This window comes from Peribacillus sp. P4_D6, from assembly GCF_056401795.1.
This window is the reverse complement of record NZ_JBFUIQ010000012.1, coordinates 1-57,671: the sequence shown is the minus strand read 5'-3', so window position 1 is coordinate 57,671 and position 57,671 is coordinate 1. Positions and strand designations below refer to the sequence as shown.

The 57,671-nt window shown below is 42.0% G+C and carries 50 protein-coding genes (1 of these 50 running past the window's edge); 35 read left to right on the top strand and 15 right to left on the bottom strand.

From position 1 onward, the window contains the following. The 11 genes from AC1DVB_RS06605 to AC1DVB_RS06555 all read left to right on the top strand — a co-directional run. Positions 1 to 750 carry the 3' portion of a methyl-accepting chemotaxis protein gene (locus AC1DVB_RS06605; protein WP_477588674.1) on the top strand. Its footprint begins 945 nt before the window's first position, so 750 of the gene's 1,695 nt are visible here — the last part of the coding sequence; its start codon lies off the left edge, out of view; its stop codon occupies positions 748 to 750. A 532-nt stretch (positions 751 to 1,282) separates the two neighbouring features. Beyond that, the gene (locus AC1DVB_RS06600; RefSeq protein ID WP_034304915.1) at positions 1,283 to 1,483 is read left to right on the top strand and encodes a cold-shock protein; all 201 of its coding nucleotides are present in this window, start codon (positions 1,283 to 1,285) and stop codon (positions 1,481 to 1,483) included. Between the two features lie 476 nt (positions 1,484 to 1,959). Beyond that, a complete protein-coding gene (locus AC1DVB_RS06595) occupies positions 1,960 to 2,331 on the top strand; it encodes an ArsR/SmtB family transcription factor (RefSeq protein ID WP_057276349.1) in 372 nt (123 codons plus the stop codon). Continuing rightward, positions 2,324 to 4,447, top strand: coding sequence for a heavy metal translocating P-type ATPase (locus AC1DVB_RS06590; RefSeq protein ID WP_063574527.1), 2,124 nt, complete (start codon positions 2,324 to 2,326; stop codon positions 4,445 to 4,447). Before AC1DVB_RS06595 ends, AC1DVB_RS06590 begins: the two co-directional genes overlap by 8 nt. Before the next feature lie 215 nt (positions 4,448 to 4,662). Next, the gene (gene hflX / locus AC1DVB_RS06585) at positions 4,663 to 5,928 is read left to right on the top strand and encodes a GTPase HflX (RefSeq protein ID WP_477588671.1); all 1,266 of its coding nucleotides are present in this window, start codon (positions 4,663 to 4,665) and stop codon (positions 5,926 to 5,928) included. Between the two features lie 707 nt (positions 5,929 to 6,635). After that, entirely contained in the window at positions 6,636 to 7,994 is a 1,359-nt protein-coding gene (locus tag AC1DVB_RS06580; RefSeq protein WP_372464603.1) for an NAD(P)-dependent oxidoreductase, read from the top strand. A gap of 27 nt (positions 7,995 to 8,021) precedes the next feature. Next, complete coding sequence (preA, locus tag AC1DVB_RS06575; protein ID WP_477588669.1) at positions 8,022 to 9,308, top strand: NAD-dependent dihydropyrimidine dehydrogenase subunit PreA; 1,287 nt, start codon at positions 8,022 to 8,024, stop codon at positions 9,306 to 9,308. A gap of 14 nt (positions 9,309 to 9,322) precedes the next feature. Then, positions 9,323 to 10,741 carry a dihydropyrimidinase gene (gene hydA, locus AC1DVB_RS06570; RefSeq protein WP_403190715.1) on the top strand — a complete coding sequence of 473 codons (1,419 nt, stop codon included), beginning with the start codon at positions 9,323 to 9,325 and terminating at the stop codon, positions 10,739 to 10,741. 41 nt (positions 10,742 to 10,782) lie between these two features. Then, positions 10,783 to 12,267, top strand: coding sequence for an NCS1 family transporter (locus AC1DVB_RS06565; RefSeq protein WP_477588667.1), 1,485 nt, complete (start codon positions 10,783 to 10,785; stop codon positions 12,265 to 12,267). A 16-nt stretch (positions 12,268 to 12,283) separates the two neighbouring features. Further along, a complete protein-coding gene (locus AC1DVB_RS06560) occupies positions 12,284 to 12,502 on the top strand; it encodes a hypothetical protein (protein ID WP_034304894.1) in 219 nt (72 codons plus the stop codon). Between the two features lie 157 nt (positions 12,503 to 12,659). Beyond that, on the top strand, positions 12,660 to 14,294 hold the full coding sequence (locus AC1DVB_RS06555; protein WP_098866078.1) for a PucR family transcriptional regulator: 1,635 nt from the start codon (positions 12,660 to 12,662) through the stop codon (positions 14,292 to 14,294). A 127-nt stretch (positions 14,295 to 14,421) separates the two neighbouring features. On the opposite strand, the gene yhfH (AC1DVB_RS06550) is transcribed toward AC1DVB_RS06555, so the two are convergent. The 5 genes from yhfH (AC1DVB_RS06550) to yhfH (AC1DVB_RS06530) are packed head-to-tail and all read right to left on the bottom strand — an operon-like array spanning position 14,422 to position 15,237. After that, complete coding sequence (gene yhfH, locus AC1DVB_RS06550) at positions 14,422 to 14,562, bottom strand: protein YhfH (RefSeq protein WP_082854479.1); 141 nt, start codon at positions 14,560 to 14,562, stop codon at positions 14,422 to 14,424. 28 nt (positions 14,563 to 14,590) lie between these two features. Further along, positions 14,591 to 14,728 (bottom strand): protein YhfH, encoded by a 138-nt coding sequence (yhfH, locus tag AC1DVB_RS06545; protein WP_082201097.1) that lies wholly within the window; start codon positions 14,726 to 14,728, stop codon positions 14,591 to 14,593. A 25-nt stretch (positions 14,729 to 14,753) separates the two neighbouring features. After that, positions 14,754 to 14,891, bottom strand: a complete 138-nt coding sequence (yhfH, locus tag AC1DVB_RS06540; RefSeq protein ID WP_477588664.1) for a protein YhfH — start codon at positions 14,889 to 14,891, stop codon at positions 14,754 to 14,756. 30 nt (positions 14,892 to 14,921) lie between these two features. Continuing rightward, positions 14,922 to 15,059 carry a protein YhfH gene (yhfH, locus tag AC1DVB_RS06535; protein WP_082162914.1) on the bottom strand — a complete coding sequence of 46 codons (138 nt, stop codon included), beginning with the start codon at positions 15,057 to 15,059 and terminating at the stop codon, positions 14,922 to 14,924. 43 nt (positions 15,060 to 15,102) lie between these two features. Then, positions 15,103 to 15,237, bottom strand: coding sequence for a protein YhfH (yhfH, locus tag AC1DVB_RS06530; RefSeq protein WP_258249957.1), 135 nt, complete (start codon positions 15,235 to 15,237; stop codon positions 15,103 to 15,105). Positions 15,238 to 15,715: 478 nt separating this feature from the next. Here yhfH (AC1DVB_RS06530) and AC1DVB_RS06525 point away from each other — a divergent pair, with 478 nt between their 5' ends. The 10 genes from AC1DVB_RS06525 to AC1DVB_RS06480 all read left to right on the top strand — a co-directional run bounded on the left by AC1DVB_RS06525 (position 15,716) and on the right by AC1DVB_RS06480 (position 26,855). Next, positions 15,716 to 16,606, top strand: coding sequence for a diacylglycerol/lipid kinase family protein (locus AC1DVB_RS06525; protein ID WP_095679778.1), 891 nt, complete (start codon positions 15,716 to 15,718; stop codon positions 16,604 to 16,606). A 234-nt stretch (positions 16,607 to 16,840) separates the two neighbouring features. Continuing rightward, positions 16,841 to 18,874 carry a Na+/H+ antiporter gene (locus AC1DVB_RS06520; RefSeq protein ID WP_063574522.1) on the top strand — a complete coding sequence of 678 codons (2,034 nt, stop codon included), beginning with the start codon at positions 16,841 to 16,843 and terminating at the stop codon, positions 18,872 to 18,874. Between the two features lie 120 nt (positions 18,875 to 18,994). Next, positions 18,995 to 19,507 (top strand): GNAT family N-acetyltransferase, encoded by a 513-nt coding sequence (locus tag AC1DVB_RS06515; protein ID WP_057276340.1) that lies wholly within the window; start codon positions 18,995 to 18,997, stop codon positions 19,505 to 19,507. 178 nt (positions 19,508 to 19,685) lie between these two features. Next, positions 19,686 to 21,071 carry a protoporphyrinogen oxidase gene (locus AC1DVB_RS06510; RefSeq protein WP_230134308.1) on the top strand — a complete coding sequence of 462 codons (1,386 nt, stop codon included), beginning with the start codon at positions 19,686 to 19,688 and terminating at the stop codon, positions 21,069 to 21,071. 170 nt (positions 21,072 to 21,241) lie between these two features. Further along, the gene (locus AC1DVB_RS06505) at positions 21,242 to 21,784 is read left to right on the top strand and encodes a helix-turn-helix domain-containing protein (RefSeq protein WP_034304877.1); all 543 of its coding nucleotides are present in this window, start codon (positions 21,242 to 21,244) and stop codon (positions 21,782 to 21,784) included. Between the two features lie 61 nt (positions 21,785 to 21,845). Continuing rightward, positions 21,846 to 22,955 carry an ABC transporter ATP-binding protein gene (locus AC1DVB_RS06500; RefSeq protein ID WP_034304875.1) on the top strand — a complete coding sequence of 370 codons (1,110 nt, stop codon included), beginning with the start codon at positions 21,846 to 21,848 and terminating at the stop codon, positions 22,953 to 22,955. Continuing rightward, positions 22,945 to 23,748, top strand: coding sequence for an ABC transporter permease (locus tag AC1DVB_RS06495; protein WP_057276362.1), 804 nt, complete (start codon positions 22,945 to 22,947; stop codon positions 23,746 to 23,748). Before AC1DVB_RS06500 ends, AC1DVB_RS06495 begins: the two co-directional genes overlap by 11 nt. A 1-nt stretch (position 23,749) precedes the next feature. Continuing rightward, a complete protein-coding gene (locus AC1DVB_RS06490; RefSeq protein ID WP_034304873.1) occupies positions 23,750 to 24,553 on the top strand; it encodes an ABC transporter permease in 804 nt (267 codons plus the stop codon). Continuing rightward, complete coding sequence (locus tag AC1DVB_RS06485; RefSeq protein WP_477588659.1) at positions 24,550 to 25,623, top strand: ABC transporter substrate-binding protein; 1,074 nt, start codon at positions 24,550 to 24,552, stop codon at positions 25,621 to 25,623. Before AC1DVB_RS06490 ends, AC1DVB_RS06485 begins: the two co-directional genes overlap by 4 nt. A 341-nt stretch (positions 25,624 to 25,964) precedes the next feature. After that, on the top strand, positions 25,965 to 26,855 hold the full coding sequence (locus AC1DVB_RS06480; RefSeq protein WP_230134305.1) for a peptidylprolyl isomerase: 891 nt from the start codon (positions 25,965 to 25,967) through the stop codon (positions 26,853 to 26,855). 357 nt (positions 26,856 to 27,212) lie between these two features. Here AC1DVB_RS06480 and AC1DVB_RS06475 read toward each other — a convergent pair whose 3' ends face one another. After that, positions 27,213 to 27,737 carry a YtxH domain-containing protein gene (locus AC1DVB_RS06475; RefSeq protein WP_477588657.1) on the bottom strand — a complete coding sequence of 175 codons (525 nt, stop codon included), beginning with the start codon at positions 27,735 to 27,737 and terminating at the stop codon, positions 27,213 to 27,215. A 169-nt stretch (positions 27,738 to 27,906) separates the two neighbouring features. Between AC1DVB_RS06475 and AC1DVB_RS06470 the strand changes: the two genes are divergently transcribed. After that, positions 27,907 to 28,374 (top strand): MarR family winged helix-turn-helix transcriptional regulator, encoded by a 468-nt coding sequence (locus tag AC1DVB_RS06470; protein ID WP_057276336.1) that lies wholly within the window; start codon positions 27,907 to 27,909, stop codon positions 28,372 to 28,374. Next, the gene (locus AC1DVB_RS06465; protein WP_477588655.1) at positions 28,371 to 31,499 is read left to right on the top strand and encodes an MMPL family transporter; all 3,129 of its coding nucleotides are present in this window, start codon (positions 28,371 to 28,373) and stop codon (positions 31,497 to 31,499) included. Before AC1DVB_RS06470 ends, AC1DVB_RS06465 begins: the two co-directional genes overlap by 4 nt. 622 nt (positions 31,500 to 32,121) lie before the next feature. Here the strand turns inward: AC1DVB_RS06465 and AC1DVB_RS06460 are convergent. From AC1DVB_RS06460 to nagA, 4 genes are all read right to left on the bottom strand, one after another. Then, positions 32,122 to 32,844: an SIS domain-containing protein gene (locus tag AC1DVB_RS06460; protein ID WP_057276334.1), complete on the bottom strand. Its 723-nt coding sequence runs from the start codon at positions 32,842 to 32,844 to the stop codon at positions 32,122 to 32,124. 63 nt (positions 32,845 to 32,907) lie between these two features. Continuing rightward, on the bottom strand, positions 32,908 to 33,630 hold the full coding sequence (locus tag AC1DVB_RS06455; RefSeq protein ID WP_057276333.1) for a GntR family transcriptional regulator: 723 nt from the start codon (positions 33,628 to 33,630) through the stop codon (positions 32,908 to 32,910). A 14-nt stretch (positions 33,631 to 33,644) separates the two neighbouring features. Then, on the bottom strand, positions 33,645 to 34,379 hold the full coding sequence (gene nagB / locus AC1DVB_RS06450; RefSeq protein ID WP_477588652.1) for a glucosamine-6-phosphate deaminase: 735 nt from the start codon (positions 34,377 to 34,379) through the stop codon (positions 33,645 to 33,647). Further along, the gene (gene nagA, locus AC1DVB_RS06445) at positions 34,379 to 35,557 is read right to left on the bottom strand and encodes an N-acetylglucosamine-6-phosphate deacetylase (RefSeq protein ID WP_057276332.1); all 1,179 of its coding nucleotides are present in this window, start codon (positions 35,555 to 35,557) and stop codon (positions 34,379 to 34,381) included. Before nagA ends, nagB begins: the two co-directional genes overlap by 1 nt. A 305-nt stretch (positions 35,558 to 35,862) precedes the next feature. Between nagA and nagE the strand changes: the two genes are divergently transcribed. Next, entirely contained in the window at positions 35,863 to 37,773 is a 1,911-nt protein-coding gene (gene nagE / locus AC1DVB_RS06440) for an N-acetylglucosamine-specific PTS transporter subunit IIBC (RefSeq protein ID WP_057276331.1), read from the top strand. Between the two features lie 330 nt (positions 37,774 to 38,103). On the opposite strand, the gene AC1DVB_RS06435 is transcribed toward nagE, so the two are convergent. Continuing rightward, complete coding sequence (locus AC1DVB_RS06435) at positions 38,104 to 38,547, bottom strand: ABC transporter ATP-binding protein (protein WP_377331188.1); 444 nt, start codon at positions 38,545 to 38,547, stop codon at positions 38,104 to 38,106. Between the two features lie 464 nt (positions 38,548 to 39,011). On the opposite strand from AC1DVB_RS06435, the gene AC1DVB_RS06430 reads away from it, so the two are divergent. Then, entirely contained in the window at positions 39,012 to 39,185 is a 174-nt protein-coding gene (locus AC1DVB_RS06430) for an MbtH family NRPS accessory protein (RefSeq protein WP_082609240.1), read from the top strand. Further along, positions 39,182 to 40,636, top strand: a complete 1,455-nt coding sequence (locus AC1DVB_RS06425; protein ID WP_477588649.1) for a DHA2 family efflux MFS transporter permease subunit — start codon at positions 39,182 to 39,184, stop codon at positions 40,634 to 40,636. The genes AC1DVB_RS06430 and AC1DVB_RS06425 overlap by 4 nt, the downstream gene beginning before the upstream one ends. A 209-nt stretch (positions 40,637 to 40,845) precedes the next feature. Here AC1DVB_RS06425 and AC1DVB_RS06420 read toward each other — a convergent pair whose 3' ends face one another. Beyond that, a complete protein-coding gene (locus AC1DVB_RS06420; protein WP_477588647.1) occupies positions 40,846 to 42,579 on the bottom strand; it encodes an AAA family ATPase in 1,734 nt (577 codons plus the stop codon). A 250-nt stretch (positions 42,580 to 42,829) separates the two neighbouring features. Here AC1DVB_RS06420 and def point away from each other — a divergent pair, with 250 nt between their 5' ends. After that, on the top strand, positions 42,830 to 43,408 hold the full coding sequence (gene def, locus AC1DVB_RS06415; protein ID WP_034304843.1) for a peptide deformylase: 579 nt from the start codon (positions 42,830 to 42,832) through the stop codon (positions 43,406 to 43,408). Positions 43,409 to 43,442: 34 nt separating this feature from the next. On the opposite strand, the gene AC1DVB_RS06410 is transcribed toward def, so the two are convergent. Beyond that, positions 43,443 to 44,153, bottom strand: a complete 711-nt coding sequence (locus AC1DVB_RS06410) for an SGNH/GDSL hydrolase family protein (RefSeq protein WP_052137159.1) — start codon at positions 44,151 to 44,153, stop codon at positions 43,443 to 43,445. 128 nt (positions 44,154 to 44,281) lie between these two features. Beyond that, positions 44,282 to 45,796 (bottom strand): MDR family MFS transporter, encoded by a 1,515-nt coding sequence (locus AC1DVB_RS06405; protein ID WP_239859956.1) that lies wholly within the window; start codon positions 45,794 to 45,796, stop codon positions 44,282 to 44,284. A gap of 129 nt (positions 45,797 to 45,925) precedes the next feature. On the opposite strand from AC1DVB_RS06405, the gene AC1DVB_RS06400 reads away from it, so the two are divergent. The 4 genes from AC1DVB_RS06400 (at position 45,926) to AC1DVB_RS06385 (ending at position 50,566) form a co-directional block, all read left to right on the top strand. Beyond that, a complete protein-coding gene (locus AC1DVB_RS06400; RefSeq protein ID WP_477588644.1) occupies positions 45,926 to 46,405 on the top strand; it encodes a MarR family winged helix-turn-helix transcriptional regulator in 480 nt (159 codons plus the stop codon). Between the two features lie 187 nt (positions 46,406 to 46,592). Next, positions 46,593 to 47,438 (top strand): iron uptake system protein EfeO, encoded by an 846-nt coding sequence (efeO, locus tag AC1DVB_RS06395; RefSeq protein ID WP_454862423.1) that lies wholly within the window; start codon positions 46,593 to 46,595, stop codon positions 47,436 to 47,438. Beyond that, a complete protein-coding gene (gene efeB, locus AC1DVB_RS06390) occupies positions 47,439 to 48,725 on the top strand; it encodes an iron uptake transporter deferrochelatase/peroxidase subunit (protein WP_328119608.1) in 1,287 nt (428 codons plus the stop codon). 86 nt (positions 48,726 to 48,811) lie between these two features. Beyond that, complete coding sequence (locus AC1DVB_RS06385; RefSeq protein ID WP_477588641.1) at positions 48,812 to 50,566, top strand: FTR1 family protein; 1,755 nt, start codon at positions 48,812 to 48,814, stop codon at positions 50,564 to 50,566. A gap of 42 nt (positions 50,567 to 50,608) precedes the next feature. On the opposite strand, the gene AC1DVB_RS06380 is transcribed toward AC1DVB_RS06385, so the two are convergent. Then, a complete protein-coding gene (locus AC1DVB_RS06380; RefSeq protein WP_096340800.1) occupies positions 50,609 to 51,034 on the bottom strand; it encodes a DUF4395 domain-containing protein in 426 nt (141 codons plus the stop codon). A 599-nt stretch (positions 51,035 to 51,633) separates the two neighbouring features. Here AC1DVB_RS06380 and AC1DVB_RS06375 point away from each other — a divergent pair. The 4 genes from AC1DVB_RS06375 to AC1DVB_RS06360 all read left to right on the top strand — a co-directional run bounded on the left by AC1DVB_RS06375 (position 51,634) and on the right by AC1DVB_RS06360 (position 57,524). After that, entirely contained in the window at positions 51,634 to 52,089 is a 456-nt protein-coding gene (locus tag AC1DVB_RS06375; RefSeq protein ID WP_477588638.1) for a MerR family transcriptional regulator, read from the top strand. Positions 52,090 to 52,285: 196 nt separating this feature from the next. Then, complete coding sequence (locus AC1DVB_RS06370) at positions 52,286 to 53,584, top strand: hemolysin family protein (RefSeq protein ID WP_095679787.1); 1,299 nt, start codon at positions 52,286 to 52,288, stop codon at positions 53,582 to 53,584. Between the two features lie 285 nt (positions 53,585 to 53,869). Further along, positions 53,870 to 56,662: a response regulator gene (locus AC1DVB_RS06365; protein ID WP_239859964.1), complete on the top strand. Its 2,793-nt coding sequence runs from the start codon at positions 53,870 to 53,872 to the stop codon at positions 56,660 to 56,662. Between the two features lie 28 nt (positions 56,663 to 56,690). Beyond that, positions 56,691 to 57,524, top strand: coding sequence for a CheR family methyltransferase (locus AC1DVB_RS06360; RefSeq protein WP_477588635.1), 834 nt, complete (start codon positions 56,691 to 56,693; stop codon positions 57,522 to 57,524). Positions 57,525 to 57,671: the final 147 nt, after the last annotated feature.

The window sequence follows — 57,671 nt, the reverse complement described above, 5'->3', positions numbered from 1 at the left end:
ACGGATACGATCCGTTTAATGAACGAGCAAACGAATGAAATGAATGAATTTACGATGCATGCAAATACACTTGCTGAGCAAGGGAGTAAACAAGTGCAAGATGTAACGAGCCAGATGGATAAAATCATGGAAAACGGCCAAGCGAATAAAGCCAATTTGGTGAGCCTGGAAGAGGATGTAGTGAAGATAAATGAAGTGATTGGCTTAATAAGGGTGATTGCTTCCCAAACGAACCTGCTGTCCCTGAATGCATCCATAGAAGCGGCACGGGCGGGTGACGCTGGCAGAGGTTTTGCCGTAGGCGCTCAAGAGGTGCAAAAATTGGCTGTGCAAACCGATGAATCCATCGATATCATTTCAGAATCGATCATGCGGATTAATGAACAAACAGCCAAAGTCATCCAAAATAATGATGAGAGTTTTCAGGATATACTAAATGGTGTTTCCTTAGTGGAAAACAATGGCGAGATTTTCAATAAGATATTCGAATCCGTAGAGAAATTGCTGAAAGGCACAGAACAATTGGCCGCCCATTCGAAAAAAATCAATGAGTCTTCGGATGAAAGCCTGGCATCCATACAGGAAATTGCGGCGATTTCCGAAGAAGGAGTCGCAACAACGGAGCAAATCTCGGCAGCTGCCATTCAACAAAGTACCATAATGGCTGGATTGAAGGAACAAAATGAAGATTTAGCAAAAGAATCGGCGATTTTAGAAGAAATGGTGGAAAAGTTCATTACGGAAAAATAAATATTTGATGTAAACATCTACAAAGACCTTTCTTAATTTTGTTTACGGGAGGTTTTTGGAGACAAAATGGGTTCTATCTGAGTTTTTAAACATAGTTGATTGGTACGGAAGGTACGAGACTCCTGCGGGAAAGCGCGCCGAGGGAGGACCGCCCGGAGAGGAAATCAACGTTCCGTTTTACACTCTATCAAAAAAATGTAGAAAATATCGAGTTTATCTACAGTATGAAACCTCTTTAAATTAGTAAACGAGAGGTTTTTGTTTGGATGAATGTATGTATGTAAGAGTTCATGTGTAATAGATAGAGTCACTTTCATTACTGCTTTTTTTTATAGAATTTAGAGAGTATTAAAAATTGCTGGAAAAAAGTTTCCCCAAACTATTTGCAATCGCTACCATTTAATGTTATGCTTAGTCTTAATTATTTTTGTTCGGTACTAAGGATACTAAAAGTACTACTTTTCGTTTTCGATGATGACTTAGAGCAAGGATAGTAATACATTGTGCTTAGATGCACTAGGAGGCAACAACAATGGAACAAGGTAAAGTAAAATGGTTTAACGCAGAAAAAGGTTTTGGATTCATCGAACGCGAAAACGGAGACGACGTATTCGTACATTTCTCAGCTATCCAAAGCGAAGGWTTCAAATCWTTAGACGAAGGYCAAGAAGTTACTTTTGAAGTAGAACAAGGTCAACGYGGACCYCAAGCTTCTAACGTTCAAAAAGCATAATTTCGATAACAAAAAAAGACGGATCCTTTTTAAAGGGTCCGTCTTTTTTTGTTTTGTGAAAATACATGACAAAAAACCCTGCTAAACGATAAGCAGGGTAAATGGTACAAGTAAAGTAAAACGCTTAAAAAGGTTTGACTAAGTATATCATAGTTTTTCTATAAAATACTAAATTAAATATATTATACGTATCAAGGTAACGATAGGTAATTACTGAAATCATTGATTGAAGGGGCGTAAAGGAATTTGTCCCTTCTTTTTTTTGCCTGAAGATCAGGGAAGAGGGCAGCATGACCTTTTTGTTAGCAAAAGGGGAAACAAAAAAACGATGGCCCACATATAAAAACATATGGGCACTTTCATTAATTTCTTTGGGAAGGGGAAAAGATTCTTATACATTCAAATATGGATTTGAATATTCAGGGAATTATGTTATATTATAATCAAACGAAGATTTGAATGAGAGGTGTGAGAAGATGACGGAACTGAAAGATATATGTGATGTTCACCTGCATGATGAAGTGAAGGTCAATCGCATTCAAGGGGAAATGACCCAGGTGGATATATCCAGCATGTCGAAGCTGTTTAAGGTTATAGGCGATGAAAATAGGGCGAAGATAGCTTATGCGCTCTGTACGGACGAGGAATTGTGTGTGTGCGATCTGGCCAATATCATTGGTGCTTCGATGGCGACGACGTCACATCATCTTCGTACCCTTTATAAACATGCAATCGTAAAATATCGAAAAGAAGGTAAGTTGGCTTTTTATTCTTTGGATGATCACCATATTAAGCAATTGATTCTCATTGCATTAGAACATCAGCAGGAGGTAAGGGTCGATGGCTGAATCCCCAATGAAAACATATCGTATCCAGGGTCTATCCTGCACGAATTGTGCGGCTAAATTCGAGAACAATGTCCGTGAACTAGAGGGTGTGAAGGATGCCAAAATCAACTTTGGCGCCTCGAAGATATCGGTACAGGGCAGCACGACCATTGAACAGATTGAAAAGGCGGGAGCTTTCGATAACCTGAAGATCCGCGGTGAACAGGAACAGGCAACTCAAAAGGAACCATTTTGGAAGCAAAAAGAAAATATTAAAGTGGTGTTTTCGGTTATCTTATTGCTGGTCAGCTGGATATTTGATAAGCGATATGCTGATGGAAGCATCATGCCGGTAATCGGTTATGCGGCTGCAATCATAGTTGGAGGATATTCATTATTTGTCAATGGTTTGAAAAACCTTGTAAGGCTTCGCTTTGATATGCACACCCTTATGACGGTTGCCATCATCGGGGCTGCCGTGCTTGGTGAATGGGGCGAGGGCGCGACCGTCGTCATTCTATTTGCGATAAGTGAAGCATTGGAAAAATATTCGATGGATAAGGCGCGTAATTCCATCGAATCATTAATGAACATCGCACCTAAAGAAGCTTTGATCCTTAGAGGGCATCATGAAATGATGGTTGCTGTTGATGAGGTTGAAGTGGGCGACATCATGATCGTTAAACCTGGTCAAAAGCTTGCAATGGATGGCCGGATCATGAAGGGCGCCTCGACACTTAATCAAGCAGCCATTACTGGTGAATCCGAGCCGGTTTTTAAAACGGTTGAGGGTGAAGTATTTGCCGGAACCCTAAATGGTGAAGGGCTGCTCGAAGTGGAGGTCACGAAGCGGGTCGAGGATACGACGATTGCAAAAATCATCCACCTTGTTGAAGAAGCACAGGCCGAAAAGGCTCCTTCCCAAGCCTTCGTGGATAAATTCGCAAAATTTTATACGCCGGCCATCATGCTCATTGCCCTGGGCATTGCGGTATTACCCCCGATCGTGATGAACGGGGATTGGAGTGAATGGATTTATCGGGGATTGGCTGTACTGGTTGTCGGCTGTCCTTGTGCTTTGGTCATTTCTACGCCCATCGCCATCGTGACAGCAATCGGAAATGCTGCGAAACATGGTGTGCTGATTAAAGGCGGGGTCCATTTGGAGGAAGCGGGAGCCTTAAAGGCAATCGCGTTTGATAAAACGGGTACTTTAACAAAGGGTGTACCTGAGGTGACCGATTTCAAAATGTTATCTGATGTGTTGAATGAACAGGACGTGCTGGCTATCGCCGCTGCTTTAGAAAGCAGATCACAGCATCCCCTTGCCACGGCCATTCTTCAAAAGGCGGAAACCTACGATGTGGACTATCATTCTTTATTGGTAGAGGATTTTACTGCAATCACCGGTAAAGGGATAAAAGGGAAAATCAATCAAGAAATCTATTACATTGGTAAACCCCACCTTTTTGTGGAAGAGGCAGGTTTCGTTTTCTCTGATGATGTGCTTAAATTAATCAGCGGCTATCAAAATACAGGGAAAACGGTGATGGTGCTTGGCGATCAAGTGAAGCTCCATGCACTCATCGCGGTGTCTGATGAAATAAGGGAAAGCAGTAAGGAAGCCATTCGGAAACTGCATGCTTTGGGCATTGAAAAAACGATCATGCTGACTGGCGATAATATCGGAACGGCAAAAGCGATTGGAGCGGCAGCTGGCGTTCATGAGATTGAGGCGGAGCTATTGCCGCAGGATAAATTGACCATCATCAAACGATGGAAACAAAAATATGATCGAGTGGCCATGGTAGGCGATGGTGTCAATGATGCTCCGGCCTTGGCAGCTTCCACGGTAGGGATCGCAATGGGAGGGGCGGGCACGGATACAGCGCTTGAAACAGCCGATATTGCCTTAATGGGTGATGACTTATCGAAGCTGCCTTATACAATCCGCTTAAGCCGCAAAACATTAAAAATCATTAAGCAGAACATCACGTTTTCATTGGTGATTAAAGTCCTTGCCTTATTATTGATAGCGCCGGGCTGGTTAACACTTTGGATGGCGATTTTTGCTGACATGGGTGCGACGCTATTAGTTACATTGAACAGTCTTAGGTTATTGAGAATAAAAGAATAGAATAATATGGGCTCCCTGGTGCATCTTAAGGTGCACCAGGGAGCTTTTATTTTGAGCTTTCCAATTGTTTCATGTGAAACTTTGAAAAAATAGTCGGTTGTCATATTTTTTGTTGAAAGTAAAAGGAAGTCCAATAAAAACACTTTGCTAAGGGCAGCATGACAGTTTGTTTAAGTATAATATAGGGAGTAAGGTATGTACGGAAGGGATTTGAAATGATGGAATTACAGCAGAGGGCAATTTTGGTTGGAGTCAATCTCAACGGTTCAAAGGATTTTGAGTATTCGATGGAGGAATTGGCCAATTTAACGGAAGCATGTGAGGTAGAGGTTGCAGGGACCATCACACAAAATTTGCATCGGGTGAACTCATCACATTTTATCGGTACCGGGAAGATCGAGGAAGTGAAAAATCTCGTTGAGCATAAAGAAGCTAATGTCGTCATTTTTAATGACCAGCTCTCCCCTTCGCAACTTCGTAATCTGGAGAGGGACATGGATTGCAAGGTGATTGACCGGACAATCTTGATTCTGGATATTTTTGCGCATCGGGCGAAAACGAAGGAAGCTCAGCTTCAGGTAGAAGTGGCAAAGCTGCAGTATATGCTCCCGCGTCTCGTTGGTTTAAGGGAGTCACTAGGGCGTCAGAGCGGCGGGGTCGGTACAAACAAAGGAGCAGGTGAAAAGCAGTTAGAGCTTGACCGCAGGAGGATCGAGGAAAATATAAGTGTTTTGAATAAAGAACTGGAAGACCTTGTTGCACACAGGCAAACGCAGAGGAAACAGCGGAAAAAGAATGCCATCCCTGTCGTATCCTTAGTCGGTTATACCAATGCAGGTAAATCTTCGATCATGAATGCACTGATTGAGATGTTCCATCCAACTGCCGAAAAGCAGGTGTTGGAGAAGGATATGCTGTTCGCTACGCTTGAGACGTCCGTTCGAAACATTCCGCTGCCGGATAAAAAGGAATTCTTATTGACGGATACGGTGGGATTTGTGTCTAAATTGCCGCATCATCTAGTGAAGGCATTCCGATCCACATTGGAAGAAGTGGTAGAAGCGGATCTGTTGATCCATGTTGTCGATTTTTCCAATCCTAATCATGAGCAGCAAATAGAGATAACGGAAAAGACTTTAAACGATATAGGCATTAAAGGGATTCCGACGATCTTTGCGTATAATAAAGCGGACCTTACCGATTTGGATATCCCTCAGGTGAATCGTGGCTCTGTATATATGTCAGCAAAAAACAAAGTTGGCATCGAGGAATTGATAAATCAAATTCGCAAGCATACTTTTGTCGACTATACTCACTGTGAAATGCTGATTCCATTTGACCAAGGGCAGCTGGTTTCTTATTTCAATGAAAATGGTCACATAACGGAAACGGAATATGAGGCAATCGGTTATCGAATAAAGCTTGAGTGCAAGAAAACGGATTATGAGAAATATAAACGATACGTTATACATCCGGAATGAACCTGCTTGTTGATAAATTCTTAATGGGTTGTTGATAAGTGGAAAAGTCGATTCGTTAATGTGGATAACTTTTGGTGAAGTGCCTCTGTTCTGCAAAAACAAAGAGAATAACACCATATAATATGTGAATAAGTTGTGGATAAATGTGAAAAGACCCAGGAAACCAAGAATTTTCGTTTCTGGGCTTTTTTTTATGTGGACAAAGTGTTGATAAGCAGGTAATCGGAACAAATCAGCCAAAAATATCAGTAAGTATGATGAAAAGTAAGTTTGGATGTAGAAAAATGACGAGGCTTATCACTTATTGTTAGGAAAAATAACATGAATATTACATATTGCAAATTTAGTGCCTGGAAATACTTTACACTTTGTATAATGTAACTTGCTTTTCAACATTATAGAATAAAGAATACTCAATTCTYTGATTTATCATCAGGATTTGAGTTTTTAAGATTAGTAGGGGGGGCTTTTTAAAGGAAACAGGGACCGGGGCGTGGCCAGTGAGAGAATGAGAGAGAAAATAATAAACAAAATGAGAGATTCTTGGCTGGGAAATCGCCATGACTTGTTAGGTGATTAAATGGATGGAAACCATGTTGGCAATGCTTTCAATCGTTTAAATATGAGGACAGTAGAGAGAATGCACGCAATTCCTCCCTTTTTATTTTTCAAAAATAAATGTTTGGAAGGAGAAATAGTGGATGAGTATGACGAGCCCGTTAAAAGGTGGTCTAGAGATTAACTTTCAGGAAGCGGAGAGGGGATTATCCCCAAGGGAAGCTTTGGAAGAATCGAATCGATGTTTATACTGCTATGATGCCCCATGTATCCAAGCCTGTCCGACCGGAATAGATATTCCCGGTTTTATCAAGAAGATAGCATCAGGTAATTTTAAAGGGTCGGCCAAGACAATCATGACGGCCAATCCTGTCGGTGCCAGCTGTGCGCGGGTATGTCCGACTGAAGAGTTATGTGAGGGGGCATGTGTCCTGAACCATTCTACAAAGCCGATCATGATCGGCAATCTCCAGCGTTATTCCACAGATTGGGCCATCCAAAATAAACAAGCCCTATTCAAGGCCGGGAAGAAGAATGGCAAAAAAGTTGCCATTGTAGGAAGCGGTCCGGCGGGTTTGTCTGCAGCAAGGGAGTTAGCCTTGCTTGGCTACAGTGTAACCATTTTCGAAGCTGAAAAGAATCCAGGCGGATTAAATACTTACGGAATTGTATCGTTCCGTTTACCTCAGAGCATTTCTTATTGGGAAGTCGAACAAGTAAAGAGTTTGGATGTTGATATTAAAACGAATACACGGGTCGGGGTGGATGTTTCCGCAAATCAGCTGACTGCCGACCATGATGCGGTCATTTTAGCGATAGGCATGTCCGATGTTCCTAAGCTTGGGATTGAAGGGGAGGATTTAGCTGAAGTTTATGATGCAATCGATTTCGTAAAGGCAACGAAAACAGGGACAATCACTGATAAATTCATTGGGAAGAAGATGGCGGTGATTGGAGCTGGAAACACGGCGATCGATGCCGCGACCTGTTCTATTCGCCTGGGCGCCGAACAGGTGAGCATTATTTATCGTCGTACCCAAAAGGAAATGACTGCCTATGATTTTGAGTATGAGTTTGCCAAACAAGAAGGTGTCGGTTTTCACTGGCTGACTGCCCCCTCCAGGATCCTATCGGATGAAAGCGGTCAGGTAACGGGTATCGAGTGCGTAAAAATGGTGCTTAGCGAGGCAGGTGAAGATGGCCGGCGCCGTCCAGTCCAAATTTCCGGATCAGAGTTCGTCATTCCGGTCGATGGCGTCATTCGTGCCATAGGCCAATCAAGGTATGTAGGATTGATTGAACAGTTCGGCATTCAACATGATGATGGCGTCGTGACATTGGAGGGTGATTCCTACAGGACATCGAATGAAAAGATCTTTGCGTGCGGTGACGTGATCTTCGGAAAAGGCCAAGGTGAGGCAATGGTTGTTTCAGCTGCCCAGCAAGGGAAAAAGACAGCCTATGAAATTGATTCGATTTTGATGGGCGGAGCGGTGGATATTGCTTAAATAACTATGAAAAATAGGAGGCTTATCATGGCTGATTTATCAATTGATCTTGCAGGTATTAAATCTCCCAATCCTTTTTGGCTTGCTTCAGCACCACCTACTAATTCGGGTTATCAAGTTCAGCGTGYATTTGAAGCTGGCTGGGGAGGAGCTGTTTGGAAGACATTGGGTGACCCCATCCTGAATGTCTCATCACGTTTTGCAGCGGTCAGTTTTAATGGACAAAGAGTTGCCGGGTTCAACAATATAGAATTGATAACGGACCGTCCGCTGGAAGTGAATCTGAAGGAAATATATGAAACGAAGAAGAGGTTCCCTGATCATGCAATCATTGCATCGGTGATGGTGGAGCCACAACAGGAAAAGTGGCATGAGATCATCAAGCGCATAGAAGATGTAGGGGTCGATGGTTACGAGTTGAACTTTGGCTGCCCGCACGGTATGGCTGAGCGCGGGATGGGAGCTGCTTCGGGACAGGTTCCAGAACTGGTTGAAAAGCAAACATACTGGGCGAAGGAAGCTGCATCCAAGCCCGTCATCGTCAAGCTTACACCCAATATAACCGACATTACGGTTACGGCTGAAGCGGCGGTGCGCGGCGGTGCGGATGCAATAAGCATGATCAATACGATCAACAGCTTGGCAGGAGTGGATATCCATTCATGGAATACGATTCCCCATGTAGGCGGCAAGGGTGCTCACGGAGGGTATTGCGGTCCAGCTGTGAAGCCGATTGCTTTGAATATGGTGGCAGAGTGTGCAAGGAATAAAATGATCAATGTTCCCATTTCGGGAATTGGCGGCATTTCAAATTGGCAGGATACGGTGGAATTTTTGCTGATGGGTTCGACTGGAGTGCAAATTTGCACAGCTGCCATGCATCACGGTTTTAGAATAGTTGAAGACTTGATCGATGGACTGTCCAATTATCTTGATGAAAAAGGGATATCCTCCGTGATGGATATTGTCGGTAAGTCCGTACCGCGCTATTCCGACTGGGGGAACTTAGATCTTAATTATAAGGTCGTTGCGCGCATTAATAATGATGTGTGCATTAACTGCAATAAATGCCATATTGCGTGTGAAGATACATCGCATCAATGTATAGATATGTTAAAGGACACGTCAGGCAGCTCATTCTTGAGAGTGCGCGAAGAGGATTGCGTAGGCTGTAATCTTTGCTCGATCGTCTGTCCGGCCGATGGGGCGATCGATATGATCGAATTGACAAATGAATTGCCGCCAATGACGTGGAATGAACGCCAATCGTTCCTTGGGGGCATAAGCAGTGAAAGTGTTGATTTCGTAAAATGATGGAGGGGTCGAATATGAAGAAAATCATTAAAAATGGAACGATTGCTACGGCTGCAGATACGTATCAAGCGGATATATTGATTGAAAATGAGAAGATTGCAATGATTGGCAAGGACCTGTCGGCTGAGGGGGCTGAAATCATTGATGCAAAAGGCGCATATATTTTTCCGGGGGGCATAGATCCGCATACCCATCTCGATATGCCGTTTGGCGGGACAACGACAAAGGATGATTATGAAACAGGTACAATCGCTGCTGCATATGGAGGCACGACAACGATCATCGATTTTTGCCTGACCGAAAAAGGGGTGCCTTTAAAGAAAGCAATTGAAACATGGCATGAAAAGGCCAATGAAAAGGCGGCCATAGATTATGGTTTTCATTTAATGATCAGTGAGATTAATGATGAAGTATTGGCTGAGTTACCAAGTATCATCGATAATGAAGGGATTTCGTCCTTTAAAGTATTCATGGCTTACAAGAATGTTTTTCAAGCGGATGATGCCACGCTATACCGCACTTTGTTGCAAGCAAAGGAACTTGGCGCACTTGTCATGGTTCATGCTGAAAATGGTGATGTCATCGATTATCTTACAAAGCAGGCCCTTGCCGAAGGGAACACCGATCCAATTTACCATGCATTAACAAGGCCTCCGGAGCTTGAAGGGGAAGCAACTGGACGTGCAGCTAAACTGACGGAAATGGCAAATGGCCAGCTCTATGTCGTTCATGTCACCTGTGAAGATGCGGTTGAAAAGATCACTGAGGCAAGGAATAAAGGGGTGGATATTTGGGGTGAGACTTGTCCGCAATATTTGGTTCTTGACCAGTCTTATCTTGAAAAGCCCCATTTTGAAGGATCTAAGTATGTATGGTCCCCGCCGTTAAGGGAGAAGAAAAACCAGGAAGTGCTATGGAATGCTTTGAAAACGGGGCAGCTGCAAACGATCGGCTCCGATCAATGCTCTTTTGACTTTAAGGGACAGAAGGAACTTGGACGTGAAGATTTCACGAAAATACCGAACGGCGGCCCAACGATAGAGGACCGCATGAGTATCCTCTTTTCTGAAGGGGTCATGAAAGAGCGCATTACCTTGAATCAATTTGTCGACATGACCTCTACACGTGCTGCCAAACTATTTGGATTATTCCCTAAGAAAGGGACGATTGCCGTAGGCTCGGATGCTGATATTGTCATTTTTGACCCGAAGGTTGAAAGGGCCATTTCTGCAGATACTCATCACATGGCGGTGGATTATAATGCGTTTGAGGGTATGGAAATTACGGGTGAGCCGGTTTCCGTTTTATCGAGAGGTCAATTCGTCATTAAAGACAAACAATTTGTGGGCGAAGCTGGAAAAGGACAATTCTTGAAACGGGCAAAATATAATTCGGCGTTGAATCCGGATACCGGGAAAAAGCTTACAGTCTAACTTCGGTAAGGAATCTTGCAAATTAAATTAGGGGGATTTTTATGAGTGAGAAGAAAGATTATTTAAAGTCTCCCGATTTGCTGCCTATACCTCATAGTGAGAAAAACATAAGTGCAGCCGGATTTGGTTTCATTTGGGTGGGCATGGCTGTAGTATTGGCTGCTTTCGCGATCGGTGGGAACGGTGTTCAAAGTTTATCCTTAGGCTGGGTCGTTCTTGCAACGGTCATTGCCTGTGTGGTTCTCGGCTTTTTGATGACAATGACAGGGGATATCGGTGTTGAACATGGAATATCATTTCCAGTCTATATGAGGGCGCCGTTCGGTACGATTGGCACCCACATTCCTTCGGTTGTGCGCGGTTTTGTAGCGTCATGCTGGTTCGGCCTCAATACTTACTTTGGAGCCACTGCAATGAACGCTATCTTTACAACTCTTTTTGACTTTGATAATTGGTTTATCTGCTTCCTCATTTTTGCCGTTTTACAATTAGTCAACACGGCAATGGGAATAAAGTCGATTGAACGATTCGCCGACTTGGCGGCGCCCGTCATCATTCTAATTTCTGGATGGATGTATTTCACCCTATCCGATCAGGCTGTGGCCCAAGGAAGGGAGGTATGGTCCTGGATTGAAAGTCCGGTCACAGGCGGGGCCGCCGCAACGGCTTTCATGGTCGTCATTATGGCAAATATGGGATTTTGGGGCACATTGACTGCAGATATGCCAACGCTTTCCCGCTATATTAAGGCACCAAAAAATGAAAAAAATTGGTTCAAGCGCAATAAGGGGCAAATAATTGGGAATATTATCACCTATCCCATCACCCAGACGTTCATGGTGATTATCGGAGCGGTTTCTTATATGGCTGTTTCCAATTATGACCCTGTAGTTGCCATACAGGGATCAGCAAGTGGAATTGCCCTCGGCGTCCTTTTGATCATGATCGTATTTGCTCAATGGTCGACGAATACTACGGCCAATGTCATTCCCGCAGCTACCATTTTCTCCAATGTCATGGGTCCTAAAATGCCATTTTGGGCGGGAGTCGTTGTAGCGGGGGGTATTGGGATAGTAGTTCAGCCATGGAGCCTGTTCGGCATCATCATAGAAGTTTTATTAATAATAGGTGGAATCCTGGCGTCCATTGTCGGCATCCTGGTAGCGGATTACTATTTCCTTCGTAAACGGAGAGTGAATGTACAAGAACTCTATGAAAGTGAAGGCCAGTATAAGTACTTGAATGGAGTGAATTGGGCAGGAATCATTTCTTGGGTGATTGGAGGAATCGGTGCCACGATTTTTTCAAATTATTCGTTTATTATCGGTTTCCTTCTCGGCGGTGCTAGTTATTTTATATTAGCTAAGTATTGGTGGTTCAAGCGATATGAACAAGCTGAAATCATCGATCCGAGCGATGAGAAATATTTAGGCATTTCAGTTGGAAGGGATTGGATAATTGGGGAAGGTCCAGAACTTGAGGAAGAGATGGTTTTTACGGCTTCGACCGGCAAGGAGAACGTTTGAAAAAGGGGGAATGTAAATGTCCGAATATCAAGAGTATCGCTTAGAAAGGGAACAAATCGATTTTTTGCTTGAAAGAGGATATCGAATCACCCGGGTTTCCGAAAGTTTAAGTGGAGCCTTTCTCGATTTTGAACTGATTGAAGGAACGAAGCAGGAATGGAAGCAATTGAACATCAAAACCCCGGAAGGAAGGAAATACTTCTCTACATTGCTTTTCAAAAAAAAATTGAATTGAAATAGTCATGGACCGGGCCTATTCCTCACGAATGGGTCCTTTTTGTTCGAGTTTTTTGTAGAATTTTGACGTTAGATTTTCTGACAAGTGTCTGGAGATTTAAGGGTTGTCCGTTTATAATAGATTTTAAAGCGGTTTTATAAAAGGATGTGGCTGGATGAATACATCGATTACAATCGAGGAAATTCTAACACGCAAGCATTTTAATCTGACGGATATAATTGCAGGAAGCAGTGGGATAAAGCGTCAAGTGAAGTGGGTCCACTGCATGGAAGTCACCCAAATCAGCCATTTGTTAAATGGAAACGAACTGATACTGACTACCGGTTTAGGGTGGAAAGACTGCGATGACACATTTCTATCCTACTTAAGACAGTTAATAGAATGCGATGCAGCTGGACTCTGTATAGAGATGGGCGCCAACACCATGGCAGTGCCGCAATGTGCCATCGATCTCGCAAATGAACGGCAATTCCCTATCATCCTATTTCATGAAGAAGTCCCTTTCGTGGAAATCACGCAGGATATACATTCCCTTATCATCAATAAACAATATCAGATGATCTCCAACTTAGAAAACTACTCACAGCAGTTAAATAAAAATCTCCTCGAAATTGACCATTATGAACCAATTCTAAAATTTCTCCACAGCTATTTACATGTACAGGTTATTCTTATCTTTAATGAAAATGAAATAGCCAGCATTCCAAAAATAAAGAAAAAATCAACCTATCAAATGGTAGCGGACATATATGAAGAGAAGCGGAAGTTGGATAAAACCGTTCTTGGACAGCCGATTCAAGTGCTTGGCGAAAATTATGCTGAACTGCTCATTTGCAGCAACGGCAGGGAGTTGACTGATTTTGATTCATTGATCTTGGATCGAACGGCTACCGCATTGGCACAGCATCTATTAAGGGAGTTGTATATAGAAGAAAAGAAAATGTCGGAAGAAAGTATATGGCTTACAAATTGGATTGAAGGTGAATATAGTGACGAAGCGATCCGGGAAAGGCTTTCCTATATTGATCCAAAAATGCAGTTGGATGGCGGAATTGTTTGCATTTGCAAACAACACCCAAAGTATAATAAAAATTCCGCAAAATTAGATGGGACCTATTTTAAGATAATGTTTAGAACTGTTTTTGAACAGTACGGCTTTCAGATATTTTCCATGGAAATACAACAGCATCTTGTTTTTATTTTAGGTGATAATCGTTCATCCGAAGATTGGAAATCAAGGGTTACAAGCGCGCTGGATCGAATCATGAAAATGGATGTAAGCGGGCGTAATCGTATGGGGCTGCTTTCCATTGGTTTTGGTAAGCATGTTCAAAGGTTAAGTGAGATTTATAAGAGTTATGAAACGGCCCGAGAAACGTTGCTGCTTCAGGATACATTACCAGAGGATGACAGGAGCTTCTTTTATCAGGACTTACATATGCATCGCATGATTTCACTCATAAATAAACATGGCAATCTGGAGGAAACGGTATATGAATATTTAGGTCCTGTCATTGAATACGACAAGCAAAACAATGGAGAGCTAATGCCTACCCTGAAGACATACCTTGCCTGTAACGGTTCTAAACAGGAAACATCAAAACAATTATTCATTGTCCGGCAAACGTTATATCATAGGCTTGAAAAATTGGAGAAACTGCTAGGTTCTGATTTTATGCGCTCCGATAAGCGTCTGGGCCTTGAATTCATGATTTTTGCATTGGACTTCTTACAATACAGCAGCAGGAAGATCAGCGGGAAGTATGTAGATAAATATATTGGGAGATGAAAAGATGAGTAAGACTGAAGGGTGTCCAGGGGACATCCTTTTTTGAATTCAAGGAAGGGAGGGAGATAACAAGGTTAATGCTGACATCAACATGGCCTATATAGGTCCTTGATGTCAGCATCTTTTATTAATATTCATCTTTTTTGGAAAGGCAGCGGTCACATTCCAAGAGGTAGGATTCAGCTTGTTCAATGATATGGCTCCCGCATTCCGTACATTGTTTAGGCGGCAGTGTCCTGAAGAATTCCAATGGATTTTTGGTTTGCATGGTGATTCCTCCTTATGATTCGGTTTAATCAGTCTTCGTGTTTGGAAAGGCAGCGGTCACATTCCAAGAGATAGGATTCAGCTTGTTCAATGATATGGGTCCCGCATTCCGAACATTGTTTAGGCGGCAGTGTCCTGAAGAATTCCAGTGGGTTTTTGGTTTGCATGATGATTCCTCCTTATGATTTGGTTTCAGTCTTCGCGTTTGGAAAGGCAGTGGTCACATTCCATCAAGTAAGATTCAGCTTGTTCAGTGATATGGGTTCCGCACTCCGTACATTGTTTAGGCGGCAGTGCCCTGAAGAATTCCAGTGGATTTATAGTTTGCATGATGGTTCCTCCTTTTTGATTTTGGTTTAATCAGTCTTCGCGTCTGGAAAGGCAGCGGTCACATTCCATTAAGTAGGATTCAGCATGCTCGATAATATGGTCACCGCACTCAGGGCAATGTTTAGCAGGGATATTGTTAAAAAACTCAATGGATTTTTTCATTTGCATGATGATTTCCTCCTTTTAATGTTAGATATATTTTCCGGTCGCTTTATTCTTCACGTTTGGAAAGGCAGCGATCGCATTCCATCAGATAGGAATTTGAATGGTCCACATGTGTTTCACCACATTCCGGGCAATGTTTAAATGAATCGATTATGAGTAAATCTGATTGATTTGCTTGCATGTCTCGCTCCCCCTCTTTATAGTACAGTTTTTGATGTTTGCTTGTTGTTATAATACAGTATATACCCGAATTTGGAAAATGTATAGGTATTTTACAGAAAATTTGAAATTTTTTTCACCCATAGTGTGAAAACCCTATTGGAAAGGGATTTGTCATCTGTACATTATTTTATTTTTCTCTACGGCAAGTAGGAAATGAAAGAAATAATGCTTTTTATAAAACAAAAAAAAATGAGGGAGTGGAACGGACAAACAATTTTCAATGTGTAGAGTGGGCCATTAATATAACAGATGGGAAACAGGAAGTTGAGTTATTATTGAATGCCTGTTTCACAGTCGATGTAACATAAAAGAACTTGTTCTAAAATGTCAGCAAAATCCAAGCGGCAACGATTATATGTAAGTTCCTGTCTGTATGGTTTTAATACTTCAGTAAAGAGGTAACTTGCTAGTAGAAGTACAATTATGGGAGGTAGCATATGTCGAAAGCGATGATTATCGTCAATCCATCTTCAGGCAAGGAAAAGGCAGGGAAGACTTTGCCGAAAGCGGAAAAGGCACTAGGGGAACTTTTTGATGAGGTATGCGTTCGTAAAACGGAAGGAGAGGGGGATGCGACGGGTTTTGCAAAGGAGGCCTGTGCAGAAAGATTTGATGCTGTCATTTCCATGGGTGGTGATGGAACGGTGAACGAGATAGTGAATGGCTTGGGCGAGCAGCAGCATCGGCCTATCTTCGGGATCATTCCACTAGGAACCATCAATGATTTCGCCAGGTCTTTGGGAATACCACTGAATCCCAATGCAGCCATCGAGATATTGAAGGATATGCATATTAAGGAATCGGACATAGGGAAGATCAATGACCGTTACTTCATGAATGTGTTGGCGGTAGGGGCAATCGCGGAGGCCACCTATAATGTTTCCGTTGAACAAAAAACCCGTCTTGGGTCTTTTGCCTATTTCATTGAAGGAGCAAAAGCGATCATTAAAAAGACTCCGTTTCCTTTAACGGTTGAACATGATCACGGGAAGTGGATGGGGGAGGCTCATTTACTAATTGCAACCATGACTAACTCTGTCGGCGGTTTTGAACAACTTGCACCAGATGCGGAAGTGAATGATGGAAAGCTGCACACATTCATCATTAAGGATTTATCTCTTCCTCTCATCGTCAAGATCATTCCCAGTTTGATCAGGGGGGAGATCATGGGGAATGACGAAGTCGAATATATTAAAACATCCAAGCTCCATTTAACCACGTCAGAGGAACTTGCAGTCAATATCGATGGCGATGAAGGCATTCTTCTTCCTTTCCGGGCAAATGTACTGCATAAACATCTTCGTCTATTCGTCCCGGGAACTAAATGAGTCGTTTAGTTCCCACTTCTTTCAACATGTGGGGAAAGCTGATCATGGTTTAGCCAATCAGCTTTTTTTTTTGCGGGTGTTCATCGTACACAACGTAAGCTCCTTCGCTTTTGATAAAAGGTATCATTATTCAGAAGGATTCCAGGTTAGAATAGTTAATGCATGATTGACTGGGTATAAATATGTTACGCTTATATTTATGATTATAGATGAGAGAGGAAGTTTGATGTTCGTATGGAGTTTTTTCTTGTTATATTAGCCCTTCTTATATTGATAGGAGTGTCTAATGTAATTAACCATTTTATACCCTTTATACCTGTACCATTAATACAAATAGCACTCGGTGTCATATTGGCACTTTTACCCCTGGGCATGCATGTTGAGATGGAGACGGAATTATTTTTGCTATTATTCATCGCACCCCTATTGTTCAATGATGGCAAAAATGTACCCCGAACAGCACTATGGAAGTTGAGAGCACCCATTCTGATGCTTGCACTGGGCCTCGTATTCATAACGGTTTGGGCAGGCGGGTATTTAATTAATTGGATGATCCCTTCGATACCATTGCCTGCAGCATTCGCTTTGGCGGCCATTCTGTCACCTACGGATGTAGTGGCAGTAAGCGCTTTGGCGAGTCGTGTCAAATTGCCGAAGAGCATCATGCACCTACTCGAAGGCGAAGGGCTGATGAATGATGCCTCAGGTTTAGTTGCCTTTAAGTTTGCCGTTGCAGCTACAGTCACTGGTGTTTTCTCCTTAGTCGACGCAACCTTCAGTTTCATATGGATTGCAATTGGTGGGTTTGTAGGTGGAGCGATACTAGCTTTCATCATTATCAGGCTTCGTGTATTTCTTCGCCGTTTAGGGATGGAAGATGTCACGATGCATATGCTTATCCAAATCCTGACTCCTTTTATTATTTTCCTCGCTGTGGAACATTTCCACCTTTCTGGGATTTTGGCAGTCGTGGCTGGGGGAATTGTCCATGCCATTGAACGAGATCGGGAAATTTCACCAACAGTGGAACTTCAAGTCGTTTCAAAGAGTACATGGTCCGTCATTTTATATGTATTGAATGGTCTTGTATTCGTTTTGCTTGGCTTGCAAATCCCAAGCGTTGCGAAAACGATCTTTCAAGATCCAGCCTTCAATAATGGACAAGTGATCCTTTATATCGTGATCATTACACTTTTCCTTTTCGCTTTACGATTCATTTGGCTAACGGCTGCCTGGTCGATTGGGTGGATGACGAAAAAAGCGGGAGCCCAAAAACCGGACTTCAAAGCGGCCGGGATCATTACCATTTCCGGAGTTCGCGGAGCTGTAACGTTAGCGGGTTCGTTCTCGATTCCATATGTGTTGGCAGATGGAAGTCCTTTTCCTGAGCGTTCATTAATCATTTTCATTGCAGCAGGTGTCATATTGCTGACACTGATTGTTGCGAGTGTATTTCTGCCAATCGTGGCACGGTCGGAAGAAGAGGAAGTGGTGGATAAGCAGGCTGACAAAACGAAAGCTGCTGCCATCCACTCACATCAAGCCGCTATTCGGGTGATTGAGTCCCAAATGACAGATGAAAACCGGGAAGCGGCTTTGTCGATCATTTCCAGGTATTGTACCAAGATCAATGAACTGTCCTATGTAGAACAAGAGAAAGAACCGGCTGCATTAAGGGAAGAAGAGAAGGATCTTCGCTTCAAGGCCCTTGAAGCAGAGCAAAGATTCCTTGATAAACTCATTAAGGATGAAAAAGTGGACCGGGAGACGGCGTATATATGCAAGGAATATATCCAGCGTATGGAAGGTGCCGTAACAAATCGACTGAAGTTCCGTTTTTTTAGGTCAGTAACGCTGTTCAGGAGAAGTATGCTGAGGGTTTTAAAATTATTTTTCCCTAATAAAAGTGAAATAAGAAAAATCAATCTTAAGAGATTGGAAAAGGTCAGGGATCTTAAAATCAGGATGTATAAAGCCGCCATCCAAGAGATACAGGCCGGAATTACAGCCGATAATCATAAGACATCCTCGATGATCATAGACGAGTATAAAGTGTTGATTTTAAAATGCAAACGTGAGAACAGAGGCAGTACCCCGAGTAAAATGGTTGAGTATGAAAGGGAGCTGTTCTATAAAGCGATCCAGGCAGAACGGGACGAAGTGCAGGATATGTTTGAAAAACGACAAATCTCCCGTGATGTTGCCAACATACTCCGCCAGCAAATCAATTTACGGGAAGCACTTACTATCAATGAAAATACACATTGATTATACAGAAGGAGCACTGTCGAATATATCGACAGTGCTCCTTCCGGTTTGTGAAGGGAATATCGGACAGGGCATCGAATCATTATTGTATTCAATAATTGATGAAAGAGAGTGTGCTTAATGGAAAAGGAAATCGAGACCATAACTTTAACGCCTTATATACCGGAACACCTTCACCAGCTTTCCCAGTTTTATTTACCGAATACACAAACTCCTTTTTCAGCTCTGCCGGAAGAGTCACTGAAATATTGCCGGGAAGATTGCGACAGGCACCCTTTCGTAATATTGGCCGATGGTATCCCAGTTGGCTTTTTCGTTTTACACATTGGCGAAAACACCGACCCTTTCACCAGCGATAAAAAAGCGATTTTACTCCGGGGATTCCTTGTTGATCAAAAACATCAGGGAAAAGGGATAGGAAAGAAAGCCTTGCAAATCCTTCCGGAATTCGCAAAAGGGATTTTTCCAAACAAGGATTCGATCATTCTGGCAGTGGACTTCATGAACGTGAACGCAAAAACGCTTTATGCGAAATCGGGGTTTCAGGATACAGGCATTCAGAAGGAAGGCAGAAGCGGGTTGATGGAGATAATGGAATATAGATTGGATATGGGGAACAAGGATATCGAATAAGGGAGGAATAAAAAATGAAATTGGCTAATGGACTTTTCCAAAAGGGGAAGTCTTTTTTGTCCAATTTGTTACAGGTTTCGTTATGTAACCGAAGATTTTAGAAGGGCTGCTTTTAATAATGCCGCTGCCTTATGGTACACTTTACTTATTGCAAAATCTTAATCGAGGTGTAGTCCTAATGAAAACAGTCGTAGTCGTAGGTGGAGGCATTACCGGTTTATCAACCATGTATTATTTACAAAAGACAGTTAAAGCGAGGAGTCTCTCCGTACGATTAATATTAATAGAAGGAAATGAGGAACTAGGCGGTAAAATAAGGACTGTGCACGATGGTCCTTTTAAAATTGAAGCGGGTGCCGATTCGATCGTCGCCAGGAAACAGAATATACAGCCATTTCTTAAAGAATTGAACTTGGAGGACCAAGTCGTCTATAATGCGACGGGAAAATCATTCATTCATACAGATGGGATGCTGAAGGGAATCCCCGAAGATGCCCTATTCGGAATACCAATGAGCCTGGAGTCACTGGCCAAAAGTGATCTGGTTTCCGCCCAAGGTAAGGTCGACGCCTTAAAGGATTTCTACACAAAAAATGAGACATTTACGAAGAATGACTCCATCGGTTTATTTCTTGAAAGTTTCTTAGGCAAGGAATTGGTGCAAAAGCAGATATCGCCTGTCCTATCAGGTGTTTACTCAGGAAAATTAAATGAATTGACCATTGCCAAAACACTGCCAGAGATGCTGGATTATAAAAATGAATATGGCAGTATAATACGAGGTCTATCGGAAAATAAGCAGAAATACAAAAGCAAGGGAAATAAGAAGTTCCTTTCATTTAAAAATGGCTTATCAACATTGGTAGAAAGAATAGAGGAAAGCCTCGATATGGTCGAGATATTAAAAGGGGTCAGTGTAGATAAAATCGGAAGAAATGATGAGGCGTACATCATTACATTGGCAAACGGTGAAACGCTGGAAACGGACTTTATCGTATTGAGTACACCGCATACAATTGCCCAGAAATTGTTGGGGGATCGGGAGTTGGATGAGGATTTCAACGGCTTGATCAATAGTTCGATGATTAGCGTTTATCTTGGATTCGATATCCCGGACAGCATGCTTCCTAAAGACGGGACAGGTTTCATTGCAGGCGATAATAGTGATTTGATCTGTAATGCATGCACCTGGACAAGTCGGAAATGGGAGCATACTTCTGAAAACAGTCAGCTTTTGGTAAGGCTTTTTTATAAAAGCTCTAGTCCGGACTATGAACGATTACAGTCCCTTACAAAACAGGAATTGATCTCTGTGGCTTTACACGACATTATGAACAGTCTAAGCATTTCTGGGAATCCAATTACGAGTGAAGTGACGAAATGGCATGAAAATATGCCGAACTACCATATTAAACATCCTCAAATCGTTCAATCACTGGAGGCGAAAATCTCCGAGAATTATCCGAATGTTTTACTTGCGGGCTGTTCATACAATGGAGTCGGAATCCCGGATTGTATTGCTGATGGGGAAAAGAAAGCGGAAGAGATATGTCTGAAGTTATAAAAGGGGGACTGCCAGGCGGCAGTCCTTTTTTTAATGAATGCCGGAAATTCCGTTTGAAGTTTCCGGCATTTCCTGTATAATGATATTCGTAAAATTAAACTGAAAGTTTACTTATATAAAACTTTATCTACTTTGTGTTTACTATAAGTAAACCGATTGAGGGTTATGGAATGCAAATTGGAAAAAAAATAAAGAACCTTCGCTTGAAAAAAGGATTGACCCAGGAAGAATTGGGCGAAAGAACGGATTTAAGCAAAGGGTATATTTCACAGTTGGAAAGGGATCTTAGTTCCCCTTCGATTGAAACTCTTTTCAATATTTTAGAAGTACTCGGCTGCAAGCCGAAACAGTTCTTCGATGATGAGGATCAAGTCCAAAAAGTAGTGTATGAAGAAGAAGCACAAACATTTTTCATCGATGAAGAACGGGGATACCAAATTCAGTGGCTCGTGCCTGAATCGAATGAAAAGGAAATGGAACCTATTCGCCTGACTCTCCAGGAAAAAGGGGAGTTCAAACAATTTGAACCATCCTTGTCGGAAACATTCGGTTATGTATTAAGCGGAAGAGTCATTGTAAAGCTGGGTACACATACGTATTTCGTCAAGGCAGGGGAATCGATTTATTTTCATGCTTCAGATGAACATCAAATCATCAATGATTTTGAAGGTCCGTCCGAGTTATTACTCGTGGTGACGGAATCATACTTATAGAATTCAAAAAATGCAATCGTTGAAGATTGATGAGTAAGGGAATGGAGAGAGGGAAGAAGCTATGGCAAATGGGAATATAATACGCTTCGATCAAGTTACGAAGCAATTTGATGATGAAACGGTGGTTCTCGATAATGTTAGTTTTGAAATCGAGAGAGGGAAGTTCTATACGCTATTGGGTCCTTCCGGGTGTGGGAAGACCACGATCCTTCGTTTGATTGCCGGATTTACGGAAGCTTCCAAAGGTGATATTTACTTTGAAGGGAAAAAGATCAATGATGTGCCAGCCAATAAAAGGCAAGTGAATACGGTATTTCAAGATTATGCACTGTTTCCGCATTTAAATGTGTTTGAAAATGTAGCATTTGGTCTTCGGATCAAAAAAATGAAGAATTCGGAAGTGGAAATCAAGGTGAAGGAAGCCCTCAGCTTTGTTAATTTGGAGGGGTATGAAAAACGGGAGATCAGGGAAATGTCCGGCGGTCAGCGGCAACGGGTAGCGATTGCGAGGGCTATTGTTAATGAACCTGAAGTCATCCTCCTGGATGAACCGCTATCTGCCCTCGATCTGAAATTGCGTACAGAAATGCAATATGAATTGCGGGAGCTGCAACAGAGGCTGGGAATCACGTTTATCTTCGTCACTCATGACCAAGAGGAAGCATTAGCGATGTCAGATGAGATTTTTGTCCTTAACAAAGGGAAAATCCAGCAAAGCGGGACCCCTACGGATATTTATGATGAACCGCTGAATCGATTCGTTGCCGATTTCATCGGTGAGTCCAATATTGTAAAAGGAAAAATGATTGAAGATTACCTCGTGGAGTTCGTCGGCAGACAGTTCGAATGTGTTGACCAGGGATTGAACAGTAATGAAGCTGTCGATATTGTCATCCGCCCGGAAGATTTAGAGATTACTTCCGTCGATCGTGGAAAACTGCAAGTTCGGGTGGACTCCCAGCTATTTCGCGGTGTTCATTATGAAATCAGCTGTTATGACCATGATGGAAATGAGTGGCTTGTTCAATCAACGAAAAAAGTGGCAGTCGGAGATGAAATAGGTCTTTATTTCGAACCGGAATCGATCCATGTCATGCGATTGGGTGAAACTGAAGAAGAATTCGATAAGCGTCTGGAAGCGTATCATGATGGGGAAAGTCATGAAGAATAAAATATCCCGGAATATTTACTTCATACCCTATGTCTTATGGATTGCTTTATTCGTGATCGCACCCATTTTGTTAATCCTTTACTATTCCTTCTTTGACATTGAAGGCAATTTATCATTGATTAACTATCAAAAGTTCTTTACGCCAGTATATTTAAAAATGACATTGAGCTCATTTTGGTATGCATTCCTGATTACGGGAATATCCCTTATAGTCGCTTACCCGACAGCCTATTTGTTAACGAAAACCAAGCATAAGCAGTTGTGGCTTTTGCTGATTATCGTGCCTTCCTGGATCAATTTACTTTTGAAGGCTTATGCCTTCATTGGAATTTTTGGCACGTATGGTGTGGCGAATGGATTTCTGGAGGCGGTAGGAATCGGAAAGCAGCAGATTCTCTTTACGGATTTCAGCTTCATATTCGTTTCGGTTTATATTTTCATCCCGTTTATGATTTTACCGATATTCAATGCGCTTGATGAAATGAATCCAACCCTTTTGGATGCGGCCAATGACTTGGGAGCGTCCCGATGGATGACATTCCGCCGTGTCATTTTTCCATTGACGTTAGATGGGGTAAAGACGGGATGCCAAGTAGTCTTCATCCCGGCACTTTCATTGTTCATGCTTACAAGATTGATTGCCGGTAACCGAGTCATTACGCTTGGTACGGCTATCGAGCAGCATTTCCTTGTAACACAGGATTGGGGAATGGGTTCCACGATCGCGGTATTTTTGATTATTATAATGTTCCTGATTATGTTTGTAACGGGTAACCGAAAGCAGGGTGTGTAAATTGGGCAATAAATTATCACCAATATCAAAAGCGTTTCTCGTTTTGATTTTTCTCATTCTCTATGCACCGATTTTCTTTTTAGTCTTTTACTCTTTTAACAGCGGTGGAACGATGTATGACTTTAAAGGGTTCACGATGGAGTGGTACAAGGAGCTGTTCCAAGATACGAGGCTGTTGATCATTGTATTGAATACACTTGTGATAGCTTTATTATCTGCACTGATCGCAACGATCATCGGGGTGATAGGGGCAATTGGAATTCGCTCCTTTACGAGCAGTAAAGCTAAGAATACGGTATTGTCATTGAATAATGTATTGATTGTCAGTCCCGATGTGATCATCGGTGCTTCCTTCCTGATTTTATTCACAATGGCCGGGATCAAGCTTGGATTCTACTCGGTACTGTTGTCACATATCGCCTTCAGTATCCCAATCGTTGTGCTGCTGGTCCTTCCGAAACTTCAGGAAATGAGCCCTACTTTAATTGATGCCGCCCGGGATTTAGGGGCAAGCCGGTGGGATGTATTGACGAAAGTCATCCTTCCATACATCTTGCCAGGTATCTTTGCTGGTTTTTTTATGGCATTGACTTATTCACTTGATGATTTTGCGGTAACGTTCTTTGTGACCGGTAATGGTTTCTCCACTCTTTCCGTGGAAATCTATTCATTGGCCCGCCGTGGAATTTCATTGAATATAAATGCACTATCGACACTGCTGTTCGTCGTGACACTGCTGTTGGTTGTCGTCTATTACTTTATAACTCAACGTGTTAGGCAAACGGGAATGGGGGGGAAACGATGAAAAGGCTTCTGCAAATGTTTTTGCTCATTTCCCTCGTATCCGCTTTGCTGCTATATGCGATTTCAAGATTGAATTCAGCGCAGGGATTTACGAGCAGCAATACGCTTACCATCTATAATTGGGGCGATTACATCGATACGGATCTAATCGAACGTTTTGAAGAAGAAACAGGTATAAAGGTCATTTATGAGACGTTCGATTCGAATGAGGCCATGATGACTAAAATTGAACAGGGCGGTACCACTTATGATATTGCCATTCCGTCTGAGTATATGATCGATAAGATGAGGCAAGAAGACTTGCTGGTTCCCTTGGATCATTCCAAGCTTCCGAATTTGAAAAATATCGATGAGCGATTCATCGATCTGCCATTCGATCCGGAGAATAAATATTCCGTCCCGTACTTCTGGGGAACGGTTGGAATTGTTTACAATTCCAAGATGCTCGGTGGCAAAGAAATAACGGCCTGGGCGGATTTATGGGATAAAGATTTAAAAAATGAAATCCTTTTGACGGATGGCGCTAGAGAAGTGATGGGCATGGGTCTGAACTCTTTGGATTATTCATTGAATGATACAGATGAAGAACACCTTCAAGAGGCAAAAACCAAACTTGATGCCCTCACCCCGAATATTAAAGCGATAGTGGGAGATGAAAGCCGCATGCTATTGGAAGCCCAGGAGGCGGCGATTGGTCTTGTTTGGTCGGGAGTTGCTTCTGAAATCATGGCTGAAAATGAAGATCTCGAATACGTTGTTCCAAAAGAGGGGTCCAATTTATGGTTTGATAATATGGTCATTCCGAAAACAACGAAAAATGTCGATGCGGCCCACCAGTTCATCAACTTCATGCTGGACCCGAAAGTTGCAGCTCAAAATGCTGAATATGTAAGTTACTCGACACCTAATAAAGAAGCACTTAAATATATGCCTGAAGAAGTGGTTAAGGATGAACGTTTCTATCCATCACCTGAACTGACGAAGAAACTGGAAGTGTACGAAAACCTTGGGAAGAAAAACTTGGCCCGTTACAATGAACTCTTCCTTGAATTCAAGATGCATCGTAAATAACAAAATAAACAAAGCATGGTGTAGGAATTCCCTCCGTACACCATGCTTTTTCGTTTGCTCGAAATTTACGAGTATTGCTCGAAACTTACGAGTGAAAGCCGAATTATGCTCTGTTACCTATATATCTAAAGTTGATATAACGGTATAATACCATTTTTTGTAATGATCAACCAAAATTTAATGTAAATCCATAACAGAATGAAAGGCTCTAAAATATCTGCAGAGATATAAGTATGTTAGTATAATGATAGAGTTCATACATATTGAAGGTTAAGTTAAAGTCTTAAGGATTAATTAATATTTACAAGCTATCATAATAGAAAACTTAAGGGAGACTATTCATGAAACTATTAAAAAGCACGAAGGCATATATATGGGCAGGGAGCATTTTAATCATTGCCGGGATCATGGCATTTGCGATGATTTCGTCCATGGATAAGACAATTGCGAGTATCGATGGCAAGAAAATCAATGAGGATGAGCTGTATGACGCGCTTGTTGCGGGATACGGAGCAGATACTTTAGACCTGCTAATTACGAATAAATTGGTGGAATTGGAAGCGGAAAAAGCAGGAATCAAAATTAAGGATGAAGAAATCCAGAAAGAAATCGATGTTATGGTTGAGTCCTATGGTGATGAAAAGTCGTTAAAAGAACAATTGGAAGCAAGCGGTTCTTCAATGGATGCTTTAAAAAAGGACATCGTGGTTTACCTGCAAACGAAAAAATTGGTCGAACCGAGAATTACTGTAACGGACGATGAAATCAGTACGTATTTTGAAGATAATAAAGATACATTTGCTCAAGCGGAACAAGTGGAAGCTAGTCATATTTTAGTCGAAGACGAAAAAACGGCTAAAAAGGTTGCGAAAGAACTTGCGGCAGGCGGTGATTTCGCTAAGTTGGCAGCTGAATATTCCACTGATACTGAAACTGCGGATAACGGTGGAAGTCTGGGGTATTTTGGAAAAGGCGATATGGTGGAAGAGTTTGAAGATGTTGCCTTTGATCTTGATATAAATAAAGTCAGTGATCCAGTCAAAACCGAATATGGGTACCATATCATAAAAGTAACCGGTAAGAAGGAAGCAAAAAAAGCTAATTTAGAAGACAGTAAAGAAGTAATTAAAGAAACGCTTCTTTCTGAAAGATTACAAGAGGAATATCCAGTTTGGTTAGCCGAAGTGAAAAAAGACCATGAAATAACGAATAAATTGGAGGACTCTAACTAAGGTATCAAGTGAAGGATATACCGAAACAAAGAAGCTGAGGCAAAATGCCTCAGCTTTTATTATGGCTTGTACGATTTGGATGTTGATTTCCGCTTCAGGCACTCGCTTATCCAGAGGCGGTCGTGGAGCCTCCTCGGCATGCGCCTGCGGGGTCTCCCCTAGACGCGCTTTTCTAAGCAGGAGTCTCGTACCTTTCACTCCAATCAACTCTGTTTTTAAATTTAGATAAAACCATCCCTATTTAGTTGAAGGTGTTGTTTTGGTTGTTCGGGAACTTCATTTGATGAAACGCACATTTTCCGGGCCCATTTTCTCTACAAAAAAAGCTGAGGTATAATGCCTCAGCTTTTTTATATATTAGAAGTTGGATGAGATGGATTTTTGATTGGATAATCCTGATTTTTTAACGATTTCATCACTCTCTTTTTCACCTTTATCATTATTGGATTTCAATGATTGTGCTGGCGTTTCTTTCAGCTGTTTACCGGCAACGACCACTTTTGAACTGATGTCTTTTAATTCACTTGTTGCGTCCTTCGCTGTACCAAGGGCATCAGTGGAGATATCCTTTACTTCGGATACTTTACCCACCACGTCTTCATTGACGGTTTCATATAGTGTTTCAACGTCATTGATTGCCTCTTTAATCGTCTCCGTTGCCCCTTTGACTCCTGATACCATCTTTTCCTTCATTTCGCCGGGATTTTCCTTGACCTGTTCAATCATATTCATGGAGTTGTCTTTTAAAAGGACGGCAGATCGCTTTACTTTATTTCTCGTGTTGGAGTCGAGCAAGGTCAATGCACCGCCGACAAGCCCCCCGATTAGAATCCCTTTTAAAAGTTTGCTATTCGTTTGAGTTTCGATAGTTGTTTGAGTCATTTATATTTCCTCCTTTAGAATAGTAGATTGTTTGCTTATTTTGGGTTTTCCCTTATTTACCATAAGTTAAACTGGAAATAATAAACTATCATGGGATTGACATGATAAATAAAACAATAGTACTCTACATATAGTTAAATGACTGAACTACTTTTTGAGAGGTGCAACGATGACGAATGAAAAAGTTTCTGGATTGATTGATCGATATATGAAGGTTTCTTTCTATGTCAATAAGATGGGGGAGCTTTTAATAAAAGATCAGATTTGTGATGTGCTGACGAACGAACAATACTATACTTTACGGTTCATTCAACAACAGCGGTTGTGTACATCGACGGAAATCAGTGATGCCTTTTATATTAATAAGAGTGCCGTCACGTCCAACATCAACAGGCTGGAAGGCAAAGGATTGATAGAACGGGAACAGGACCAGGTTGACCGAAGGGTCTTCCATTTGAAGCTTTCCAAAGAGGGGGAAGCGTTGTTACAGGAAACGGAAAATAAGATTCATAAATTGGTAGAGAGCATCATGACGAAATTCGATTATGAAGAGATTGTTAAATTCCTTGATACATATGAGAAGCTTTCACAAATTTTCATTCAAATGAAGAATGAGGAATGGGAGGAATATAAATGAGGAGGATCATAAAGGGAAGATGGCTGGTCATTATCGCTTGGGTTGCCATTACGGCAGGTTTATTGTTTGCGGCACCGAATATGGCGGAGCTTGTCCGGAATAAGGGCCAGCTGGATGTACCGGCAGAGTATTCCTCTGGGATGGCCAATGAGCTAATGAAAGAGATTCAGGATAAGGATGAGTCACAAGTGGCTCTCGTATTTCATGGTGATAAGAAGCTGTCTTCCCCGGAATTGAAAGAGATTGAGATAGCGATCCAAAACCTTGAAAAGAATAAAGCGGAGCTTGGCATCAAAGAGGTCATGACCCATTTTAAAGAGCCCTCGCTAAAAGGTCAGTTGGTCTCGGAGAACGAAACAACGGTTTTGACATCCATCACGATGGTCAAGGGGGACCGAGAAGCTAAGGAAGTGATCGATGCCCTTTATAAAGAGCTGGAGCAAGTGGATGTCGAGCATTATTACACAAGCAGCTGGATGATCGATGAAGATCTTAATGCCAATTCCCAAGAAGGGCTGAAGAAAACTGAAGGCATCACGGTTGTCTTCATTCTGGCTGTATTGCTGATAGTCTTCCGTTCAGTGGTGGCACCGGTCATTCCGTTGGTAACGGTAGGTTTCACTTATTTATGCTCCCAATCCATCGTCTCATTCCTGGTGGATAAATGGGACTTTCCGATTTCGTCTTACACCCAAATATTCCTGGTAGGTATTTTATTTGGAATCGGGACTGATTATTGCATCCTGCTGCTTAGTCGTTTCAAGGAAGAGCTATCGTCACAGGAGTCCTTGCCTGAAGCGATCGTTGAGACGTACCGAACTGCCGGTAAGACTATCTTCTTCAGCGGGCTGACCGTAATGATTGGCTTTGCGGCAATTGGTTTTTCTACTTTTAAGCTCTATCAATCTGCGGCGGCCGTTGCCATAGGGGTCTTCATTTTAATGATCGCCCTTTATACGATCGTTCCATTTTTCATGGCGGTTCTTGGCAAAAAGCTATTCTGGCCGGCAAAAGGGAAACTTGAGCATAGTGAAAGTAAACTATGGGGAATTCTCGGTAACTTCTCCTTGAACCGCCCATTATTGGCGCTTATGATCGTCGCAATCGTCTGTGTTCCCTTTTTGTTTATGTATGATGGGAAGATTTCTTATAACTCCCTTGAAGAAGCGGGTGATGATGTTCCTTCCATCATGGCATTTAATATCATTTCCGATGAATTCGGACCGGGACAATCGGTGCCAACACAGATTGTCATAAAGAATGACGAACGCATGGATTCGGAAGAGTACGTCGCACTTGCTGAAAAAATCAGCCAGGAAGTAGTCAAGGTGGATGAAGTCGATGTAGTTCGATCCATGACCCGCCCGACAGGTGAACCGATTAAGGATTTATTTGTAGCGAACCAGGCCGAAACCTTGGAAAAGGGAATCGGGGAAGGAAATGAAGGCATTAAACAAATCAGCGATGGATTGAAAACGGCAGGGAGTGAGCTTTCCGATTCAGGACCGCGATTGAAGCAAGCGACGGACGGAATAGGGGGACTCATATCCGGGACCAATGAATTAAAGAGCGGCGTAGGTCAGGTGGAGAAGGCGTTAACAAGCATTGAAGCAGGCATTCGTGATGGGTCTTCAGGAACCGGGGACATAAAAAACGGATTGAATGAGGTCAAGGCAAACTTGGTTAAGCTCGCCACCGGAAGCGGACAGCTTCTCGAAGGCTATAAACAATCTGCTAATGGGTTAAGTGAGCTCACAGGTCAATATAAAGAAATTCAAACTAACCTTACGGGTGTATCACAAAGCCTTGCCGGTTTAAATCCTTCTTTTGAGCAAATGGAAGCCACTCATCCAGAATTACAGGCTGATCAGTCCTATCAAACGATCAAGCAAACAGTGCAAGGGGCACAGGGTGGCTTGGAGCCCATGGCAGCAGGCCTTTCAGAGCTCAATAGGAATCTTGGTTCAGTGTCCGGCGGTTTGAATACAGCGAATGAAAATATGGAAGAAATCGTAAAGGGTCAAAATTCTCTTGGGGAGGGCCTGAACCAATTGATTTCAGGCGTTGACAATTTACAAAAGGGTCTAAGCACCATGGCTAATGGTCAGGGGGAAGTCATAAATAATCTGTCAGGATTTAAAGGAGGCCTTACTAGCTTAAGTAATGGGCAGCAAGAACTCCTAAATGGTTTTTCAAGCCTGGGCGGGCAGCTTACTGATTTGACTGATGGCTTAAATGAAAGTGCGGATGGTCTGAATGAAGTCCATGATGGACTATCGTCCGCACAGGGTTATTTATCAGGGCTGGCAAAAACGGATAAAACGGTAACAGGCATGTACATTCCCAAAGAAGTAGTGGAAAGCGAAGAATTCGGGGAAGCATTGAACGCGTATTTATCTGAAGATGGTAAAACCATGACCATGGATGTGGTATTCAAGGCGAATCCTTATTCCAATGATGCAATCGAGCGAATTGATTCGATTGAGGCAACCGTTGAAAGAGTAACGAAAGATACAAAGCTTGAAAACGCGCAGGTGGCGATAGGGGGAATCACAAGTACACATCATGACTTGGGCATGATGTCTGGGGAGGATTTCTCAAGGACGGTCGTTTTGATGCTGTCGGGTATTGCAATCATTCTCTTTTTCATGCTGCGATCCTTGATCATGCCTGTCTATTTGATAGTGTCGCTCGTTTTGACTTATTATACAGCGGCAGCCATTACAGAGTTGATTTTTGTTAATATTCTCGGTTATGCCGGCATTGGCTGGGCAGTTCCTTTCTTTGCCTTCGTCATCTTGATTGCCCTTGGCATTGACTATAGCATTTTCTTGATGGATCGCTTTAACGAGTGGAAAGATAAGCCGGTCAAGGAAGCGATGTTGCTGTCCATGAGAAAAATGGGAACGGTGATCATCTCGGCGGCTGTCATTCTGGGCGGAACCTTTGCTGCCATGATGCCAGCAGGAGTTTTATCGCTCTTGGAGATAGCCACTTTAATATTGGTGGGGCTTGCTTTATATGCGTTTGTCATCTTGCCATTGTTTATACCGGTTATGGTTGCAACGTTTGGAAACGCGAATTGGTGGCCGTTTTTAAAAAATAAGGAATCAAAGGGACTATAAAATAAAGAAGGCCTCCATTCGGATGCCTCCAGACTGTAGACAAAAGGGTTTCGGAATGCTCCAATTCCGAAACCCTTTTTTCGCCCGTGGAGGAAGAAATACCAATCATAAGTTCCATCATACACATAATCAGGCGTACTGGTTTTGTAAGCTGCATCTTCAACAGCTTCAGGTTTTCCAATTTTCTCAATCGGTGTTACTCTCGTCCACAACACAAATTTGTTATGGTTTGCTGGTGCATGAAACGAATGTGTGGGATCAACAAATACATGCCCTGCACTCATTCGTTAAATGAAACATTTAGTTAAGAGGGATGAAAAAGTGTTTGAATAAAAGTTGCAGAAAGACAGTTGGCCCATGGAGTTCTGTCTAATTACTAAAACTCTGTTGACTGGAACGGAAGGTGCGAGACTCCTGCTGGAATACGAGTGCAGGGGAGACACCGCAGGCAGGCGCAAACTCCGAGGTGGCTCCCCGGACCCCGGACCGCCCGCGGAAAGCGATGCCTGCAGTGGAATTCAACGCTCAACTTCCAAACTCTCAAAAAAACTGTAGACCAACTCGATGGAGTTTGCCTACAGTAAGAAATAAACAACCGAAACAAAAAAATATGTATTCCATTTCATAATTGGGGGATTCTTGTTTTATATTTCGCGATGATCTTTTGATTGTGTTCATCTGCCCCTTCGATATTACTGCTTAGGAATACGGGAGGGGTTTCCCCTGATTCAATAATCGTTTGGATGACTTGCGTGAAAACCATATTGAGGAGAACGGCCCCGACCACGGTCGATCCGGAACCAAAAGGTATATTATTTGATTTCAGTAATGTGTCACCTTTGGCAATATGATTGTCTATGACCAAATCAACAACATCGTGGAGATAATGCTTCTGTTTATGCCGTGAAGAACAACTTTTTGCATACTCCGGAGACGTTAGTCCAATAACGAATGCCCCTTTTTCTTTTGCGATAGTGGCTACATCTATCGGAACGGGATTTACGCCGGATGACGAAATGACAATACAAACATCACCAGGACGGATATCTTCATCATTCATGAATTTCTCTGATAGGTCATTTTGGCGTTCAAGTTGGGATGATCTTGAAGCTCCTTTAAAAAGCATTAGATCTTCAACGAAAATTGGACGAATTGCGGCTAACCCACCAGCCCGGTAGAATACCTCTTCGGTCAAAATGTGGGAGTGTCCGCTTCCGAATAAATGGATGATCCCATCCGACATGACTGCTTTTGAGATATGTTTCACAGATTCCTTAATGGATTGCTTTTCCTGTTCTCCCACAGTTGTGAGTAAAGCCTGCACTTCTTCAAAGTATGAGTTCATATATGTGACACCCTCCGATTACCTTTGGCAATTAAAAGACTATAGCTATGAAAATATTCCATTTTATCTGCTTATGTTGATAGTGAACTTATACCTGTCCGCACGATAAGCCGATTTAACATATTCAAGGGGAGTTCCGTCTATTAAGAACGTATTCCTTTGAATGAATAATATGGGTGAGTGCTTTGGAATTGCTAAATGGGTCACTTCCAATTCAGAAGCAATCGATGATTCCAACGTTTGTGAAGCATAGTCTATCTTTAGTTTAACGTATTTCTCCACATATTGGTAAAGGGAAAGGTTAATGATTTCTTCCGTTAATCCTTTAATTAAATTGGCAGACATGTACACGGTCTCGAGCGCCATTGGAACATCATCAGCCAACCGAATGCGTTTTATTTCATAAACGGGAGCATAAAGGGAAATGTGCAATTCACTGGCAATCTTCTTATCAGCCGGAATGATTTCAAAGCTCAGCAGCTTGCTGCTTGGGTTTAATCCCCTGGCCTTCATGTCCTCGGTAAAACTGGTCAGCCCATTGAGCTGCTGCTCCAATTTCTTATCGGCGACAAAGGTTCCCCTTCCTTTCTGACGGTATAAGTATCCGTCATTCACCAAATTATTTATGGCTTGGCGGACGGTCATCCGGCTAATTTCGAATTGCTCGGCATATTCACGTTCAGATGGAAGGGCATCGTGCGCTTGGAACTCACCGTTTTCTATTTTTCTTTTTATTTGTTCTTCGATTTGAAAATAAATCGGAAGAGGTGAGTTTTTATCAATCATCGACTTTCGCTCCTTTAGGGTATTATCACTCCGGATAACGCTTTTTGGTCTGCGATAATTGTAACACTATTATGTTTTTTTAGGATAGATGCAGGAAATTCCTCTGAAATGTCACCGTGTATCAATTTCTTCAGTGTTTCGGCTTTTTCTTCACCAGAAATCAGCAGCAGAATTTCTTTGCTTTTCATGATTGTTGAAATGCCCATCGTAACGGCATGTGTCGGAACTTCGTCTATGGAGTCGAAATAACGTGCATTCGCTTGGCGCGTCGAATCTTCAAGTGTCACGACATGTGTACCGGATGTGAAGAAAGTTCCAGGTTCATTAAAACCAATATGGCCATTTTGGCCAATGCCAAGTATCTGAAGATCGATCCCGCCCACGGAATCAATCATTTCGTCATACCGTTGACATTCTCCATTCGTGTCATCGGCTGTGCCATTAGGCAGGTGAGTACGCTCTTTATTTATATTGATGTGAGTGAATAAGGAATCATCCATATAAAAATGGTAACTGTTTGGATCATTTGGTTTTAAGCCGATATACTCGTCAAGGTTAAAAGACGTTACATGTTCATATGAAGTATGATTACGCACGTGATCTTCAATCAAATTATCGTACATTCCTTTAGGGGTGCCGCCTGTTGCAAGGCCCAATTTGATATTCGGATTTCCTTTGACTTTTCCGATCACTATTTCTGCGGCTGTCCGGCTCATTTCCGTGTAGTCCTGCACTTGTATGATATTCATTATACATTCTCCTTTTTAAAAGCTAAATTTCCTCTGCAGAAAGTCATTTCAACGTCCAAGCGGTCATTCAATATTACAAGATCTGCGTCTTTGCCGACTTGGATGCTTCCTTTTCTGTCAAAAATCCGGAGTTGTTTGGCAGGGTTTTCCGCCGTCATTTTTATAATGTCAGTCATGGAACAACCGGTATATTCCATTGTGTTCTTGATGGCATCGTTCATTTTCAATATACTGCCGGCTAGTGTGCCGTCTGAAAGCGTTGCTTTCGTTTCGTCAACATTAACAGGCTGACCACCTAAATCATAGGTTCCCTTTTCAAGCCATTTGGCTCGAAGTGAGTCCGTTATCAGTATCATTCGTTCGCTGGTAATTTGGTTATATGCGAGCTTGATCATTTCCGGCCTGCAGTGAATGCCGTCAGCAATAAGTTCAACATATAGCTCATCACGAAGATAAGCAGCTCCCAAAACGCCAGGTTCGCGGTGATGGAGTCCACGCATCCCATTATAAAGATGTGTAACGTGGGTAGTCCCTGCCTGGATTGCTTCATCTATTTGGTCATATGTTGCATCTGAATGGCCGATGGAGGCGACGACGCCAGTTCCCCTTAAGTGGGCGGCAAGATCTAATCCGTTCGGTTGTTCAGGAGCAAGCGTTACAAGCTTGATTTGATTTTCGGCCATTTCCTGCCATCTTTTAAATAGAGTGACATCAGGATCAACGATATAATCCTCAGGCTGTGCTCCTTTACGGGCCGGTGAAATGAAAGGACCTTCTAAATGTACTCCAACTATTTCAGCATTTTCCTGAGTTTGATTTTCGATATATTTACCAGCATTAAGAAGTGCTGATTCAATGGCTTGGGTGGATTGGGTCATTGTAGTGGCCAGAAAGCTGGTGGTTCCTTCTTTAGGAAGGGTCTTAGCCATTATGGATAATGCGTCATGTGTGGCATCCATTGCATCGGAATTGGATGCTCCGTGAATATGAATGTCGATGGCACCGGGAATTACCTGATAATCCGGTGAAAGAGTAATCACCTTGGCATCATCGTCCTGTTTGTATTGGCTGGCTGGACCAACTTCGGCAATTTTTCCATCCACGACTTTAATGTACCCATTTTTGTATGTTTCCTTTTCGCTGTGAACCATCAGATTATTAATAATGAATGTTTTCATACATAATCTCCTTTATGAAAGTAAAACTTAATGAATGAGTCATGAAATGGTCTCATATATTTTGCCCTCATTTTATCGTTTTTATTAAAAGTTGTCTAGACCAGTTAAGGGGTATCAAGAACAAAAATGATATTTTTACTATGTTTTCGAAGAATATAGTATATTTACAAGTAAATTGGTATAGACATCTATATATTTTCTGTGCTAGTATAATCCCAAAGAAAAGTTATTATATTGATAAAATGAAAACGCTTAATACATCTTGTTTTTGATCAAAGAAGTTAGGTACAAGGGAGATGAGTTCCATGTTAAATTTTTTACAAAAGATTGGGAAAGCTTTAATGTTACCGATTGCCGTTTTACCAGCAGCCGCGTTATTGCTTCGTTTAGGGCAACCGGATTTACTTGATATTGCCTTTATTGCCGCAGCTGGAAAGGCGATATTCGATAACCTTGCGATATTGTTCGCCTTGGGAATAGCGATTGGATTATCCAAAGATGGAAGTGGCGCTGCGGCATTATCAGGTCTTGTTGGATACTTTGTATTAACGAATGGTACACAAGCGATTGATAAAGAAATCAACATGGCTGTTTTAGGCGGTATTATATCGGGTATAGTTGCCGCTCTTCTATATAATAGATACTCCGACATAAGACTCCCTGAATGGCTTGGATTCTTTTCAGGGAAACGATTCGTCCCGATCATCACTTCGCTTGCGATGATCATACTTGCGGGAATATTCGGTTTTGTGTGGCCGCCGATTCAAGATGTTATAAATAGTGTCGGTGACTGGATTACAGGTGCAGGGGCATTGGGTGCCGGCGTATTCGGCGTATTGAATCGCTTATTGCTTCCAGTTGGATTGCATCATGTCTTGAATAGTATGGTTTGGTTCGTCTTTGGTGAGTACAATGGAGCGACGGGTGATATAAATCGTTTCTTCGCAGGGGACCCGACTGCTGGGCCCTTCATGACCGGCTTTTTCCCGATCATGATGTTCGGTCTTCCAGCTGCAGCATTAGCGATGATTGCAGCTGCTAAGAAAGAGAAACGTAAATTGGTGACAGGGATGCTTGTTGGATTGGCTTTCACTTCTTTCCTTACAGGAATCACTGAACCGATTGAATTTCTTTTCATGTTCATCGCACCGGTGTTATATGTAATACATGCCCTTTTAACCGGGGTCTCTCTGGCACTTGCTGTTATATTGGATATCCATCATGGGTTTGGATTCTCCGCAGGAGCCATTGATTATTTCTTGAACTTTGGTATTGCGCAAAAACCGCTATGGTTAATCCCGATTGGATTGGTATACGCGGCAGTTTACTTCGTGATTTTCTATTTTGTCATCAAGATCATGGATTTAAAAACACCTGGCCGTGAAGACGATGAGGAAGAAGTGGAAGAAGAAACTATTGTGAAAACAGGGGATAAATATACCGATATGGGATCGCTTTTCATTCAAGATCTTGGCGGTAAAGAGAATATAAAGCTAATTGATAACTGTGCAACACGCTTGCGTTTACAAGTGGCCGATTCAGGAAATGTGAATGAAGCAGCCTTAAAACGGCATGGTGCCCGCGGTGTCATGAAGTTGAATAAATCGAGTGTACAGGTCATTGTTGGAACGAATGTTGAATTCGTTGCAAATGCAATGAAACAGCTTGTCAAGGATGGAGTCGACCCAAGCCAAGTGAAAACAAGTCCATCTGCACAAGTGGCAGAGGATATAGTAGAGGAAAACCAAGTTTTGGGTGCAAATGACTTTGTCCTTCCAATTGAAGGAACCATTTTACCGATAGAACAAGTTCCCGATCAAGTGTTTGCCATGAAAATGATGGGGGATGGCTTTGCTATCGAGCCAGTCAACGGAAAACTAGTATCTCCAATCGATGGGGAAGTGCTAAGTATCTTCCCGACAAATCATGCACTGGGCTTGAAAATGGATAATGGTCTGGAAATTCTGATCCATGTTGGTTTGGATACAGTTAAATTAAATGGAGAAGGGTTCACAGCTCTTGTTCAAGAAGGCCAAAGAATAACAAAGGGAACACCTCTTTTGGAAATTGATTTAGATTTCATTAAACGGAATGCACCATCAACGGTCACTCCTATTATATTCACTAACTTACCTGAAGGAACGGCAGTGAAGTTGCAAAAGTCAGGGATCCAGAAACAAAATACACCAGATATCATCCAGTTGGAAAAACTATAAATTTGTCTAAAGGGATGTCGACTTGTCGACATCCCTTTAGACTGTAGACAAACTCAAAGAAAAGTGAGTTTGCCTGCAGTTTTTTTATGACTTGTACAATTTGGATGTTGATTTCCAAATCCAGGAACTCACTTTCCGCGGGCGGTCGAGAAGCCTCCTCGGCTTGCACCTAAGGGTCTCCCCTAGACGCGCTTTTCTAAGCAGGAGTCTCGAACACCCGCTCCAATCAACTATGTTATAAAATTCAGATGGAAACCATGCCCGAGGAGTTTGAATCAGTTGATTCGGGAATATCATTTGATGAATTATACGTTTTACGAACCACACCTTTCAATTGGATAAAACGGCTTCTTTATATACTTCTTGCTGTGATAAATTGTCATAACCAATACAAACGGATGCCCCATTGGCCGGATCTATCATAACCCTTGCATGAATACGAAAGACTTCCTCTAAAACGGCAGGTGTGATGATTTCCCCCGGATTACCGATTTTAACGATTTCCCCTTCCTTCATCGTTATGATTTCATGTGAAAACCGGGACGCATGGTTAATATCATGCAATACCATGACAGTCGTTATTTTTTGTTCTTTATTAAGCTTTTCAACTATTTGCAAAACCTCTAGTTGATGAGCCATATCAAGGTAGGTGGTTGGCCCATCCAAAAATAAAATCTCCGTTTTCTGTGCTAAAGCCATTGCCAGCCAAACCTTTTGTCTTTGACCACCGGATAGTTTGGCGATTTGCCGGTTTCGAAATGGCTGGAAGCCCATCTCTCCATTGGAACAAAAAGTGGTTCCGTGAGGAGGAGAAGTTTCTTTCCCGATTGAATCAAGGAAAGGATGGTGATATTTCCTTTTTTGCTTGGCGTGGGGGAGCTGGAAGGCACCCATAAAAGCGGCACGAATGAAATGCTTTGGAATTATCAAAACGATTATCCTTGAAGGATAGCAGAGTGAATGTTCAATTCAACGAGTCTGAAGGGGAAGGGCATCTTTCAGTTTTGCCGCCTATGATTAATAGGGCTTTGCGTTTTGCTTTGAAAAGAAATGTGACTGGTAAGAAATAGGACTTTCTCAGTAAATCCACGGAAGGCACTTGACCAGTAAGTTATAAATATATATCATTACCTGTAGATTATGATTGATAATGATTATCATTATTGGTTGACTAGTAGATAGCTAACAAACATTCACTATCGAGAATTTGAAAAAATTATGAAGGAGGACAATGACTGATGACCAACCGTTTTGTGAATGAAAATGGGATCTACAATGAATTTATAATTGAAGAAGGTCGAAATTCCCTTTGGCCCGCCTTTTTGGTTATTCCAGAAGGCTGGTCATTGATATATCGAGAGGACTGCTGGAAATACATAAAACTAGTTGCTAGCATTGATGGAACAAAATGAAAGTAAGGATACAAATGGACCCTAAAATAGTAGTTAGCATCGTTTATGTCATAGCGATGTTCATGGTTTCGATGGACGGGACGATTGTCAATGTGATCCTGCCAACGATCAGTAGTGAATTTAACCTTGATCCCTCTTCAGCCAGTGGCATTAATGTTGGATATTTAGTAAGCCTGGCTGTATTCCTTCCGGTAGCTGGGTGGCTTGGGGATCGTTTTGGAACCAAGAAAATCTTCTTGATGGCATTGGGTGTCTTTACGGCAGCCTCCTTTTTATGCGGATTCGCTAATAATCTTCAAACCTTGAATTTGTTCAGGGTTTTGCAGGGGGCAGGAGGCGGGATCCTTACGCCAATTGGAATGGCCATATTATTTAGAACGTTCTCTGTTGAAGAACGCCCAAAGGTGTCCCGTTCCCTTGTGCTTCCCATAGCATTCGCACCAGCTGTTGGTCCGATTGTTGGCGGATTCCTTGCGGAGCAGCTGTCTTGGCGTTGGGCATTTTATATAAATGTCCCTTTCGGAATTATGGTCCTGATATTCGGTGTATGGTTTTTAAAAGAAAATAAAGAATCAACTGCTGGCAGATTGGACATTCCAGGATTCTTATTGTCAGCTGCAGGCTTTTCCATGCTGATGTATGCAATGAGCTTAGGGCCATCTAAAGGATGGGGTTCCCCCGTTATCATGTATACAGGAATTATCGGTGCAGTTCTTGTTCTCTCATTTATTCTATTGGAGCTGCGTGTGAACGAACCGATGCTTGATTTGCGTTTATTATCCGATCGATTGTTTCGGACATTGGGCATCATTTCATTATTTTCAATGGCGGGCTTATTGGGGATGCTCTTCGTGTTCCCGTTAATGTATCAAAGTTCGCTTCATGCTTCAGCTTTAGAAAGCGGGCTGACCACTTTCCCGGAAGCTATAGGTTTGATGGTGGCCTCCCGGATGATGCCTTGGACTACGAAGAAACTGGGCATACATCAGGTGATCCGGATAGGGCTGCTTGGTACAATCATCATTTATACATTGATCAGCATTGTCGGGCCGACAGCCAACCTCTGGTTCCTTCGTGCCTTATTATTTAATGTCGGTATCTGTTTGGGACATACTGTTGTGGCCGTACAGTTTTCCACTTTCACCAATATCAACTCTGCTTCGATGGGAATGGCGGCCACATTGTTCAATGTCCAAAACCGGATTGGCTCTGCCATTGGTGTAGCCATCCTAGCCAGCATTCTGGGGGAAGTGGGCACTAGCTCGATAGGAATGAATGGGGAGCACCATGTTAATGTAATATCCTATCAATTTGCTCTCCTAGGTTCTGTGGCTTTGCTCGTCATAGCCCTATTATTTGCGATGCGTTTGAAAAAGGATGATTTTAAGGCCAAGATATCGAAACAACATATGGCTAAATCCCTTGGTGTAAAACAGGTCAGAAGCGGATAAGTAACCCATTCAGTTAGGTTTCTGGTAAGGGAAGGCCACTGTGATTTTGCCAGTGACTTCCCTTTCATTTTGCTAGCAGCACAGGGACTGCCTACTTAAAATATTAATTAAAGATTGGCTTTGCGGCTCAATACCACATATGAAAAAAGAGCCTGTTTTATTGCAAACAGGCTCTGGAAATTAGTTCTTAAGACTTGGTGGAAAGAGTATTATGCATTCGAGCATATGCCGGTTATTTCCGAAGCGTCAACGATACGCTGAACTTCAGATCCCTCAAGTGTCTCTTTTTTCAATAACTCTTCAACGAGCTCTTCATACTGTAGGCGATTCGAGTCAATCAACATTTCCGTTTCCTGAATCGCTTTCGTGAATAATTCCTGCATCTTTTGCTCTTTCTCACCTTTATTGAAGGTGAGGGTGAATCCATCTTGAAGCATTCCGGTATCGACCATTTGTTCCAGCAGATGTTTCGCCTGCTGTACATCTCCGCCTACACCTATGCTATGTTCCCCTAAATACATTCTTTCCGCCACGCCGCCTGCCAAGATCATTTTGACTTGATCGAGCAATTCACTGGCTGTTGCCAAATGGAGTTCTTTTGGTATCGGGGCTACATATCCAAGGGCTTCCCCACGCGGAATGATGGTTGCCTTTCTAACGGAACCAGGCTTTGTCAAAGCAGCAATCAGGGCATGTCCACTTTCATGGATGGCCACACGCCGCTTCGTATCCGCATCATTCAAGGTACGTGATGTCGCTCCAAGTATCGTACGGTCAATCGCGTAATCAAGATCCTGTTTACGAATCATATCCTGTTCATTCCTCAGGGCATGACGTGAGGCAGTATCGAACAGGGAGCTTAAGTCAGCGCCGGAGAAACCGGATGTACTTTCAGCCAATTCATCCAGGGAAGCCAGGACATCTGTCGCTAGACGCTTTCCCTTCGTATGGATATCGATGATTTCCTTTCTTCCTTGTGTATCCGGAAGTGGGACTTGGAAAGAGAAATCGATCCTGCCAGGACGTAGAAATGCCTCATCGAGCATATCTTTCCGGTTGGTCGCTGCAATGAATAAAATGCCTTCATTTGGATGGCCCCCATCCAATTGGACAAGCAGTTCGGTTAACGTTTTTTCGCCTTCTTCCCCGCCTTGGGTTTTCCTTTTACCAGCCAATGCGTCCACTTCATCGATGAAAATGACAGCTGGCGATTGCTTACGTGCATTTTGGAAAAGGCTGCGGACTCGGGCTGCACCGACTCCAACAAACATTTCGTTGAAGGCTGAACCGCTCGTTGAGAAGAAGTTTGCACCAAGCTCTTTTGCAATTGCCTGTGCAAGCAGCGTTTTACCCGTTCCAGGAGGGCCGTATAATAAAATGCCTTGAGGCGGCTTAATTCCAATTTTAGCTGAACGTTCAGGTTCCTTTAGTGTAGTAAGTGTCTGAAGGATCTCCTGTTTGATTTCGGATTGCAAACCGCCTACATCATCCAAAGTTATCTCTGGCAGGGGTTTTGGGGTGGAAAGGCTTTGTTTTTTGCTGCCGATCCGCAATCCGCCCTTTGATTTTTTCTGTATAATGACACCGGTTGTGACGAGGGCCGCCATTAACCCGCCTAAAATCCATAATGCTGATTTATTAGTTGATGAAAAAGAATATTGAACGTTATAAGTTTCGACAAGTTTATTGATCATTTGACTGTTGGGAGGAATACTTGAAACGTATTCTCCATCTGGTGTGGAAATGTGAAGAGTGCCATTTCTTTTTTCTTCAATGGTGACAGGAGCTCCATTTTGGGCTTTAATCGTTTTTTCCACCGATGAAAAAGGAATGACCATATCCTTTGACTGAGTAACAGCATACCAACTGATTCCAGCAATTATCACAATGAGAGCCGTAAGGAACGGCAGCAATTTCGAAACTAATTTAGAGTTCGAGTTCAATTTTTCATCTCCTTTAAGTATATATATTCAGTATAAAATTTTTAAACATGTAATCTATAGGTCTTTGTACCTTAAATTAAAGGTAAATAATGTTAAAGGAAAGAAATAACACTTATGTATGAGAGTTTAAATAGTCCGGAATTTAGAAATATTTAATCTATCCGGGATATTAGACTTTTTAAATGCGAAATGCTAAAGTGAAATGGTCTAAGTCATGAAAAAATAAAATGGTAGAAGAGTGTGAAGTTCTATGAGTAAATTTATAAAAGACTATATGATTACGATGAAGGATATCGTTAGAGAAGGGGATCCCATTCTGCGTCAGGTAACGGATGAAGTTAGCCTGCCGATTTCGGATGAAGATCGTGAAACGCTGGAATGCATGATGCAATACCTGAAAAACAGTCAGGATCCAAAACTCCAAAAGAAGTTCAACTTGCGTGAAGGAGTTGGGTTGTCTGCCAATCAGATAGGCTTGAATAAACGCATGTTCGTCATGTATTTTCCCGACGAAAAGGGGAAGCTGTTTGAATATGCCCTTGTGAATCCGAAAATCATCAGCCATTCCGCCACAATGATCTATTTACCGCAAAGTGAAGGCTGCCTTTCTGTCGACCGTGATATTAAAGGATATGTACCGCGTTATGAACGGGTTAAAATCAAAGCTTTTGACGGTAATGGTGAGGAAATAGAGATGCGGCTGAAGGGCTTTGCTGCAATCGTGTTTCAACATGAGCTAGATCATTTGAACGGGATGATGTTTTATGACCGGATCAATACCGAAAACCCTTTCAAGCTTCCGGAAAACGTGGAAGTGAAAAGTCTGTAAAACCCAAAAAGGCAAAGCGCCATGCTTTGCCTTTTTACCGTTTTATGGCTTTAGGAAACATATCTTCTTCCATATGCTTCAGCAAATCACTGAAAATGGCCAGGCTCATTTGCTGGTATCCTTCTGAAGTGAGGTGGATGCCATCATCGCTAATCAAGGGACCCAAGTCACCGGAGGATTTAATATGGGAACGGACGTCGATCAAAGGCACCTTTAGTTCCTCTGCAAGGCTTTTCAATTGGCGATTATACATCCCATGCCAATGTTCAATACCGCCGACATGGGAAACGAAATGCCCGATTGAATGACCGAACTTATCGGCGATGGATCTGTAATATCTGGCAGGATCCAGTGGCGGAAGAGTTAAAAGGAAAGGGGTTATATGCTTGTCCTGAACCTGCTTGACAAGTTGTGTGACATTTTCCAGGTAGCGTTCGATTGGAACGATGGGCTCATGGTCACCTTCTGGATTCTTGGCTACTTCGTCCCAATGGAAGTTACAGTCATTTCCACCGACCTCTATTAATACGATATCGGGATTTTCCGACATGACGTCTTTCTCGATCCGGCTTACCAACAGGTCGGAGTTATCATTGAAAACCCCTTTATTCAAAACTTCGACGAATGGCAAAGATTCTGTTAGCTTAGCTAAAGAGTTTGGATAATTTTCTTTAATGATGCGAAGGCGCCCCCTAACATAAGAGATGCCTCTGGTTAAACTGTCTCCAAAACATACGATCTTCAAACTTCTCACCTCGGTATGTGAATGTGTTACTTATATTTTAGTAGTGGAATGATATTTCGGCAATCTTCACCTCCTTTATAGAAGGGAGATGAAAATACAAAAAGCGCTGGGAGTGCAGCGCTTTTTGTTTATTGTAAGGATTCCTTTTTTGAAGGTGTTTCCACCCTTGTTTTTCCCATGAAGAACACAGTGATTGCAGCAAGACCGATCGGAATGAGAGCCAAGGTGAATATCAATGATATCGAATCGGACATCGCATGAACGATTTTATCCAGGATAAAGTCCGGAATCTCGGCACGTGCTTCCGATTGGAAGAGCTGACGTGGGTCATCCATCAAGCCGGCTGTATCCGGACCTCCTTGCATTCCTTTAAATGCATCCGTCATTTTACTTTGGAATACATTGGTTTGAATCGCTCCATAAATCGTTACACCGAGTGTCATCCCAAATGACCGGAGGAATGAGTTTGTTGAATTGGCAGACCCCCTGAATCTAGGTTCCAAGTTGTGAATGGACGCAATAGGCAAAAGGGAGAAAGAAAAGCCCATGCCAAATCCAGTCAGAATCATGTACAAAGTTAATAAAGTCCTGCTGGTATCAGGGGTGATGGTCCCTAATAGAAGCATACCTGCAAAATAACAGATGACGGAAATCGTCATTAAGTTGCGAAAGCTTGTCTTTGTATTGAATATCCCGCCAATTGCACTGCCGAATACAGAACCAAGCATCATGGGAGTTAGGATCAGTCCGGCATTTGTTGCGGAACCACCGTAAACTGCCTGCACGAAAATCGGGATATAAACGGTTAAAATAATGAATGTGCCGCCATATAGAATGGCTAAAATCTGAGAAGTGGCAAATAATCGTCTTTTAAACAGCCATAATGAAATGATTGGATCTTTTGCTCTTTTTTCGAAAAAGAAAAATGAAACGAAGAAAACCACAAAACTGGCAAACAGGCCTATGATGGGAGAGGAACTCCAACCATACTCCCCGCCTAGTTCAAGAGCGAACATTAAGCTAATAACGGCTATGACGAGAGTTGCTGCGCCACCCCAATCAATTTTTTGCTCCTGGGTGTTGGGTGACTCCTTGTAATAATTCCAGATGAAAAATAAAGAAATGATTCCAATCGGAACATTGACGTAGAAAATCCAGTGCCAGCTGGAGTATTCAGTAATATAAGCACCTAAAAGTGGTCCCAATACACTTGATGCCCCAAATACAGCACCAAAAAGGCCAGTTAATTTTCCCCTTTTTTCAGGTGGGAAAATATCAAAAATAATCGTAAAGGCTATAGGCATCAAGGCGCCTCCGCCGATCCCTTGGATTGCACGGAAGATACTTAACTGCACTATGCTCTGAGCCATGCCGCATAATGCGGAACCAATCAAAAAGACTATAAGTCCGAAAATAAAAAACCTCTTTCTACCATACATGTCCGAAAGCTTACCGAATATCGGCATACTTGCCATCGTGGCGACCATATAGGCAGATGTCACCCATACAAACTTATCAAATCCGCCTAAATCAGAAACGATCGTTCCCATCGCAGTAGCAACAATCGTATTATCCATTGCTGACATCAGGATACCCAGTAGTAAACCGGCAACAATGAATTTTTGTTTTTTTTGAACGTTCATTTATTTTCCTCCTTCATATCAACCAGCTCATGAATTTCCTTTACATGGTTGAAGGGTAAACGTTAAGATGAAAAAAACCGTTTATCTTGATAATCAAGATAAATTCAAGTGTAAAAGGGGTGGCATTTTATGTCAAGCGATAATAGGCTGAATTCAGCTCTGTTAGAGAGTTTAACACACAGATTGCAGCGGTATGGAATGAGATCCGTTTTATTTCAACAAAATATGGCCCAGAAAATAGGGGTGTCCCATACGGACTTAAAGAGTGCTGAAATATTGAATGAAACAGGACCGATTACCGCTGGTGAATTATCCAAAATTACAGGATTGAGCACGGGTTCGATTACGGCACTGATCAATCGCCTTGAGAAATCGGGTTATGTTAAAAGGGAACGAGATCAATTGGACGGAAGAAAGGTAATGATTATGCCGATACCGGAAAGGCAGGAACAGATTAAATCGCACTATCAATCGCTCTCCATGGCCACAAAAGAATTATGCTCAGCTTATAATGAGCAAGAGCTAATATTGATCAATCAATTTGTTGAGGAAATCACAAAAATCATGGACAAAGAAAATGACAAATTAATGAGTGAGCGTGAAAGGTAGCAGATATATAGGCTGCCTTTTTCATTTTTAGCCAGCTGGTGGTTTATCATACTAAAGGAGAAGGGATAGAGTTGAATATTTTGGAAGGAAATGAATAATGTGATGTTTCCATTAAAATATATATTGATAATGAATTTCATTATCTGCTAATATGAATCTACAAATCATTTCAAAGGGAGAATACAATATGAAGAAAGCAAAGGCGTCATTAGCAGTCTTACTATCAACCAGTCTATTATTTGGCTGTGCGCAGGAAAAGGAAGGAACTAAACCGGCAGATGATAAGGCCAAAGAAGTGAGTGCGAGTAAGCTTGATGGTGTATCTAGCGAGTACCGGGAATATGCCATTGGTGAAATAGAAGAGTTCGTAAACGCAACGGAAGAATTCACCACGGCCGTATCTGACGGTGATATTGAAAAGGCGAAGGAATTATACGCACCAGCACGGATGCATTATGAAAGAGCGGAACCCATCGCTGAAGTTTTTGGCGATCTTGATCCCAAAATAGATGCGCGTAAAGGGGATGTCAAAGATGAAGAATGGGGCGGTTACCATAGGATTGAAATGGGGTTATGGCAAGAAAATACAACGAAAGGATACGAAAAGTTTGCAGATCAATTAATGAGTGATGTCAATTTGCTTCGGGCCAAAGTTGAAACGGTTGAGGTTACACCCGATTTGTTGATCACGGGTGCGGTGGATTTATTGAATGAAGTTTCAACAAGTAAAGTGACAGGAGAAGAGGACCGATATTCCCATACCGATTTATATGATTTCGTGGCTAATGTTGAAGGTGCAGAGAAGATCTATGAACTGCTTACTCCAGCGCTGAAAGAAAAGGATGCGAAGCTTGCTGCGGAAATCCAACAACGTTTTGACGATGTATACGACTTGCTTGAAAAGCATAAAGAAGGGGATGGATACATCTCATATACGGATTTAAAGGAATCTGAAGTCAAAGAGTTAAGTCAAGCAATTGATGCATTGGCTGAACCACTTTCGCAAATAGGGATTGTAACGGAGGAATCTTAATTGAAAGAACATACGCCGAAAGATGAAACCGGACTTTTTACAAAAAAGGTGAGTCGTCGTAACATGCTGAAAACGGCAGGAGTGGGTGGAATCGGAGTCGTGATAGGAGCATCCGGATTTGGCGGGCTGCTGACACTTTCTGAACAAAAGGCGAAGGGACAAACTAAGGATATTGTACCTTTTTATGGAGCGCATCAAGCTGGTATCACCACTGAAGCGCAAGATAACCTTTACTTCGCGTCATTGGAAGTAACCACGGATAAAAGATCAGACTTAATCCAGTTATTCAAGGATTGGACAGAGGCTGCGGCTCAGATGACAGCGGGGAACTTGATTGGTGATACATCACTTAATACGAATATGCCCCCAAAGGATACGGGGGAAGCGAAAGAATTATCACCTTCCAATTTAACGATCACTTTTGGAGTGGGTCCGACCCTGTTTTCGAAGGATGGCAAAGATCGATTTGGTTTGAAATCAAAAAGACCTGCTGAATTAAAGGACCTGCCCCAATTCCCTTTAGATGCTTTAGAAGAAGAATGGAGCGGTGGGGATATTTGTATTCAAGCATGTGCAGATGATCTTCAAGTGGCTTTCCATGCCGTCCGGAACTTAGTGAGGATCGGCAGAGGGAAAGCGATCATTCATTGGGCACAAACAGGTTTTCAACGGACTAAGCAAGCCGATTCACAAAAAACGACACCACGTAACCTTTTCGGGTTTAAGGATGGGACCGTCAATCCGGATACGAATGATGATAATGAAATGAATGAGCATGTTTGGGTGAAGGGCGAGGACGGTCCTGACTGGCTTGTTGGAGGCAGTTATATGGTGGTGCGGCGAATCCAGATGTACATTGAAGTTTGGGACCGGACTATTTTGAAAGAACAAGAAAATACGTTTGGCCGTCATCGCGACAGTGGAGCTCCACTAGGAATGAAAAATGAGTTCGATACCGTGGATCTCGAAGCTAAAGACCCAAATGGAAACCGGATCATTCCAGAAGATTCACATGTAAGTCTCTCCAGAGGGGACGGAAAAGCAAAGATATTGCGGCGTCCATATTCATATGCAGATGGAATGGATCCCAAAACAGGGAGCTTCAATGCAGGCTTGCTATTCATTTGTTTTCAGCGAAACCCAAGTAAACAATTCATACCGATACAAGAGCGACTGGCAAAAAATGATAAGCTCAACGAATATATCGTTCACAGGGGCAGTGCCATGTTCGCTTGTTTACCAGGTGTGAAAAAGGGTGGCTATATCGGGGATTCCCTTTTTGGATAAATATCATTTCAAATGAGGATGTGAAAATCGCCAGCATGGATATTATCCAGTTGGCGATTTTAGTTCATGAATAAGGAGGGACCACTATGACCGTTTCTAGATGGAAGAGTGGAATATTTGTTTTAGTCGTCAGTCTTTTATTTCTTTCGACTGATATTAAGATGGTTTCGGCGGGTGAAAACCATGATCAGCTCTTTGTTTATATTGGCGATAGTTTAATGAAGGTGAAATCAGGCGACCTTGAGGAAGTATCGAAAAATATCGAGCGATTCGAGCAAGATTGGAAAACGATAAAAACGGACAGCGAAAGTGCGAGGAAAGTCGACGAGAAGCTATCCGCAGTAAAACGTGCTGTGAGCGACCGAGCCTCCACAGATGAAATCAAAAAGCGATTATCGGCATTATCAAGTACGCTTGTTATTTATGATACAAACGAAAACCCTGTGGACAAGACTGACTATAAAGAACGGTTACAAGCGATACTTCCATTAATAGATAAGTTGGAGGCTTTGATAACTGAAGGTGACTTTGATCAAGCTAAAGTTCAATATACCAATCTCTTGAATCAATGGACCGATGCAGAGGTCATTGTCAGGGAGAAAAGTGTTGCTACATATGGTGAGTTCGAAACGAAAATGGCCTTTGTGCGGATAGCGATTACCCAAGACCCACCTGATCCGGAAAAAGCCCAAAAAAATCTAACTGAATTGAAGGGTTTAATCGAGGATTTCCTTGCTGGTAAAGTTGAAGTAGGAAGCCAGAATAACACCTATTCACTTGGGGATGTAACACAACTTTTACAAGGAAGTGCAACGGATATTGAAAAGGATGAAATCGATTCTGCCGTTGATAAGCTAAATGAAATCTTAACAATTTGGCCTAATGTAGAAGGGGAGGTTTCCACAAGGGACAGCAAACTTTACAGCGATATGGAAACGAAGGTCCCGACCGCAATCAGCCTATTGCAATCGAAAAATGTAAAGGCGGATGAAGCAAAGGGAATCGTAACCAATTTAAACACAAGGTTACTCCCTTTAATTGAGGATACGGGTTATACAACATGGGATGCAGCTCTGATCCTTTTACGGGAAGGATTGGAAGCACTCTTGATTGTAGCTACATTGCTGTCTTTCCTAAAGAAAATCGGGCAAGCGGACAAACAAAAATGGATTTGGACAGGAGTTGGTGCGGGGTTAGTTGCCAGTTCCATATTGGCGGTCATAATCAATATCGTTTTCTCTCAGATCACGGCTGCTTCAAGCCGGGAATATATTGAGGGAATCACTGGGATAATAGCCGTATTGATGATGTTGACAATTGGTCTTTGGCTTCATAGTAAATCGAACGTCCATGCATGGAATCGATATATCAGCAAGCAAATGAACCAAGCCATTGCGACGGGGAGCATCATCTCTTTCGCTTTAATCAGTTTTCTATCCATCTTCCGTGAAGGTGCCGAGACGATTATCTTTTATGCTGGAATGGCTCCTTATATGGAATTAAAGCAGCTGCTGAGCGGGATTTTCCTTGCCTTCCTCATTTTAGTGGTAATTGGTTTCATCATGCTGCGGTACAGTGTGAAATTACCGATGACCCTATTCTTTAAAGTGGCAACGATACTCATATATGCCTTGGCTTTCAAGATTCTTGGAGTCTCCATCCACTCACTTCAGGTTTCTCAAGTGATACAGACAAATACGATCAGCTCCTTCCCATTTGCAGAAATGATAGGTCTTTATCCAACAATGGAAACGCTGGTGCCGCAAGCTGTATTATTATTGCTGATTGCATTGGCCGCCATTTGGGTCAAAAAGAGTAATTCCTTACGTGCAACCGAATAATAAAATGGGACTGACGAATGTCAGTCCCATTTATGTGTGCTATTAGCGTAGTGATCGGCGATAGGAATATTGCTTCCATTGATAAAGGATGAAGCAGCCGATGCAGAATCCAAGAATGGCTATGAGTGAAGCCATTCCGACCATCAAGGTAAATATATAACCGGTAACATTCCAACCAAGCAAAAAAGAAGTGAATCCAAGTCCTAAGCAAACGACTGCTATTGCCTGGTTGAATTGTTGCTGTGAATGATCTTCAGGAATATAATCGGACGGTTTCTTTTTAAGAAAGAGCTTTGCCAGACGCATCACTGGATTGAAATTAAAGAGAAGACCCAAAAGCCCCGCTGTTAAAGGAATGGCTAATATCCATATTTGTCCCGTCAATAAGGCGGTGGCTGCGCTTAACAAAATGACCCATTGATTCGTACGTACTAAGGGACGGGGAATGGAACGAATTTCACTCGTCATATAATACCAACCTTCCTTATGCGTTTTATTATATTTTATCCTTATTTTAATCACTTGTGAAGAGAAAGGTTAATAAAACAAAAGGTGATCTTATTTATAATTATTTTAATTTAGTATTGATTATCATTATGAAAGTAGTATAATATATTTATCATGAAACAAAAGTTAGGAGGACAGTATAAATGGTAGCAAAAGTTTGTGAAACATGTGGAACACCAATAAAAAAGCTAAAGCATTCTTCCATATGCCAGTGCGGTCCTAAGATACTGAGCAATCAACTCTCAGATAAAACAAAAAAATAAACTCCACTGGAATAGATCATAAACTAAACCATTAATCGGTTTGAGTTTGTAGATAAAAAGGGTTCCATCTTAATTTTTAAACAAAGTTGATTGGAGCGGTTGTTCGAGGCTCCCGGACCGACCGCGGAAAACGAGTGCCTTACGTTCCAATCAGCGTTCATATTTTATACACTCTCAAAAAATGAACCGATTATTCAATTAATCGGTTTTTATTTTTCCAATAAGGGGTAAAGAGCATAATAAATATTTTTCATTTCAATTAAAATAATGTACGATTATAGAATAGAATAAAATGTCATGAAGTTTTGTCTAAACCATAACGTGACGGTTAGGAGGGGCTATGTTGGGAACGAGACTTTAAAAATTGGCGAGTTGGCGGAAATGGCGAATGTTACGAAACGAACMGTAGATTATTATACGAATCTTGGCTTGCTTAAAGCAGAACGTTCCGCCTCTAATTACCGTTATTATTCAGTCGGTGAACTTGAAAGGCTCCGCCGTATCGAAGGATACAAAAGAGAAAACCTTTCATTGGAAGATATTAAAGAAATACTTAAAAAGGATAAGGAAGCCGCATCAGCAATTGAGGCAAAAGGTCTTCAGCTCAAGAATAAAATGGATGGCCTGAACGAAGAACTTCAGGAATTCATCAGCTTGATTGAAAAGGACGGAAAAAGTGAGCTTCTTCTAAAAAAACAGATATCCCGTGAAAGCATGGCCTTGATCCAATCATTACTAGTGTTGCTCGTATGATTAAAATTTATCTCTATAGTTTTATGCACAAAGGTGCATAGTAACGATATAGGCTAAATGGTTTTGGTTCATGTTATAAGGCAAAAATGCTTATTAAACGAAAATAACCATTTATACAGGAGGTGCTTGGGATTAAGCCATATATGTCTAATCCGAAGAACAGTAGGATTGGAACTATATGGAGAACCCGCACATATTGGAGATTTTTATAAAATTATTGGCAGTAGCTGCATTAATAGCATTAACCGCATTTTTCGTTGCATCGGAATTTGCAATCGTGAAAGTCAGAAGTTCCCGGATCAATCAATTAATTGAAGAAGGGCATAGAAATGCCCTCGCAGCCAAGAAAGTGACATCGCATATCGATGAGTACTTATCTGCCTGTCAATTGGGGATTACAGTAACAGCCTTAGGTTTAGGGGTGTTGGGTGAACCGACAGTAGAGGCAATCTTAAAACCATTGTTCACTAAATGGGGATTAGAGGAATCTGTAAGTCACATCATCTCGTTCCTGATCGCGTTCGGTTCCGTGACATTCCTTCATGTTGTGGTCGGCGAACTCGCACCGAAAACAGTTGCGATTCAAAAGGCAGAAGAGGTGACCTTGCTATTTGCAAAGCCATTAATTCTCTTTTACCGCATTTTGTACCCATTCATTTGGGTACTGAATGGTTCTGCACGTCTCCTGACGGGCATGTTCGGATTAAAGCCTGCTTCCGAGTCCGAAATGGCCCATTCCGAAGAAGAGCTGCGCATCATTTTATCGGAAAGCTATAAAAGCGGTGAGATCAACCAATCGGAATACAAATATGTCAATCAGATATTTGAATTTGATGAGCGCATTGCCAATGAAATCATGGTTCCGCGTACGGAAATGACCGTTATCGAAAAAGGCATGCCATTATTGGAAGTTGTTGAACTGATTCAGGAAGAACAGTACACAAGGTATCCGGTCATAGACGGTGATAAAGATAATGTCGTGGGAATGGTCAATATCAAACGCCTTTATACAGCGACGATTACAGAAGATAATGTAACGGCTTTAACGGTGGATTCCTTTGTAACACCCATCATCCGTGTTCTTGAAACGATCGCCATTCATGATCTGCTGCTAAAAATGCAGAAGGAAAGGATCCATATGGCAGTTTTGACCGATGAATATGGCGGAACAGCTGGTCTTGTAACGGTTGAAGACATCCTTGAAGAAATCGTCGGGGAAATCCGTGATGAATTTGATCAGGATGAACGTCCGCTCATTCAAAAAATTGATGAAGGGCATTATGTATTCGATGCTAAAACATTGGTTGAAGATGTCAATGATACCCTTGCGATCGATTTGCCGGAGGAAGATATCGATACATTGGGTGGATGGTTCCTGACAGGCAGATTTGAAATTGCTGTCGGAGATAGAATTGAATACGCCGGATATGAATTTACTGTAAAGGAAATGGACGGCCACCATGTTTTATATGTTGAAGTGAAGAAGATTAAATAAACAGGATCACACCAAAAGCCGAAAGTGAAAACTTTCGGCTTTTATTTTGTACGAACCATTCATTTGGGTGTTTATGACAATGGTAAGCAGACTGTTACTTAATTGGAAAAGGAATTCATGTAAAATGATAGTGTAGGTAACCATTTTAGCTTGGAAAATGTTAAAATTGATTTTGAACAATGAAACTATCTATATATCATTTCAAAGAATATAAGGTGAGTTCTAGTATTTTGCAATGCCGCTATTTCGGGCTGGTATAAATAAGTATTGAAGGTGGGCGGGAAAATGGGTTTTAAGAAAAAGCAAATGTTGGGATTTGGTTTGATCTTGCTTTTCTTGGCTATTTTACTTTCATTCATGATGTTTACGCTAAACAATTTAAAGAGCAGCATGACTGAAATAGTTGAAAATCGCTATGAGAAGGTTCAAGCTTCGATGGAAATCCGTCAGCTTTTTTCTAGATCGGACCGTGAGATTTTGTTTGCAGCTAATGATGCAAATAAAGAAGAAAGAGCAGAGAGCCTCGAAATCATCAATGAAAATCATAGTTTGATTGAATCAAAAATTGCCGGGTTATCAGGTTCGTTAAATAAGGCGAAAGCGAAGCAGCTATTGAAGGAGTTCGAGACCCAATATGCTTCTTACTCCATAACGGAGGCTGAGCTCATCCAAAAGATAAAATCGGGAAACTCTTCTGATAATCTTTCAAGCCTGATGGATGACCAAAGGGAAAAACGAACGAAAGTCATCAGTACGATGGATGAATTTAAGGATTACCAAGAAGGTGTCATGAAAGATACCTTAAGTAATTCGAAACAAACCTATGAAGATATGATCGGTTTTGTAATTTTTGCGGTTATTCTCAGCATTTTGGTCATTTCCGTAACGGTTGTTTGGATGATTCGGAGCACATCGAAAGATCTGCAATCGATTACGAAGGTCATCAAAAATATCGATTTTAAAAATTTGTCGGTCATACCAAGAATTCCGGTTCGGACCACTGATGAAATTGGGGATATAGCGAAATCGTTCAATGATATGGCGGAATCGCTTGAAATCTATAACCAAAAAGAAAAAGATTTCACTGAAAAGATCAGTGAACAGAACTGGATTCAGACCCGTGTTGCAGATATAGCTACCATGTATCAGCGCATTGTTGATGTGGAAGTCCTAGCTGACCGGTTCATTACAAGACTTGCACCGATGATGGGAGCTTCAATTGGAGCTTTTTACGTCAAACGGGGTGAGGGTGTGGATATGCGCTTTGTGAAGCTTGCCAGCTTTGCTGGAGATGGCGAAGATTCGGGCAGGCGTGAATTCCGTCTTGGCGAAGGTTTGATCGGTCAATGCGCCCTTGAAAAGAAATCCAAAGTCATCGAAGATATCCCTGAGGATTTCCAATTGGTTACGACAGGATTGGGGGAAGTCAACCCGAAAAGCATTGTCATTGCGCCAGTCATTTTTGAGGATGAAGTGGTGGCGATGGTTGAACTGGCGAGTTTGGAGGCCTTTACGAAGCTGCAAAAAACGTTCCTGAACCAGGTTCTTGATACTCTGGGCATCACGATCAATAATGTTGAGGGCCGGATGGAAATAGAGCGTTTATTGAAAGAATCACAGGCACAGACTGAAGAGTTACAGGCTCAATCGGAAGAGTTGCAATCACAGTCAGAGGAGATGCAAGCCCAATCAGAGGAACTGCAAACACAGGCTGAAGAGTTGCGAATGATCAATGAACAATTGGAAGAGAGAAATCGTGAAACGGAAGAAAAATCGAAAGAGCTTCAAGTCGCTAAACTGAATCTTGAAAAACAAGCGGAAGAATTGAAGTTAAGTTCAAAATATAAATCGGAATTCATGGCAAATATGTCCCATGAATTGCGGACACCGCTCAATAGTATCCTGATTTTATCGGAAATGCTTTCAGATCCTAATGATAGTAAATTAAATGAAGAGCAACAGGAGTTCGCTCGTGTCATTAATTCATCAGGTCAAGACTTATTAACGTTGATCAATGACATTTTGGATTTATCAAAAGTTGAAGTCGGAAAGCTTGAAGTGGTCTTTGATGAAATGAATCTGAGTGAGCTTCCTGAGTTATTGCACCGTAACTTCGATCATGTAGCGAAGAAAAAGAACATTGACTTTATAATCGAAAAAAGTAAAAACGTTCCGGATATTTTCTTTACGGATGAACAGCGCTTCCAGCAAATTTTGAAAAACCTGCTATCCAATGCATTTAAATTCACGGAAAAAGGTTCTGTGTCTGTCCAAATCAAAAAAGCTGATGAAGAAAATGTAGCACAATGGATACAGACAAAAGGAGCGAGCAATTGGGTTGAAATTAAGGTGACGGATACTGGCATCGGAATATCAAAAGAGAAGCAAAAGCTTATCTTTGAAGCATTCCAGCAAGGTGACGGAGCTACAATGAGAAAATATGGCGGTACGGGACTTGGGCTATCGATTTGCAGGGAGTTTGCCAAACTTCTGGGAGGCTGGGTCATTGTAGATAGTGAAGAAGGGCAAGGCAGTACCTTTACTTTCTTTATTCCAAGCATGCCAGAGGGCTTTAAAAATGTCGACGAAGCAATAGCTGCTTCTCCGGAAGTGGCAGCAGCTAACCACGATGATTCTGCCGCGCCTTTTGGCGATCAGGATGCAGGTATGATGGATGAAGAAGATCAGGATAAGGCCAAACCTTTCAGCAATAAAACAGTACTGGTAGTCGATGATGATCACCGCAATATATTTGCCCTGAAAAATGCGCTGAAGCATGAGGGGATGGAAATCCTGACAGCTGAAAACGGCTTTGAATGTTTGGAACTCCTTGAAAAAGGTAACAATATAGATGTTATATTGATGGATATCATGATGCCGGGTATGGACGGTTACGAAACGATGACCAGAATTCGCGAGCAAAGTAAATTCGAGGATCTTCCAATCATCGCGTTAACTGCAAAAGCGATGAAAGGCGATAGGGAAAAATGCCTGAAGGCCGGCGCTTCCGATTATGTCAGCAAACCATTAAAATTGGATCAGCTGCTATCAGTCCTAAGAGTATGGCTGACTAATTGATTGATAGTATGGGTGAGGAAGGATTTTCATGAAGGATACTTTAACGATTGAAGAAAGAGAAGATTTAGAAATCGAATTATTGCTAGAGGCCATTTATTCCGTTTCTGGCTATGACTTTCGTAAATATATGCGTTCTTCAATAAAAAGAAGAGTCGAAAATAGAATGAGGCTGGACCATGTTCGCAGGATCAGCGGAATGATTGAAATGGTTTTATATGAAAAAGGGTATGTCGAGAAGCTATTGAGAGATTTTTCAATAAATGTCACTGAAATGTTTCGCGATCCGGATTTCTTTAAAGCCTTTCGTTTAAATATTGTACCGCTCCTGAAAAAACTTCCTGAAATCAGAATTTGGCATGCGGGATGTTCAACCGGTGAAGAAGCCTTTTCCATGGCGATCATCCTCAAGGAGGAGGGACTTTATGATAAGGCGAGGATTTATGCCACTGATATGAATGATGAAGTCCTCCGTCATGCGGAAAAAGGGATATTACCTTTAAATAGAATGCAGTCTTATACGAAAAACTATCTGCAAGCTGGAGGTAGCCAGGAATTTTCGGAGTATTATACAACCGATTATCAAAATGCTTATCTTGATTCGGGTCTCCTTAAAAACATTGTGTTTTTCCAGCATAATTTARTTACTGATGGTTCATTCAATGAGTTCCATATCATCATGTGCCGGAATGTGATGATTTATTTTACCGGTGAATTACAGACCTATGTTAATCAGTTGTTTTATGACAGTCTTTGTAAAGATGGCTTCCTTGCAGTCGGCAGCAAGGAAACTCTTCATACATCATCCTTTTCGGAGGATTATGAGGACTTTGATTCAAAGGAACGGATTTATCGGAAACTGTAAAAAAGAAAGAGTTCGCATTTATGCGGACTCTCAGTTTGTAGACAAAAGGGGTTCGGAATTAAAAAATTCTGAACCCCTTTTGAAATTCCCTTTGAATTTCCGCCTAAAGTTAAGAGATTGGGGCTCTACGAGCCCACTATGTTAGGC

What these genes read in the sequence shown, in the direction of transcription:
- AC1DVB_RS06595 (WP_057276349.1), top strand. Translation starts at nt 1,960, where the DNA reads ATGACGGAACTGAAAGATATATGTGATGTTCACCTGCATGATGAAGTG.
- AC1DVB_RS06590 (WP_063574527.1), top strand. Translation starts at nt 2,324, where the DNA reads ATGGCTGAATCCCCAATGAAAACATATCGTATCCAGGGTCTATCCTGC.
- hflX (WP_477588671.1), top strand. Translation starts at nt 4,663, where the DNA reads ATGATGGAATTACAGCAGAGGGCAATTTTGGTTGGAGTCAATCTCAAC.
- AC1DVB_RS06580 (WP_372464603.1), top strand. Translation starts at nt 6,636, where the DNA reads ATGACGAGCCCGTTAAAAGGTGGTCTAGAGATTAACTTTCAGGAAGCG.
- hydA (WP_403190715.1), top strand. Translation starts at nt 9,323, where the DNA reads ATGAAGAAAATCATTAAAAATGGAACGATTGCTACGGCTGCAGATACG.
- AC1DVB_RS06565 (WP_477588667.1), top strand. Translation starts at nt 10,783, where the DNA reads ATGAGTGAGAAGAAAGATTATTTAAAGTCTCCCGATTTGCTGCCTATA.
- AC1DVB_RS06560 (WP_034304894.1), top strand. Translation starts at nt 12,284, where the DNA reads ATGTCCGAATATCAAGAGTATCGCTTAGAAAGGGAACAAATCGATTTT.
- AC1DVB_RS06555 (WP_098866078.1), top strand. Translation starts at nt 12,660, where the DNA reads ATGAATACATCGATTACAATCGAGGAAATTCTAACACGCAAGCATTTT.
- yhfH (WP_082854479.1), bottom strand. Translation starts at nt 14,562, where the DNA reads ATGCAAACCAAAAATCCATTGGAATTCTTCAGGACACTGCCGCCTAAA.
- yhfH (WP_082201097.1), bottom strand. Translation starts at nt 14,728, where the DNA reads ATGCAAACCAAAAACCCACTGGAATTCTTCAGGACACTGCCGCCTAAA.
- yhfH (WP_477588664.1), bottom strand. Translation starts at nt 14,891, where the DNA reads ATGCAAACTATAAATCCACTGGAATTCTTCAGGGCACTGCCGCCTAAA.
- yhfH (WP_082162914.1), bottom strand. Translation starts at nt 15,059, where the DNA reads ATGCAAATGAAAAAATCCATTGAGTTTTTTAACAATATCCCTGCTAAA.
- yhfH (WP_258249957.1), bottom strand. Translation starts at nt 15,237, where the DNA reads ATGCAAGCAAATCAATCAGATTTACTCATAATCGATTCATTTAAACAT.
- AC1DVB_RS06525 (WP_095679778.1), top strand. Translation starts at nt 15,716, where the DNA reads ATGTCGAAAGCGATGATTATCGTCAATCCATCTTCAGGCAAGGAAAAG.
- AC1DVB_RS06520 (WP_063574522.1), top strand. Translation starts at nt 16,841, where the DNA reads ATGGAGTTTTTTCTTGTTATATTAGCCCTTCTTATATTGATAGGAGTG.
- AC1DVB_RS06515 (WP_057276340.1), top strand. Translation starts at nt 18,995, where the DNA reads ATGGAAAAGGAAATCGAGACCATAACTTTAACGCCTTATATACCGGAA.
- AC1DVB_RS06510 (WP_230134308.1), top strand. Translation starts at nt 19,686, where the DNA reads ATGAAAACAGTCGTAGTCGTAGGTGGAGGCATTACCGGTTTATCAACC.
- AC1DVB_RS06505 (WP_034304877.1), top strand. Translation starts at nt 21,242, where the DNA reads ATGCAAATTGGAAAAAAAATAAAGAACCTTCGCTTGAAAAAAGGATTG.
- AC1DVB_RS06500 (WP_034304875.1), top strand. Translation starts at nt 21,846, where the DNA reads ATGGCAAATGGGAATATAATACGCTTCGATCAAGTTACGAAGCAATTT.
- AC1DVB_RS06495 (WP_057276362.1), top strand. Translation starts at nt 22,945, where the DNA reads ATGAAGAATAAAATATCCCGGAATATTTACTTCATACCCTATGTCTTA.
- AC1DVB_RS06485 (WP_477588659.1), top strand. Translation starts at nt 24,550, where the DNA reads ATGAAAAGGCTTCTGCAAATGTTTTTGCTCATTTCCCTCGTATCCGCT.
- AC1DVB_RS06480 (WP_230134305.1), top strand. Translation starts at nt 25,965, where the DNA reads ATGAAACTATTAAAAAGCACGAAGGCATATATATGGGCAGGGAGCATT.
- AC1DVB_RS06475 (WP_477588657.1), bottom strand. Translation starts at nt 27,737, where the DNA reads ATGACTCAAACAACTATCGAAACTCAAACGAATAGCAAACTTTTAAAA.
- AC1DVB_RS06470 (WP_057276336.1), top strand. Translation starts at nt 27,907, where the DNA reads ATGACGAATGAAAAAGTTTCTGGATTGATTGATCGATATATGAAGGTT.
- AC1DVB_RS06465 (WP_477588655.1), top strand. Translation starts at nt 28,371, where the DNA reads ATGAGGAGGATCATAAAGGGAAGATGGCTGGTCATTATCGCTTGGGTT.
- AC1DVB_RS06460 (WP_057276334.1), bottom strand. Translation starts at nt 32,844, where the DNA reads ATGAACTCATACTTTGAAGAAGTGCAGGCTTTACTCACAACTGTGGGA.
- AC1DVB_RS06455 (WP_057276333.1), bottom strand. Translation starts at nt 33,630, where the DNA reads ATGATTGATAAAAACTCACCTCTTCCGATTTATTTTCAAATCGAAGAA.
- nagB (WP_477588652.1), bottom strand. Translation starts at nt 34,379, where the DNA reads ATGAATATCATACAAGTGCAGGACTACACGGAAATGAGCCGGACAGCC.
- nagA (WP_057276332.1), bottom strand. Translation starts at nt 35,557, where the DNA reads ATGAAAACATTCATTATTAATAATCTGATGGTTCACAGCGAAAAGGAA.
- nagE (WP_057276331.1), top strand. Translation starts at nt 35,863, where the DNA reads ATGTTAAATTTTTTACAAAAGATTGGGAAAGCTTTAATGTTACCGATT.
- AC1DVB_RS06435 (WP_377331188.1), bottom strand. Translation starts at nt 38,547, where the DNA reads ATGGGCTTCCAGCCATTTCGAAACCGGCAAATCGCCAAACTATCCGGT.
- AC1DVB_RS06430 (WP_082609240.1), top strand. Translation starts at nt 39,012, where the DNA reads ATGACCAACCGTTTTGTGAATGAAAATGGGATCTACAATGAATTTATA.
- AC1DVB_RS06425 (WP_477588649.1), top strand. Translation starts at nt 39,182, where the DNA reads ATGAAAGTAAGGATACAAATGGACCCTAAAATAGTAGTTAGCATCGTT.
- def (WP_034304843.1), top strand. Translation starts at nt 42,830, where the DNA reads ATGAGTAAATTTATAAAAGACTATATGATTACGATGAAGGATATCGTT.
- AC1DVB_RS06405 (WP_239859956.1), bottom strand. Translation starts at nt 45,796, where the DNA reads ATGAACGTTCAAAAAAAACAAAAATTCATTGTTGCCGGTTTACTACTG.
- AC1DVB_RS06400 (WP_477588644.1), top strand. Translation starts at nt 45,926, where the DNA reads ATGTCAAGCGATAATAGGCTGAATTCAGCTCTGTTAGAGAGTTTAACA.
- efeO (WP_454862423.1), top strand. Translation starts at nt 46,593, where the DNA reads ATGAAGAAAGCAAAGGCGTCATTAGCAGTCTTACTATCAACCAGTCTA.
- AC1DVB_RS06385 (WP_477588641.1), top strand. Translation starts at nt 48,812, where the DNA reads ATGACCGTTTCTAGATGGAAGAGTGGAATATTTGTTTTAGTCGTCAGT.
- AC1DVB_RS06380 (WP_096340800.1), bottom strand. Translation starts at nt 51,034, where the DNA reads ATGACGAGTGAAATTCGTTCCATTCCCCGTCCCTTAGTACGTACGAAT.
- AC1DVB_RS06365 (WP_239859964.1), top strand. Translation starts at nt 53,870, where the DNA reads ATGGGTTTTAAGAAAAAGCAAATGTTGGGATTTGGTTTGATCTTGCTT.